39 protein-coding genes, 1 rRNA gene and 1 pseudogene are annotated in these 44,706 nt (G+C 72.5%); 33 read left to right on the top strand and 8 right to left on the bottom strand.

Annotated elements, in window-relative coordinates:
* The 3 genes and pseudogenes from rrf to ACZ4VW_RS29900 all read left to right on the top strand — a co-directional run.
* Nucleotides 1-91, top strand: a 5S ribosomal RNA gene (gene rrf / locus ACZ4VW_RS29910); the annotation flags it as partial.
* 580 nt (nucleotides 92-671) lie between these two features.
* Nucleotides 672-1,199 (top strand): annotated as a pseudogene (locus tag ACZ4VW_RS29905) (DEAD/DEAH box helicase); the annotation flags it as partial.
* Between the two features lie 300 nt (nucleotides 1,200-1,499).
* A complete protein-coding gene (locus tag ACZ4VW_RS29900) occupies nucleotides 1,500-2,258 on the top strand; it encodes a tetratricopeptide repeat protein (protein ID WP_467967807.1) in 759 nt (252 codons plus the stop codon).
* Between the two features lie 52 nt (nucleotides 2,259-2,310).
* Here ACZ4VW_RS29900 and ACZ4VW_RS29895 read toward each other — a convergent pair whose 3' ends face one another.
* Nucleotides 2,311-3,597, bottom strand: a complete 1,287-nt coding sequence (locus tag ACZ4VW_RS29895) for a DUF1015 domain-containing protein (RefSeq protein WP_467967792.1) — start codon at nucleotides 3,595-3,597, stop codon at nucleotides 2,311-2,313.
* 145 nt (nucleotides 3,598-3,742) lie between these two features.
* Between ACZ4VW_RS29895 and ACZ4VW_RS29890 the strand changes: the two genes are divergently transcribed.
* The 4 genes from ACZ4VW_RS29890 (at nucleotide 3,743) to ACZ4VW_RS29875 (ending at nucleotide 7,986) form a co-directional block, all read left to right on the top strand.
* The gene (locus ACZ4VW_RS29890) at nucleotides 3,743-4,795 is read left to right on the top strand and encodes an HAD-IIA family hydrolase (RefSeq protein ID WP_467967790.1); all 1,053 of its coding nucleotides are present in this window, start codon (nucleotides 3,743-3,745) and stop codon (nucleotides 4,793-4,795) included.
* 139 nt (nucleotides 4,796-4,934) lie between these two features.
* Nucleotides 4,935-5,990: a FecCD family ABC transporter permease gene (locus tag ACZ4VW_RS29885; RefSeq protein ID WP_467967788.1), complete on the top strand. Its 1,056-nt coding sequence runs from the start codon at nucleotides 4,935-4,937 to the stop codon at nucleotides 5,988-5,990.
* A gap of 26 nt (nucleotides 5,991-6,016) precedes the next feature.
* Nucleotides 6,017-7,081 (top strand): FecCD family ABC transporter permease, encoded by a 1,065-nt coding sequence (locus ACZ4VW_RS29880; protein WP_467967805.1) that lies wholly within the window; start codon nucleotides 6,017-6,019, stop codon nucleotides 7,079-7,081.
* A gap of 26 nt (nucleotides 7,082-7,107) precedes the next feature.
* The gene (locus ACZ4VW_RS29875; RefSeq protein WP_467967803.1) at nucleotides 7,108-7,986 is read left to right on the top strand and encodes an ABC transporter ATP-binding protein; all 879 of its coding nucleotides are present in this window, start codon (nucleotides 7,108-7,110) and stop codon (nucleotides 7,984-7,986) included.
* On the opposite strand, the gene ACZ4VW_RS29870 is transcribed toward ACZ4VW_RS29875, so the two are convergent.
* Entirely contained in the window at nucleotides 7,975-8,322 is a 348-nt protein-coding gene (locus ACZ4VW_RS29870) for an SCP2 sterol-binding domain-containing protein (protein WP_467967786.1), read from the bottom strand. The two genes, ACZ4VW_RS29875 and ACZ4VW_RS29870, sit on opposite strands and share 12 nt — an antisense overlap.
* Nucleotides 8,323-8,364: 42 nt before the next feature.
* Here ACZ4VW_RS29870 and ACZ4VW_RS29865 point away from each other — a divergent pair, with 42 nt between their 5' ends.
* The 6 genes from ACZ4VW_RS29865 (at nucleotide 8,365) to ACZ4VW_RS29840 (ending at nucleotide 14,450) form a co-directional block, all read left to right on the top strand.
* Nucleotides 8,365-8,772 carry a hypothetical protein gene (locus ACZ4VW_RS29865; protein WP_467967784.1) on the top strand — a complete coding sequence of 136 codons (408 nt, stop codon included), beginning with the start codon at nucleotides 8,365-8,367 and terminating at the stop codon, nucleotides 8,770-8,772.
* Nucleotides 8,773-8,779: 7 nt separating this feature from the next.
* Nucleotides 8,780-9,595, top strand: coding sequence for a TlyA family RNA methyltransferase (locus tag ACZ4VW_RS29860; protein WP_467967782.1), 816 nt, complete (start codon nucleotides 8,780-8,782; stop codon nucleotides 9,593-9,595).
* Nucleotides 9,592-10,503 (top strand): NAD kinase, encoded by a 912-nt coding sequence (locus ACZ4VW_RS29855; RefSeq protein ID WP_467967780.1) that lies wholly within the window; start codon nucleotides 9,592-9,594, stop codon nucleotides 10,501-10,503. Before ACZ4VW_RS29860 ends, ACZ4VW_RS29855 begins: the two co-directional genes overlap by 4 nt.
* Nucleotides 10,504-10,650: 147 nt before the next feature.
* Complete coding sequence (recN, locus tag ACZ4VW_RS29850) at nucleotides 10,651-12,369, top strand: DNA repair protein RecN (protein WP_467967801.1); 1,719 nt, start codon at nucleotides 10,651-10,653, stop codon at nucleotides 12,367-12,369.
* Nucleotides 12,370-12,495: 126 nt separating this feature from the next.
* A complete protein-coding gene (locus ACZ4VW_RS29845; RefSeq protein WP_467967778.1) occupies nucleotides 12,496-13,275 on the top strand; it encodes a hypothetical protein in 780 nt (259 codons plus the stop codon).
* Nucleotides 13,276-13,361: 86 nt separating this feature from the next.
* Nucleotides 13,362-14,450, top strand: coding sequence for a glycosyltransferase family 4 protein (locus ACZ4VW_RS29840; protein ID WP_467967776.1), 1,089 nt, complete (start codon nucleotides 13,362-13,364; stop codon nucleotides 14,448-14,450).
* A gap of 164 nt (nucleotides 14,451-14,614) precedes the next feature.
* On the opposite strand, the gene ACZ4VW_RS29835 is transcribed toward ACZ4VW_RS29840, so the two are convergent.
* The gene (locus ACZ4VW_RS29835; protein ID WP_467967775.1) at nucleotides 14,615-16,237 is read right to left on the bottom strand and encodes a PucR family transcriptional regulator; all 1,623 of its coding nucleotides are present in this window, start codon (nucleotides 16,235-16,237) and stop codon (nucleotides 14,615-14,617) included.
* Between the two features lie 161 nt (nucleotides 16,238-16,398).
* Here ACZ4VW_RS29835 and ACZ4VW_RS29830 point away from each other — a divergent pair, with 161 nt between their 5' ends.
* Both ACZ4VW_RS29830 and ACZ4VW_RS29825 read left to right on the top strand, forming a co-directional pair.
* Nucleotides 16,399-17,931: an APC family permease gene (locus ACZ4VW_RS29830; RefSeq protein WP_467967773.1), complete on the top strand. Its 1,533-nt coding sequence runs from the start codon at nucleotides 16,399-16,401 to the stop codon at nucleotides 17,929-17,931.
* A 26-nt stretch (nucleotides 17,932-17,957) separates the two neighbouring features.
* Nucleotides 17,958-19,583 carry a flavin monoamine oxidase family protein gene (locus tag ACZ4VW_RS29825; RefSeq protein ID WP_467967771.1) on the top strand — a complete coding sequence of 542 codons (1,626 nt, stop codon included), beginning with the start codon at nucleotides 17,958-17,960 and terminating at the stop codon, nucleotides 19,581-19,583.
* A 1-nt stretch (nucleotide 19,584) separates the two neighbouring features.
* Here ACZ4VW_RS29825 and ACZ4VW_RS29820 read toward each other — a convergent pair whose 3' ends face one another.
* Both ACZ4VW_RS29820 and ACZ4VW_RS29815 read right to left on the bottom strand, forming a co-directional pair.
* Nucleotides 19,585-20,982 (bottom strand): FAD-binding oxidoreductase, encoded by a 1,398-nt coding sequence (locus tag ACZ4VW_RS29820; RefSeq protein WP_467967769.1) that lies wholly within the window; start codon nucleotides 20,980-20,982, stop codon nucleotides 19,585-19,587.
* An 80-nt stretch (nucleotides 20,983-21,062) separates the two neighbouring features.
* Nucleotides 21,063-22,865: a glycoside hydrolase family 15 protein gene (locus ACZ4VW_RS29815; protein WP_467967768.1), complete on the bottom strand. Its 1,803-nt coding sequence runs from the start codon at nucleotides 22,863-22,865 to the stop codon at nucleotides 21,063-21,065.
* A 451-nt stretch (nucleotides 22,866-23,316) separates the two neighbouring features.
* On the opposite strand from ACZ4VW_RS29815, the gene ACZ4VW_RS29810 reads away from it, so the two are divergent.
* The 14 genes from ACZ4VW_RS29810 to ACZ4VW_RS29745 all read left to right on the top strand — a co-directional run bounded on the left by ACZ4VW_RS29810 (nucleotide 23,317) and on the right by ACZ4VW_RS29745 (nucleotide 38,661).
* Nucleotides 23,317-24,981 carry a CTP synthase gene (locus ACZ4VW_RS29810; RefSeq protein WP_467967766.1) on the top strand — a complete coding sequence of 555 codons (1,665 nt, stop codon included), beginning with the start codon at nucleotides 23,317-23,319 and terminating at the stop codon, nucleotides 24,979-24,981.
* 84 nt (nucleotides 24,982-25,065) lie between these two features.
* On the top strand, nucleotides 25,066-25,692 hold the full coding sequence (locus ACZ4VW_RS29805; RefSeq protein WP_467967764.1) for an NUDIX domain-containing protein: 627 nt from the start codon (nucleotides 25,066-25,068) through the stop codon (nucleotides 25,690-25,692).
* A 230-nt stretch (nucleotides 25,693-25,922) separates the two neighbouring features.
* Entirely contained in the window at nucleotides 25,923-27,908 is a 1,986-nt protein-coding gene (locus ACZ4VW_RS29800; protein ID WP_467967762.1) for a tetratricopeptide repeat protein, read from the top strand.
* A gap of 147 nt (nucleotides 27,909-28,055) precedes the next feature.
* Nucleotides 28,056-29,171, top strand: coding sequence for an alanine dehydrogenase (gene ald, locus ACZ4VW_RS29795; protein ID WP_467967760.1), 1,116 nt, complete (start codon nucleotides 28,056-28,058; stop codon nucleotides 29,169-29,171).
* Nucleotides 29,172-29,611: 440 nt separating this feature from the next.
* On the top strand, nucleotides 29,612-30,655 hold the full coding sequence (locus tag ACZ4VW_RS29790; protein ID WP_229818740.1) for a ParA family protein: 1,044 nt from the start codon (nucleotides 29,612-29,614) through the stop codon (nucleotides 30,653-30,655).
* Nucleotides 30,640-31,125, top strand: coding sequence for a hypothetical protein (locus tag ACZ4VW_RS29785; RefSeq protein WP_467967758.1), 486 nt, complete (start codon nucleotides 30,640-30,642; stop codon nucleotides 31,123-31,125). Before ACZ4VW_RS29790 ends, ACZ4VW_RS29785 begins: the two co-directional genes overlap by 16 nt.
* A 45-nt stretch (nucleotides 31,126-31,170) precedes the next feature.
* Nucleotides 31,171-32,436 (top strand): segregation and condensation protein A, encoded by a 1,266-nt coding sequence (locus tag ACZ4VW_RS29780; RefSeq protein ID WP_467967756.1) that lies wholly within the window; start codon nucleotides 31,171-31,173, stop codon nucleotides 32,434-32,436.
* A 32-nt stretch (nucleotides 32,437-32,468) separates the two neighbouring features.
* Nucleotides 32,469-33,047, top strand: coding sequence for an SMC-Scp complex subunit ScpB (gene scpB / locus ACZ4VW_RS29775; RefSeq protein WP_467967799.1), 579 nt, complete (start codon nucleotides 32,469-32,471; stop codon nucleotides 33,045-33,047).
* A complete protein-coding gene (locus ACZ4VW_RS29770) occupies nucleotides 33,047-34,276 on the top strand; it encodes a pseudouridine synthase (RefSeq protein WP_467967755.1) in 1,230 nt (409 codons plus the stop codon). The genes scpB and ACZ4VW_RS29770 overlap by 1 nt, the downstream gene beginning before the upstream one ends.
* 134 nt (nucleotides 34,277-34,410) lie before the next feature.
* Complete coding sequence (gene pnuC / locus ACZ4VW_RS29765) at nucleotides 34,411-35,064, top strand: nicotinamide riboside transporter PnuC (RefSeq protein ID WP_467967753.1); 654 nt, start codon at nucleotides 34,411-34,413, stop codon at nucleotides 35,062-35,064.
* On the top strand, nucleotides 35,061-36,140 hold the full coding sequence (locus ACZ4VW_RS29760; RefSeq protein WP_467967751.1) for an AAA family ATPase: 1,080 nt from the start codon (nucleotides 35,061-35,063) through the stop codon (nucleotides 36,138-36,140). The genes pnuC and ACZ4VW_RS29760 overlap by 4 nt, the downstream gene beginning before the upstream one ends.
* Nucleotides 36,137-36,883, top strand: a complete 747-nt coding sequence (locus ACZ4VW_RS29755; protein WP_467967749.1) for an NUDIX hydrolase — start codon at nucleotides 36,137-36,139, stop codon at nucleotides 36,881-36,883. The genes ACZ4VW_RS29760 and ACZ4VW_RS29755 overlap by 4 nt, the downstream gene beginning before the upstream one ends.
* Nucleotides 36,880-37,884 (top strand): ADP-ribosylglycohydrolase family protein, encoded by a 1,005-nt coding sequence (locus ACZ4VW_RS29750; protein ID WP_467967747.1) that lies wholly within the window; start codon nucleotides 36,880-36,882, stop codon nucleotides 37,882-37,884. Before ACZ4VW_RS29755 ends, ACZ4VW_RS29750 begins: the two co-directional genes overlap by 4 nt.
* A gap of 3 nt (nucleotides 37,885-37,887) precedes the next feature.
* The gene (locus ACZ4VW_RS29745; RefSeq protein ID WP_467967746.1) at nucleotides 37,888-38,661 is read left to right on the top strand and encodes a nucleotidyltransferase domain-containing protein; all 774 of its coding nucleotides are present in this window, start codon (nucleotides 37,888-37,890) and stop codon (nucleotides 38,659-38,661) included.
* On the opposite strand, the gene ACZ4VW_RS29740 is transcribed toward ACZ4VW_RS29745, so the two are convergent.
* From ACZ4VW_RS29740 to ACZ4VW_RS29730, 3 genes are all read right to left on the bottom strand, one after another.
* On the bottom strand, nucleotides 38,658-39,347 hold the full coding sequence (locus ACZ4VW_RS29740; protein ID WP_467967744.1) for a nucleotidyltransferase domain-containing protein: 690 nt from the start codon (nucleotides 39,345-39,347) through the stop codon (nucleotides 38,658-38,660). The two genes, ACZ4VW_RS29745 and ACZ4VW_RS29740, sit on opposite strands and share 4 nt — an antisense overlap.
* 10 nt (nucleotides 39,348-39,357) lie before the next feature.
* A complete protein-coding gene (locus ACZ4VW_RS29735) occupies nucleotides 39,358-39,861 on the bottom strand; it encodes a Rieske (2Fe-2S) protein (RefSeq protein ID WP_467967742.1) in 504 nt (167 codons plus the stop codon).
* 68 nt (nucleotides 39,862-39,929) lie between these two features.
* Nucleotides 39,930-40,265 (bottom strand): DUF952 domain-containing protein, encoded by a 336-nt coding sequence (locus ACZ4VW_RS29730; protein ID WP_467967740.1) that lies wholly within the window; start codon nucleotides 40,263-40,265, stop codon nucleotides 39,930-39,932.
* A 225-nt stretch (nucleotides 40,266-40,490) separates the two neighbouring features.
* Here ACZ4VW_RS29730 and ACZ4VW_RS29725 point away from each other — a divergent pair, with 225 nt between their 5' ends.
* From ACZ4VW_RS29725 to der, 4 genes are all read left to right on the top strand, one after another.
* The gene (locus tag ACZ4VW_RS29725) at nucleotides 40,491-41,579 is read left to right on the top strand and encodes a prephenate dehydrogenase (RefSeq protein WP_467967738.1); all 1,089 of its coding nucleotides are present in this window, start codon (nucleotides 40,491-40,493) and stop codon (nucleotides 41,577-41,579) included.
* A gap of 161 nt (nucleotides 41,580-41,740) precedes the next feature.
* A complete protein-coding gene (gene cmk / locus ACZ4VW_RS29720; protein ID WP_467967735.1) occupies nucleotides 41,741-42,427 on the top strand; it encodes a (d)CMP kinase in 687 nt (228 codons plus the stop codon).
* 53 nt (nucleotides 42,428-42,480) lie between these two features.
* Nucleotides 42,481-43,068 carry a lysophospholipid acyltransferase family protein gene (locus ACZ4VW_RS29715; RefSeq protein WP_467967797.1) on the top strand — a complete coding sequence of 196 codons (588 nt, stop codon included), beginning with the start codon at nucleotides 42,481-42,483 and terminating at the stop codon, nucleotides 43,066-43,068.
* Nucleotides 43,069-43,128: 60 nt separating this feature from the next.
* Nucleotides 43,129-44,577 carry a ribosome biogenesis GTPase Der gene (gene der / locus ACZ4VW_RS29710; protein ID WP_467967733.1) on the top strand — a complete coding sequence of 483 codons (1,449 nt, stop codon included), beginning with the start codon at nucleotides 43,129-43,131 and terminating at the stop codon, nucleotides 44,575-44,577.
* The last annotated feature ends 129 nt before the right edge of the window (nucleotides 44,578-44,706 follow it).

Raw genomic sequence — 44,706 nt, 5'->3', positions numbered from 1 at the left:
GCCCGGTTACATTCCGAACCCGGAAGCTAAGCCTTTCAGCGCCGATGGTACTGCAGGGGGGACCCTGTGGGAGAGTAGGACGCCGCCGAACAATCTTTCAGGACCCTTGGTCCCAGCGTTCATGCTGGGACCAAGGGTCCTTTTGTTTTCCTATGAACTTTTCGAAGCGCGTCGGAGTGCCGGCTGCGCGAGAATGACTGCAGTACCCGAAGACAGGAGTCACGTCGATGTCCACCAACTCTCCCGACGACCGTCCGGAGCGCGAGCCGCGTCGTAGGGACGGTGGCGACCAGGGCGGCTACCGGGGGCCCCGTCGTGACGACAACCGAGGCGGCGGCGACAACCGTGGCGGTGGTGGCGGCGGCTTCCGTCGTGACGACAACCGTGGCGGTGGCGGCTTCCGCCGCGACGACCGTGGTGGCGAGCGTCCTCCCTTCCGCCGTGATGACCGGCGCGACGACAATCGCGGCGGTGGTTTCCGTCGTGACGACAACCGTGGTGGGGATACCCGTGGTGGCGGCGGCTTCCGTCGCGATGACCGCGGTGGTGACAACCGTGGTGGTTTCCGCGGCGGTGACACGCGAGGTGGCGGTGGTTTCCGCCGTGACGACCGTGGGGGTGAGCGTCCCCCCTTCCGTCGCGACGACCGCCGTGACGACAATCGCGGCGGCGAGCGGCCGGCGTTCCGTCGGGATGACCGTCGTGACGACCGTGGGGGTGACAACCGTGGCGGTGGTGGCGGTTTCCGCCGCGACGACCGTGGTGGTGAGCGTCCCCCCTTCCGCCGCGATGACCGGCGTGACGACCGTGGGGGTGACAACCGTGGCGGTGGTGGCGGTTTCCGCCGCGACGACCGCGGTGGTGAGCGGCCTCCCTTCCGCCGCGATGACCGGCGTGATGACAACCGTGGCGGCGACAACCGCGGGGGCGGCGGCTTCCGTCGTGACGACCGGCGTGATGACAACCGTGGTGGCTTCCAGCGTGACGACCGTCCGTCGTTCCGTCGGGACGACCGTGGTGGCGAGCGGCCCCCCTTCCGTCGCGATGACCGGCGCGACGAGCGGCCCTCCTTCCGTCGGGACGACCGTCGTGACGACCGGGGTGGCGACAACCGTGGTGGCTTCCAGCGTGACGACCGTCCGTCGTTCCGTCGGGACGACCGTGGTGGCGAGCGGCCCCCCTTCCGTCGTGACGACCGGCGTGACGACAACCGCGGTGGCGAGCGTCCTCCCTTCCGTCGTGATGACAACCGTGGCGGCGACAGCCGTGGCGGTGGCGGCTTCCGCCGTGATGACCGTGGTGGCGAGCGGCCCCCCTTCCGTCGTGACGACCGGCGTGACGACAGCCGTGGTGGATACCGCGGTCGCGACGACCGGGGCGGTTACGGCCGTCGCGACGACCGCGACCGGGACCGTCCGGATCGCGCGCCCATCAAGCGGCTGCCGATCCCGGACGACGTCACGGGTGACGAGATCGACCAGGACGTGCGTCAGGAGCTCATGAGCCTGCCCAAGGGGCTCGCCGAGGATGTCGCGCGCAACCTGGTCATGGTCGCCAACCTGATCGACGAGGACCCCGAGCAGGCGTACGCGTACTCCCGTATCGCTCTGCGGCTCGCGTCCCGCGTCGCCGCCGTCCGCGAGGCGGCCGGATTCGCCGCTTACGCGACGCAGAAGTACTCCGAGGCGCTGGCCGAGTTCCGGGCCGCGCGGCGGATGACCGGTGGTGTCGAGCTGTGGCCCGTGATGGCGGACTGCGAGCGAGGCATGAGCCGCCCGGAGCGGGCGCTGGCGATGGCCGGTGAGCCCGAGGTGCAGAAGCTGGACAAGGCCGGGCAGGTCGAGATGCGTCTGGTCGCGGCCGGTGCCCGCCGGGACATGGGGCAGCTCGACGCCGCCATCGTGACCCTGCAGAGCCCCGAGCTGGCGTCCACCGCCGTACACCCGTGGACCGCGCGCCTGCGGTACGCCTACGCCGACGCGCTCCTCGCGGCCGGTCGTGAGGCCGAGGCCCGTGAGTGGTTCGCCAAGGCGCTCGAGTCGGACAAGGACGGCGCCACGGACGCCTCCGACCGGCTCGCGGAGCTCGACGGTGTCGAGTTCGTGGACGCGATCGACGACCTGGGCGACTCCGAGGACGTCGTCGGGACCGACGCCGTCGACGAGGCGGACGAGGATGACGACGCGGACGAGGACGGCGACGAGATCGAGGTCGTGGACCTCGGTGACGAGGACGACGACACGGACCTCAAGGACTGACGTCGTATGACGAAGGGCGGCACCCCTGGGGGTGCCGCCCTTTTTCGTGCGCTCAGTCCAGCGCGAGGCTCCGCAGGACCAGGCCCGTCGCCGGCTTCGGCCCGAAGGACGTCGACTTGCGCGGCATGGTGACGCCCTGGCGGGCCAGATCCCGTACGACGTCCTCCCGTACCGGATGCATGAGCACCGCCGTACCGCCCCGGCGTACGGCCTGCTCGACGGCGGCCTCCGTGTCGTGGATGTAGCTGATCTCCTCGGGGGTGTCCGGGACGTGCCAGACGTGGTCCAGGAGTGTGGAGTGCAGGACCGTCGCGTCCAGGGTGCGCCATGCCTCCGGGCGGTCCGTGCGGATCGTGCGCGCCAGCAGCACCGGGTCCGGCCGGTCGAGGAGATGGAAGGCACCGTCGCCGGCCAGGAGGAAGGCGTTGCCCGCGGTCGCGGCCGACTCCAGGGACTCCAGGGCCGTCGCCAGGGGGCCCTCCACCCGGCGGACGCGGAAGCCGTCGCCGAGGGCGGCGAGCGCGTCGGCGACGGGGAGGCGGTTCAGGAGCCGGTGGATGGCGCGGACCCGGAGCGGGTAGCGGGCTGTGTCGATGAGGAGGACGAGGCCGTAGTCCCACGGACTGGGTCGCGCGTGCTCCTCGCGCAGCCGCAGATACGTCGCCCAGCGGTGGTGGCCGTCGGCGATCAGCGCCTGGTGCTCCGCGAGGCCGGCGGAGACCGCCGCGAGTTCGGCGGGGTCGGTGATCGCCCACAGCCGGTGACGGAAGCCGTCCTCGGTGGTCGTGGCGAGCAGCGGCTCGGTCCGCGCGGTGCGCTCGATGACCTCGGCGGCTCCGTTCCCGTTGCCCCGGTACGTGAGGAGGAGCGGCTCCAGATTGGCGGCCGTGGTGCGCATCAGCGCGGCCCGGTCCTCGACCACATGCGGCATCACGTCCTCGTGGGGGAGCACGACGCCCTCGTCCGGGGCGGAGAGTTCCAGGGCGCCGATGACGCCGCGCTGCAGGATGCCGTCACCGCTCTGCTCGTACACGTACAGGGCGGGCTCGGGGTCAGGGGCGAGGACGCCGTCGGCGAGCCAGCGGTCGAGGGTGACGGCGGCCTTGCGATGACGGGTTCCGGCGGTGATCGCCTGCGGCAGGATCAGCCGGACGATGTTGTGGGGGTCGGCGGACTCGAGGTGGTGCAGTCCGTCGGGCCGTACGACCACGTCGTACGGGGGAGAGGTCACGGCGGCCAGGCTGCCGACCCGTTCGGGGACGTAGCGCAGTCCACGGAACGGGACCATGTGCAGACCGTCGGCGCGGACGTCGTCGGCCGCGGGACCTGAGGTGTTCATTACGCAATCGTAAGTGGGCGGTGGCAATGAGCGATGATCGGGGGAGACGGGGAATGGCGTGATCGTTTCGCGGCGATGGTTCGTTCGCGGCGATGGTTCGTTCGCGGTGACGGTTCGTTCGCGGTGATGTGAGGAGCACGAGGTCATGGGTGACGGCGGCCAGGGTCGGCAGGGCAGGCAGCGGCCGGGCGGGTGTGCGCGGGCGCTGAGCGAGGCGTACGACACGGCACTGCTCGATCTGGACGGGGTGGTGTACGCCGGCGGGGAGGCGATCCCCTACGCGGTCGAGGCGTTGGCGGCGGCGCGGGACGGAGGGATGCACCTCGCGTACGTCACCAACAACGCGCTGCGGACGCCGGACGCGGTGGCGGCGCACCTCACCGAGCTGGGGGTGCCGGCGGAGGCGGCTGACGTCATCACCTCGGCGCAGGCGGTGGCGCGGCTGATCGCCGACGAAGTGCCCGCCGGTTCACGGGTGTTGGTGATCGGCGGGGAAGGGCTGCGGGTGGCGCTGCGGGAGCGGGGCCTGGTGCCGGTGGAGTCGGCCGACGAGGACGGTCTGGCGGCGGTGGTGCAGGGGTACGGCGGGCCGGAGCTGCCATGGAGCCGGTTCGCCGAGGCGAGCTACGCCGTGGCGCGCGGGGTGCCGTGGTACGCCTCGAACACGGACCTGACGATTCCGGGGGCGCGGGGGATCGGGCCGGGGAACGGAGCGGCGGTCGAGGTCGTACGGATCGCCACGGGCGGAGTCGTGGAGCCGAAGGTGGCGGGCAAGCCGTTGCCGCCGATGCACCGGGAGACGGTGCTGCGCACGGGTGCGGAGCGGCCGTTGGTGGTGGGGGACCGGCTGGACACGGACATCGAGGGGGCGTTCAACGGGGGCGTGGACTCGCTGCTGGTGCTGACCGGTGTGACGGACGTGGCGCAGCTGCTGGCGGCGGTGCCGGAGCACCGGCCGACCTATGTGGACGCGGATCTGCGGGGGTTGCTGGTGGGGCAGCCCGAGGTGATCGAGTCCGCCGGGGGCTTCGTGTGCGGCGGATGGGCGGCGTCGGTGAGCGGGGGCGCGTTCCTCCTGGACGGCGAGGGGGCCGTGATGGACGCGGTACGGGCCCTGTGCGGGGCGGCCTGGTCGGAAGCCGGGGCGGGCGCGTGCGGGGCGGACGCGGGGAAGGCGCTGGAGCGGTTGGGGTGGTGAGGGGCCGTCGGGGTGGTGAGGGTACGGCTGGGTGACGAGGAGGCGGCGAGGACGCGCGAGGGGGCCCTTGGACGGGCTGGGCTGCTCAGAGGCGGTACGGAGATCTAACAGCCGTGGCAGGGTAGGCTAACCTAACCACGTGTTGGTCGAGAGTCCCTCCCGAGCGAGCGCGGAGCCGACCGCCTCTGCCCAGTCGCCGACGCGCCGGCATTCCGTGCGCGCCGTCGGCCTGGTGGCGGCCGTCGGAGTCCTGCTGCTGGTCTGTGTCCTGAGCATCATGATCGGCGCCAAACCGGTGCCGCTCGCCGATGTGTGGCACGGGCTGTTCCAGAACACCGGTGTCGGGAACGACGTCATCATCCATGACGTACGCGTCCCCCGTACCCTCCTCGGACTGCTCGTCGGCATGGCCCTCGGCCTCTCCGGGGCCGTGATGCAGGGCCTCACCCGCAACCCGCTCGCGGAGCCGGGCCTCCTCGGCGTCAACGCCGGGGCCGCCGCGGCGGTCGTCTCGGCGATCGCGTTCCTCGGGGTCACGGACGCCGGCGACTACGTGTGGTTCGCGTTCCTCGGCGCCGCCGTCGTCTCCGTCGTCGTGTACGTCCTCGGCGGCAGCCGCAGTTCGACCCCCGTGCGCCTCGCGCTCGCGGGAACGGCCGCCACCGTCGCGCTCTACGGCTACGTCAACGCCGTGCAGCTGCTCAACTCGGCCGCCCTGGACCGGCTCCGCTTCTGGACCGTCGGCTCGCTCGCCTCCGCCGACATGGAGACCGTGCGCCGGGTGGCGCCCTTCATCGTCATCGGCGTCGTGCTCGCCCTGCTCATCTCCCGGCCCCTCAACGCCATGGAGATGGGCGACGACACCGCCCGAGCCCTCGGCGCCCACCTCAACCGCACCCGCATCATGGCCATGGCGGCCGTCACGCTGATGTGCGGCGCCGCGACCGCCGCGTGCGGGCCGATCGTCTTCCTCGGGCTGATGGTCCCGTATCTCGTACGGGCCATCACGGGCCCGGACATGCGCTGGATCCTCCCGTACGCCGCCGTTCTCTCACCCGCCCTCCTCCTGGGCTCCGACGTGATCGGCCGGCTCGTCGCCCGCCCCGCGGAGCTCCAGGTCGGCATCGTCACGGCGCTGATCGGCGGGCCCGTCTTCATCCATCTCGTACGCCGCAAGAGGATGGCCCAGCTGTGACCTCCAAGGCTGTGACCTTCAAGGCTGTGACCACCGGAGCGCCGACCGCCAAGACCGGGACCACCAGGTCGATACGGACCGGTGGCGGACTCTCCGTACGGTACGAGCCCCGCGCCGCGCTCTCCGCGCTCGCGCTGCTCGTCCTCACCCTCGCCGGGGGCGTCGTCCTCATCGGCAGCGGTGACTTCCCCATCGCGCCCGGGGAGGTGCTCGCCACCCTGCTGGGCAACGGCACCGTCGCCCAGGAGTTCGTCGTCCAGGACCTGCGCCTGCCGCGCGTCCTCGTCGCCGTGTTCGTCGGGGCCGCGCTCGGCATCGGCGGAGCGGTCTTCCAGTCCATCTCCCGCAACCCGCTCGGCAGCCCCGACGTCATCGGCTTCGGGCAGGGCGCGACCGTCGGCGCGCTCACCGTCATCGTGCTCTTCCAGGGCAGCGCCACCGCCGCAGCGGGCGGAGCCGTCGTCGGCGCCCTGATCACCGGCGCCGCGATCTACCTGCTCGCCTGGAAGCGCGGAGTCCACGGCTACCGCCTCGTCCTCATCGGCATCGGCGCGGCCGCCATGCTCACCTCCGCCATCCACTACCTCATCACCAAGGCCAACCTCGTCGACGCGACACGCGCCACGGTGTGGATGACCGGCTCACTGGACGGGCGTGACTGGGAGCAGTTCTGGCCGCTGCTCGGCGTCTGCTGCGTACTGATCCCGCTCGTCCTCGGGCACGGACGGGCCCTGCGGATGCTGGAGATGGGCGACGACGCCGCGTACGCCCTCGGCGTGCGGGTCGAACGGACCCGTATCGTGCTGATGGGCTCCGCCGTGCTGCTCGTCGCCGTCGCCACCGCCGCCGCGGGACCCATCGTCTTCGTCTCGCTCAGCGCGCCCCAGCTGGCCCGCCGGCTGACCCGCTCACCCGGACCCAACCTCGCCACCTCCGCCCTCATGGGCTCCGCGCTGCTGCTCGTCGCGGACTGGACCGCGACCAACGCCTTCGGCGACCGGCAACTGCCCGTCGGTGTCATCACCGGCGTGCTGGGCGGCTGCTATCTGCTGTGGCTGCTCGTCTCGGAACGCAAGGCGGGACGGATATGAACGAGAAGAACCTCAGGAGCACCTCCATGGACGGTCAGACCCAGTCCCAGCCCCAGCCCCAGTCCCGGACGCAGCGGCTCAGGGCGGAGTCGGTCACCCTCGCCTACGACCAGCGGATCATCGCCCGCGACCTGTCCGTCGCGATCCCCGACAACTCCTTCACGGTCATCGTCGGACCCAACGCCTGCGGCAAGTCGACGCTCCTGCGCGCCCTGTCCCGGATGCTCAAGCCCTCCGAGGGCCGCGTGCTCCTCGACGGCCAGACCATCCACACCATGCCCGCGAAGAAGGTCGCCAAGACGCTCGGGCTGCTGCCCCAGTCCTCCATCGCCCCCGACGGCATCACGGTCGCCGACCTGGTGGCCCGCGGCCGCTACCCGCACCAGGGCCTGCTGCGCCAGTGGTCGCCGGAGGACGAGCGGATCGTGCAGGAGTCGATGGCCGCGACCGGCGTCGCCGAGCTGGCGGAGCGGTACGTCGACGAGTTGTCCGGCGGCCAGCGCCAGCGGGTGTGGATCGCGATGGCGCTCGCCCAGCAGACCCCGCTGCTGCTCCTCGACGAGCCCACGACCTTCCTCGACATCCAGCACCAGATCGACGTACTCGACCTGTGCGCGGAGCTGCACGAGACCCAGGGCAGGACCCTGGTCGCCGTCCTGCACGACCTCAACCACGCCGCCCGGTACGCCACCCACCTCATCGCCGTCCGCGGCGGAGAGGTGGTCGCGGAGGGCCCGCCGTCCGAGGTCGTGACGGCCGAGCTGGTGGAGCGGGTCTTCGGACTGCGCTGCCAGGTCATCGAGGACCCGGAGACCGGGACGCCGCTGGTCGTGCCCGCGGGGCGGAAGGCCCGGGCCACGCGGCAGGAGCCGGCGCGGAAGCAGGAGCCCGCGCTACAGAAGTGAGCGCAGCCGGAGCAGATCGCGGAAGCCGGCCTCCAGCCTGACCCGGCCGGAGGCCCACGCCTTCGCGAAGTTCAGCTGCCCGTCCACCATCGCCACCAGGTCGTCGCCGGTCATCGCCAGACGGATCTCCGCCTTGCCGGGCGGCGGTCCCGGCACCGTGTCCTGGACCTCGATCCGGCCGTCCGCGAGACGGCCGGTGAACGTCGTGTCCAGGTCCTTGATGTGGCAGCTCAGGGTGCGGTCGAGCGCGGCGGCGCCGCGCACGTCGCCGTCCGCGCGCAGAAGCGAGTCCGAAAGTCTGTCGAGTGCGCTGCGGCACTCCTCGATCGTGGCCATCGTGATCGACCGTACCCCAGGGCTTCGCGATAGCGTCGGGGGATGAGCGACGTGACGGATGTGACGCCGGACCCGGGCCCCGATCCGGGCCCCGACCCCGGCCCCGATCCGGGCCCTGACCTGGACCCGGACCTGGGCGCCGGCCAGGGCGCGGCGCCGGTCTCGGGCCCGGGCGGCGAGGACGGGACGGCCGAGAAGGGCGCGTACGAGCCCGTCGCGCCGACTCCCCTCGGCGTCGTGCGCACCCCCACCGGACGTCCCGCCGTGGACACCCTCCTGGAGCGGCTTTCGGACGCGGACCACCTTCCGGCCGACGGACACCTGGAGGTGTACGAGGATGTACACCGTGGGCTGCGGGACGAGCTGACCTCGCTCGACGCCGTCCGCCCCGGACCGACCCCCGGACCGGGACCGACACCGCCGACATCGTCGTACGACCACAGGAGCTGAACCCAAAGTGGCAGGAGTGGCACGCCGCCGTCTGGACGCCGAGCTGGTACGCCGCAAGCTCGCCCGCTCGCGCGAGCACGCCAGCCAGCTGATCGCGGCGGGGCGGGTGAGTGTCGGCAAGACCGTGGCGACCAAGCCCGCCACCCAGGTGGAGACCGCCGCGGCCATCGTCGTCGCCCAGGACGACGCCGACCCCGACTACGTCTCGCGCGGCGGCCACAAGCTCGCCGGGGCCTTCGCCGCCTTCGTACCGCAGGGACTGCGGGTCGAGGGGCGGCGGGCCCTCGACGCGGGCGCGTCGACCGGCGGCTTCACCGACGTCCTCCTGCGGTCCGGCGCCGCGCACGTCGTCGCCGTCGACGTCGGCTACGGACAGCTCGCCTGGTCGTTGCAGAGCGACGACCGGGTCACCGTGAAGGACCGTACGAACGTCCGCGAGCTGACCCTCGACGCGATCGACGGAACACCGGTCGACCTCGTCGTCGGCGACCTCTCCTTCATCCCGCTCGGCCTCGTCCTGCCCGCTCTGGTGCGCTGCACCGCCCCCGACGCGGACCTGGTGCTGATGGTCAAGCCGCAGTTCGAGGTGGGCAAGGAACGGCTCGGCACCGGCGGCGTCGTCCGCAGCACCGAGCTGCGGGCGGACGCCGTACGGAACGTGGCGCGCCAGGCCGGCGAGCTCGGGCTCGGGGTGCTGGGCGTCACCGCGAGCCCCCTGCCCGGGCCGTCCGGCAACGTCGAGTACTTTCTGTGGCTGCGGGCCGGGGCGCCCGCGCTCGATCCGGCGGAAGTCGACCGCGCCGTGGCGGAGGGACCTCGTTGAGCTCAACGACAGCAGCACAGCGCACCGTTTTCCTGCTCGCGCACACCGGCCGGCCGGCCGCCGTGCGCAGCGCCGAACTCGTCGTCCTCGGGCTGCTGCGCAGCGGGATCGGCGTCCGCGTCCTGGAGGCGGAGGCGGTGGACCTGCCGCTGCCGCCCTCCGTGGAGGTGGTGCCGGAGGCCTGCTCCGACGCCCTGGAGGGGTGTGAGCTGCTGGTGGTCCTCGGCGGCGACGGGACCCTCCTGCGCGGCTCCGAGTTCTCCCGGGCGTCCGGTGTGCCGATGCTCGGCGTCAACCTGGGACGTGTCGGCTTCCTCGCGGAGGCCGAGCGCGACGACCTCGACAAGGTCGTCGACCGCGTCGTCACGCGCGCGTACGAGGTCGAGGAGCGGATGACCCTCGACGTCGTCGTGTACGAGAACGGGGACGTCCTGCACCGCGACTGGGCCCTGAACGAGGCCGCCGTGCAGAAGGTCTCGCCCGAGCGGATGCTGGAGGTCGTGCTCGCCATCGACGGCCGGCCGGTCACAGGATTCGGCTGTGACGGAGTGATCTGCGCGACCCCGACGGGCTCGACCGCGTACGCCTTCTCGGCCGGCGGACCGGTGATCTGGCCGGAGGTCGAGGCCCTGCTGATGGTTCCGATCGGGGCGCACGCGCTGTTCGCCAAGCCGCTGGTGACCACCCCGGAATCGGTGCTGACCGTGGAGGTCGAGCCGCACACCCCGCACGGTGTGCTGTGGTGCGACGGACGGCGGACGGTGGAACTCCCGGCGGGCGCACGGGTGGAGGTGCGGCGCGGGGAGGTTCCCGTACGGCTGGCCCGACTGCACCACGCCTCGTTCACGGACCGCCTGGTGGCGAAGTTCGCCCTGCCGGTGTCGGGCTGGCGCGGCGCGCCGCACTAGGCGGCGGACCGGCTCGGCCGGCCGCCGCGCTCTCCCCACCCCCACGGGTGACAGCCGCCTTCCCGACCTGCGTGTTCGCACCGTTCCGGCAGGGGCCGTCGCACAGCCGGGCCTCGACCTCGTAAGGTCTTCCCCGTGCTGGAGGAGATGCGGATACGGTCGCTCGGGGTCATCGACGACGCTGTTGTCGAGCTGTCACCCGGTTTCACCGCGGTGACCGGTGAGACCGGTGCGGGCAAGACCATGGTGGTGACGAGCCTGGGGCTGCTGCTCGGCGGACGCGCCGACGCCGCCCTGGTGCGGATCGGCGCGGGCTCGGCCGTCGTCGAGGGGCGGATCACCCTGCCCGAGGGCGCGGCGGCCGCCGCGCGGGCGGAGGAGGCCGGAGCCGAGCTCGACGACGGCGCGCTGCTCATCAGCCGGACGATCTCGGCCGAGGGGCGCTCGCGCGCCCATCTCGGCGGGCGTTCCGTGCCCGTCGGCCTGCTCGCCGAGCTCGCCGACGAACTCGTCGCCGTGCACGGCCAGACCGACCAGCAGGGCCTGCTCAAGCCGGCCCGCCAGCGCGGGGCCCTCGACCGGTACGCGGGCGACGCCGTCGCCGTACCGCTGGCCGCCTACGGGGAGGCGTACCGGCGGCTGCGCGCCGTCGTGGCCGAGCTGGACGAGATCACCACGCGCGCGCGGGAACGGGCCCAGGAGGCCGATCTGCTGCGCTTCGGCCTCGGTGAGATCGAGGCCGTCGAGCCGCGGGCCGGAGAGGACGTCGAGCTGGCCGCGGAGGCGGAGCGGCTCGGGCACGCCGAGGCCCTCGCCTCCGCCGCAGCCCTGGCGCACGCGGCGCTCGCCGGACAGCCCGAGGACCCGGAGGCCGTCGACGCGACGACCCTGGTCGCGGGCGCCGGGCGGGCCCTGGAAGCCGTACGGTCGCACGATCCGGCGCTGGCCGCGCTCGCGGACCGGATGGGCGAGATCTCCATCCTGCTCGCCGACGTGGCCGGGGAACTGGCCGGGTACGCCGACAACCTGGACGCCGACCCGCGCCGGCTCGCGGCCGTCGAGGAGCGGCGGGCGGCGCTGACCCAGCTCACCCGGAAGTACGGCGCGGACGTCTCCGCCGTCCTGGCGTGGGCCCAGGAGAGCGCGGCCCGGCTCACCGAGCTGGAGGGCGACGACGACCGGGTCGGGGAGCTGACGGCCGAGCGGGACGCGCTGCGGACCGAACTGTCGGTCCTCGCCCAGGCGCTCACCGACGCCCGTACGGAGGCGGCGGCACGGTTCGCCGACGCCGTCACCGCCGAACTGGCCTCGCTCGCCATGCCGCACGCGCGCGTGTCCTTCGACATCCGGCAGACCGAGGACCCCGAGGGCGTCGAGGTCGGCGGGCGGACCGTGGCCTACGGACCGTCCGGGGCCGACGAGGTGGAGCTGCTGCTCGCCCCGCACCCGGGCGCTCCGCCGCGGCCGATCGCGAAGGGCGCGTCCGGGGGTGAGCTGTCCCGGGTGATGCTGGCGGTCGAGGTCGTCTTCGCGGGTACGGACCCGGTGCCGACGTACCTCTTCGACGAGGTCGACGCGGGCGTCGGCGGCAAGGCGGCCGTGGAGATCGGCCGCCGCCTGGCCAAGCTCGCCAAGTCCGCGCAGGTCGTGGTCGTCACGCACCTGCCGCAGGTGGCGGCCTTCGCCGACCGGCAGCTGCTGGTGGAGAAGACGAACGACGGGTCCGTGACCCGCTCCGGGGTCACCGTCCTGGAGGGCGAGGACCGGGTGCGCGAGCTGTCGCGGATGCTGGCCGGCCAGGAGGACTCGGAGACGGCCAGGGCCCACGCGGAGGAGCTGCTGGCGACGGCGCGGGCGGACGCCTGACGCCCCTCGCCTGTCGCTCTCGTGGAGCGAGTCCGGCGCCCGACGGCGGCCGGTGGGGGGCGAGGGAGGGCTGGGAGTTCCGTCCCGCTTCCCTCGTGCCGAGCGCCGCGGCCTAGGCTGGGCTCCATGATCGGAAAGCTGGGCAGGCTCGGGACGCTCGCCGTGGCCGCGGGCGTGAGCCGGGCCGTGTACGCCGGGCTGCGGCGTCACGACGACGAGCGGTGGCGGCGGAAGAACTACGCCGGACGCGACGTCGACCTGTACGCCGGGCCCGCGACCGCCGTCGGGACCGCGCTGGCCGCGGCGAGCGCGGCGCGAAGGGGGTCCTGCCGGCCGGAGGCCGGGGGAGGGCCGGTCGCCTTCGCGGTGCTCGCCGCCGGCGCCTGTGGGGCCTACGACGACCTGCGGGGCGACCACCGGAGGGGCTTCCGGGCACACCTCGGCGCCCTGCGGCACGGCGAGGTCACCAGCGGCGCCGTGAAGCTGCTCGGGATCGGTGCGGCCGGGCTCGTGGCCGGGGCGCTGCTGAAGGAGCGTCCGGCGGACAAGGTCCTGGCCGGCGTGGTGATCGCGGGGACCGCACACCTCGTCAACCTCGTGGACGTGGCCCCCGGGCGCGCCGCGTTGACGGTATGGGGGCTCGGCGCCGCGGGACTGCTGCGCGGCCCGCTCGCCGCCGCGCCGATGGGCGCCGCGGCCGCGATCCTCGCCGACGACCTCGGCGAGCGCACCATGCTCGGGGACACGGGCGCGCACGCGCTCGGCGCGGCCCTCGGCGGCGCGATCGCCGCCGGCAACAGGCGGTTCGGACTCGCCGTCCACGCGGCGGGCCTCATCGCCGCGGCGGCGTACGCCGAGCGGCGTGAAGGCCCGTCAGTACCTTCGTACGCTCACCCATGTGAGTGATCCCGCCCGGCGAGTTGAGGGCTCGGACACGGGAACGACGCGGCTTCGGTGCCGGAACGTGCGTACGGGCTGGCATCCTTGGGCGCGTGACACAGCTCCGTACGGTCCAAGTGCTGGGCGGCGGCAGCGCGGGCAGCAGCGCTCACGTCAGATCACTTGCCTCGGGGCTGGTGGCGAGGGGCGTGCGGGTGACCGTGTGCGCCCCGGCCGAACTCGACCGCGCCTACGACTTCATCGGTGCCGGCGCGCACTTCGTTCCCGTCCCGCGCCGCAACGACCCCGCGACCGTCGCGGCGCTCCGTAACGCCTGCATCGGCGCGGACGTCGTGCACGCCCACGGACTGCACGCCTCGGTGCGGGCGATGCTCGCGCTGGCGGGCGGGGCGCGGACGCCGTCGCTCGTGACGACCTGGCACACCCGTCACCATGCGGAGGGCGCGCGGGGCGGGCTGGTGCGGCTGCTCGAACGAAGGACCGTGCGGGCGGCGGCGGTCGTCCTTGGTACGTCCTCCGAACTCGTCGACCGGGCGCGGCGGCGCGGGGCTCGGGACGCCCGGCTCGCTCCGGTGACGGTGCCGGCGTCGCGTGCACCGGTCTGCCTGCACGACGGGAAGGCACGGGCGGACCTCGGGGCGGTGGACCGGCCGCTGCTCATGGCCGTCGGCGCGCTGGTGCCCGAGCGGGGGTACGGGACCCTGCTGGACGCGGCGCGGTTGTGGCGTGACCTGGATCCGCAGCCGCTGCTGGTGATCGCGGGGGAGGGGCGTGAACGGGGGGCGCTCCAGCGGAGGATCGAGGACGAGGGCCTGGCGGTCCGGCTGATCGGCAGCCGGGACGACGTGGCGGAGCTGCTGGCGGCGGCGGACGTGGCGGTGCTGCCGTCGCGGTGGGAGGCCCGCTCGCCCCTGGCGCAGGAGGCCCTGCGGCTCGGTGTCCCGCTGGTCGCGACGGCGGTGGGCGGCGTGCCGGAACTGGTGGGGGACGCGGCGGAGTTGGTGCCGTGGGGCGACGCGGCGGCGCTGGCAACGGCCGTGCGGGGCCTGCTGACGGACGTGGACCGACGGATGGACCTGGCGGCTGCGGGGCGGGTGCAGGCGCGCACCTGGCCGACGGAGGACGAGACGATCGCGCACGTCCTGAGCGTGTACGACGAACTGTCGGACCGCCGCCGCTGAGCGCGGGGGCGGGCGGATGCCCCCGGGATGCCCCCGGAGACCCCCGCCCCTCCCGGACGGCGCCCTGCCGCCGCTTCCCGGAGCAGGTCGACCCAGGCAGGCCCGCTCCCCGGGTCCCGCTTCCCGTGCCCCCGCTCCCCGGTGCCCCCGCTCCCCGTGCCCCGCTACGCGGTGTGGCGTCTCGCCCGGAGCGCCAGGGACAGTGCCAGGACCGTCTGCGGGTCGTCCAGGTCCGTGCCGAGGAGTTCGGAGATGCGGGCCAGGCGGTTGTAGAGCGTCTGGCGGTTCAGGTGGAGTTCGCGGGCCGTCTCCGCCTTGCGGCCCGCATGGGCCAGGTACGTCTCCAGGGTCGGCAGCAGCGGCGGGCGCGAGGTGCGGTCGTGGTCCCGCAGGGGGCCGATCGCGCGGTCCACGAACGCCGCCAGGTCCGGGTGCTCCCGCAGGCGCCACAGCAGCAGGTCGATGTCCAGGCGCCGCGCGTCGTACCAGGGGCGGTCCGACAGCCCCTGCGCCGCCGTCGCCGTCTCGCCCGCGTGCCGCAGGGACGCCGACGCCGCCGCCCAGCCGCCCGCGACGCCCACCACGACCACCGGCTGGTGCGCGCCCGAACGGTCGCGGCCGGCCCGCTCCACGCCCGCGCGCAGCGCCGCCGCGACCCGGTCCGCCACCGCCGTACGCTCCGACTCCGACCGCAGGCCCAGCAGCAGCGGCACCCGTCCCTCCACCGGGCGGACGCCCAGCAGGACGGGGACGCCCACGGACGACAGCTCCTCCAGGACCGCCCGGGCGAGCAACGCCCAGTTACCCGAGGGGGAGAGCTCCGAGGCGAGCCGCATCACCACGGGGAGCAGCGGTCCGTCGCCCGGGCGGAAGCCCAGCACCCGCGCCTGCGCCGGCGCGTCCTCCGCCGTGATCCGCCCCTCCGCCAGGTCCGTCAGGAAGTCGCCCCGCCCGCGGGCCGCCAGCTCCTCCTCCTGCCGGGCCTGCATCAGGACGACCGCCAGGATCCCCGCCGCCCGCTCCGCCGCCATCCGGTGCACCAAGGAGAGGGGACCCGAGACGGACAGCAGCACCAGGCGGGCGCGGACCGAACCCGCCCCCGGACCCCCGCCCGGCACGTCCACCAGCACCGACCCCGTCGGCGGGCCCGACTCCCGTGCCGCCCGCTGACCCCGCAGCCCGTCCCACACCTGGAGCGGGTCCGCCGGGGCCGTCTCCGTGCCCGCGGCGTAGAGCAGCTGCCCGTCCGCGGTCTCCAGGAAGACCGGGTTCGCGGCGAAGTCGGCCAGGATCCGCAGGACCTGCGGCACCCCGCCCCCGCCGAGCAGCGCCTCCGTGCACTGCCGGTGCACCTCCTCCGCCTGCCGCAGGAGCGCGTAATGACCGTTGACGATCTCGGTGTGGATCTCCTCCGTCACCGCGACGAACGGGACCTCCCGATGAAGCTGCACCAGCGGCAGGCCGGCCGAACGCGCCGTCTCCACGATCGTCGCCGGCAGTCGCGAGAAGCGCGGGCCCAGCTCCACCACGAGCGCGGCGATGCCCCGCTCCGCGAGCCGCCGCACGAACGCCCGCTGTTCCGCCGGGCGGGTGCCGAGCCCCAGACCCGTGGTGAGCAGCAGCTCGCCGCCCTTGAGCAGGGACGCGATGTTCGGAACCTCGCCCGCGTGCACCCAGCGCACCGTCCGGTGCAGCCGGTCCGCCCCGGCGACGACCTCCGGGAGGCCGCTGCGGAGCCCGGGCAGTTCCAGCGCCCGCTGCACGGTGATCCCGCCCTGATTGTCCATGGAGCCGGACGCTACCCGGGGACATGTTGCGGGGACATCACCCGACGGTCACGGGACCCGACACATCGTCCGTACTGTCGACAACTCGTCGCCTCGACAGGCCAATTGTGCGACCGCATGTCGATTGTGGCGTACATCACCCCGGAGGATCCTTTCCGGCCATGGCACAGAACCCCACCCCAACCTCCACCCCCGCGGTGCACCGGCTCAAGGCCAACTCGGTCGGGCTCGTCGGCGTCGTCTTCATGGCCGTCGCCACCGCCGCCCCGATCACGGCGATGACCGGGAACCTTCCCATCGCCGTCGGCTTCGGCAACGGCACCGGCGCCCCCGCCGGCTATCTCTTCGCGACGCTCGTCCTGACCGTCTTCTCGGTCGGCTACGTCGCCATGGCCAAGCGGATCACCGCCGCCGGCGCCTTCTACGGCTACATCTCGCACGGCCTCGGCCGGATCGCCGGCATGGCCTCCGGCATGCTCGCCGTCCTCGCCTACATCGTCTTCGAGGCGTCGATCGTCGGCGTGTTCGCCTACTTCACCAAGACGACGGTCGCCGATCAGCTCGGTCTGGACCTGCCCTGGATCGTCTACGCGGCGGCCATGCTCGCCGTCACCGCCGTCCTCGCGTACTTCGACATCAACCTCACCGCCAAGGCCCTCGGCGTCATGCTGATCGCGGAGATCGCCGTCCTCTTCGCGGTCGCCACCGCCGTACTCATCGCCGGCGGCGGGCCCGACGGCATCCCCGTCGAGCCGATCAACCCCGCGAACGCCTTCACCGGCGCGTCCGCCGGCCTCGGCCTCTTCTTCGCCTTCTGGTCCTGGGTCGGCTTCGAGTCGACCGCGATGTACGGCGAGGAGTCCCGCGACCCCAAGCGCGTCATCCCCCGGGCGACCCTCATCTCCGTCGTCGGCGTCGGCCTCTTCTACATCTACGTCTCCTGGATGGCGATCGCGGGCAACGGGCTCGCGGGTTCGGTGACGCTGTCGTCCTCGGCGAACCCCCTGGACCTGTTCTTCGCGCCCACCCGAACCTTCATCGGCGCCTGGGCCGTCGACGCCTTCCAGTGGCTGCTGCTCACCGGCTCCTTCGCCTGCGGCATGGCCTTCCACCAGTGCGCCTCCCGCTATCTCTACGCCATCGGCCGCGAAGGCTTCCTCCACCCCGCGCTCGGCCGGACGCACGCCAAGCACGGCTCCCCGTACATCGCCTCCTACGTCCAGAGCGCCATCGCGGTGCTCCTCGTCGGCGCGTTCTGGCTCACCGGGCAGGACCCGTACATCCACCTCTACACCCTGCTCGCCATCCTCGGCACGATGGCGATCCTCATCGTCCAGACGCTCTGCTCCTTCGCCGTCATCGGGTACTTCCGCAAGAACCACCCCGAGGACCGGCACTGGTTCAAGACCCTCACCGCGCCCCTCCTCGGCGGCATCGGGATGACCGCCGTGGTCGTCCTGCTGATCGTCAACATGGAGACCGCCGCAGGGCTCGCCGCCGACTCGCTCTTCTTCGAGGCGATCCCCTGGATCGTCGGCGCCGTCTTCTTCGGCGGCCTCGGCCTCGGCCTCTACCTCAAGGCCAAGCGGCCCGAGCGCTACGAGATCATCGGCCGGATCGTCCTGGAGGACGCCACCGAGCGCGACGACGACGAGCAGCCCGCCCCCGCCCCCACCGCCGTCACCCAGAGCTGAACCCTCACCCCCTCCAGGAGCGCCCCATGGCACGCACCAACCCGATGCACCTCCTGAAGCACCTCGCCGCCGAGCACGCCGACGCCCGACGGCTCGGCGTTCCCGTCGACGAGCTGAGGGAGATGCGGTCCGACACCCTCGGCCGGCGATCCCTCCTGAAGTACGCCGCCGCCGCCGGCATCGCCGTCTCCGCGGGCGCGGCCGTCTCCCGGCCCGCGGTGGCCCGGGCCGTGACCCCCGCCCGCGTCGCGGTCGTCGGCGCCGGCATCTCCGGCCTCACCGCCGCCCTCACCCTCCAGGACGCGGGCGTCACACCGACGCTCTACGAGGCCAACCCCTCGCGCGTCGGCGGCCGCATGTGGACCCAACGGAGCCACTGGGCGTACGGGCAGACCTCCGAGATCGGCGGCGAGCTGATCGACACCAGCCACAAGAAGATCCTGGAGCTCTGTCGCCGCTTCGACCTCCCCGTCGAGGACTTCCTCGGCGGCGGCCCCACCGGGGCCGAGGAGGTCCTCTGGTTCAACGGCACGTACTACCCGCGCCACCAGGCCGACGAGGACTTCAAGGCCGTCTACCAGTCCCTGCACCGCGACCTGTCCGAGGCGGGCGAGGTGAAGTGGAACCAGACCACGCCCACCGGCACCGCACTCGACAACATGTCGATATACGAATGGATCGAGACCAGGGTCCCCGGCGGACACTCCTCGCCCCTGGGGAAGTTCATCGACGTCGCCTACAACGTCGAGTACGGCGCCGACACCACCGAGCAGTCCTCCCTCGCCCTCGTCCTGCTGATGGGCTATCAGACCAATCCGGGCCACTTCAACGTCTGGGGCCTGTCCAACGAGCGGTACCACATCACCGGCGGCAACGACCGGCTCCCGAACGCCATCGCGGGCGCCCTCGCCCCCGGCACACTGCGCCGGGGCTGGTCGCTCACCGCCGTACGGGCCAACGCCGACGGCACCCAGACCCTGACCTTCACCGAGGCCGGTACCGTCCGGACCGTCACCGCCGACCACACGATCCTCTGCCTCCCCCTGCCGATCCTGAAACAGCTCGACCTCGGCCGGGCCGGCTTCGACCCGCTCATGCAGAACCTGCTGCGGGACGCGCGGATGGGGCACTGCACCAAACTCAACATGCAGTTCGCCACCCGCCCCTGGCGCGGTACCGGCGCCTGGCCCGGTGTCTCGGCCGGCGACTGCTTCACCGACAGCGAGGTCCAGCAGACCTGGGACACCACCAAGATCCAGGGCGGCACGGGAGGCATCCTCATCCAGTACGGCGGCGGCAGCCTCGCCCAGGCCCTCACCCCGGCGGGGCCGTTCTCCACCGAGTCCGACCCGTACGTACGGGACCTGGTCGGCCGGTACCTGCGCGGTATCGACGCCTTCTTCCCCGGGACCTCGAAGGCGTACATGGGCCGCGCCCAGCTCTCCGCCTGGCACCGCAATCCGTACACCCTCGGCGCCTACTCCTGCTGGCCGGTCGGCTATCTGCACCGGTACGCGGGGTACGAGGGCACCGCCCAGGGCAACATCCACATCGGCGGCGAGCACTGCAGCTACGACTTCCAGGGATTCATGGAAGGCGGCGCCACCGAGGGCGAGCGGGCCGCCCGGGAGGTGATCGCCGCCCTGACGTGAGTCAGCCGGCCGGTGTGATGTTGTGGTTGAGACGGAAGACGTTGTCGGGGTCGTACGCGGCCTTGACGGCGGCGAGCCGGCGGTACTTCTCGGCGCCGAACCCCGAGACGACCCGCTCCTCGCCCTCGGCGCCGATGAAGTTGAGATACACGGCGCCGGTCGACCACGGCCTCACATCGGCCCGCACATCGCGCACCCACCGCTTCGCCGGCTCGTCGAGGGCCGGGTCCTCCCAGGTGGCGAAGGGGTGGACGGCCCAGGGCGCCGTCCGCCACGGCAGCGGGTGGTCGGCCGGTCCCGCCGCCACCGCCCCGCCCATCATGAACAGCACGTGCTGACAGGAGGTGGGCATCGGGATCTGCGCGCCGCGCGAACAGAAGACGTCCACGGCCGCGTCGGGACACTCGCTCAGATACTCCGCCGACCAGTAGTTCCGCAGCCCCGGCGGGTCGTCGATCATGCACTGGAGATCCGCGTACGCGATGTCCGTGACGACCTCGATCACCGGGCCCAGCGCGAACAGCGGCGCCGACAGCTCGCGGACCTCGGCGACCGGCCCGGCATGGGTGAAGATCGTGCCGCAGACCAGTCGGCCGACGAGATGCTCGGGGACGAAGGGCGCCGGCGGCGCGGGGAAGTAGATGACGCCGCCGCCCACCTCGTCCGGGGCGGACTCCCCCAGATCCCGGAAGGTCCGCACCACGTCAGGGGCCTTCTCGGGCAGGAAGAACAGCATCGCCACGCTCATCCGCGGCAGCCGGTGCACCCGCAGGGTGAGCGAGGTCGCCACGCCGAAGTTCCCGCCGCCGCCGTGCAGCGCCCAGAACAGCTCCGGGTTCTCCTCCGCGTCCGTGTGCACGTGCTTGCCCTCGGCGGTGATCAGCTCGGCGGCGAGGAGGTTGTCGCAGGCGAGCCCGAACTTCCGCTCCAGCCAGCCCGATCCACCGCCCAGCGTGAAGCCGCCGACACCGGTGGTGGACGCCCGCCCGCCCGTCGTCGCCACCCGGAACGGCTGGCAGGCGTGGTCCATGTGGCTCATGGTCGCGCCGCCCTCGACCCGTACGGTCATGTCCTCCGGATCGACGACGACCTTGTGCATCCGGCGCAGGTCGATGACGAGACCGTCGTCGACGACCGAGTTCCCGGCGACGCTGTGCCCGCCGCCGCGCACCGCGATCGGCAGCTCGGTCTCCCGGCCGAAGAGGACCGCGTTGGAGACGTCCTCCTGGGTCGCGCACTGCGCGACGACCGCCGGACGCCGGTCGATCATGCCGTTGTGGACCGTCCGCGCTTCGTCGTAGCCCGGATCGCCGGGCACGTACACCTCTCCCGCCAGATCCTCACGGAGTCCGGTCAGAGCGGTGGGCGGGACACTGCGGACGCTGTTCTGGGGAGCCACGGGAAGCCCCCCTTTCCGAGGGGGGACAGGACCCCTTCAGCGTATTGCGCCGAGCCGCCTCCCGCGCGTCCCGCCCGCCGTCAGCCGCCGTACGCCCCGCTCGCCGTGAGCCGCAGCGCCGTGTCGATCAGCGGGACGTGGCTGAACGCCTGCGGGAAGTTGCCCACCTGCCGCTGCAGCCGCGGGTCCCACTCCTCCGCGAGGAGCCCCAGGTCGTTGCGGAGCGCGAGCAGCCGCTCGAAGAGCTTGCGCGCCTCGTCCACCCGCCCGATCATCGCCAGGTCGTCGGCGAGCCAGAACGAGCAGGCGAGGAAGGCGCCCTCGTCGCCCTCCAGGCCGTCCACACCGGCCTCCTCGCCCGCGGTCGGGTAACGCAGCACGAAGCCGTCCTCGGTGGACAGCTCCCGCTGGATCGCCTCGATCGTGCCGATGACCCGCTTGTCGTCCGGCGGCAGGAAGCCCATCTGCGGAATCAGCAGCAGCGAGGCGTCCAGCTCCTTGGAGCCGTACGACTGCGTGAAGGTGTTCCGCTCCGGGTCGTAGCCCTTCTCGCAGACGTCCCGGTGGATCTCGTCGCGCAGATCGCGCCAGCGCTCCAGCGGGCCGTCGGCGTCCCCGGACTCGATGAGCTTGATCGTGCGGTCGACCGCCACCCAGGCCATGACCTTGGAGTGCACGAAGTGCCGGCGCGGGCCGCGCACCTCCCAGATGCCCTCGTCGGGCTGGTCCCAGTGCGTCTCCAGGTACCGGATGAGCTTCAGCTGGAGGAGGGCGGCGTAGTCGTTGCGGGACAGGCCGGTCATGTGCGCCAGGTGCAGCGCCTCGGTGACCTCGCCGTACACGTCCAGCTGGAGCTGGTTGGCCGCCCCGTTGCCCACTCGGACCGGCCCGGAGTTCTCGTATCCCGGCAGCCAGTCCAGCTCGGCCTCGCCGAGCTCACGCTCGCCGGCGATCCCGTACATGATCTGCAGGTTCTCCGGGTCGCCCGCGACCGCGCGGAGCAGCCAGTCCCGCCAGGCGCGGGCCTCCTCGCGGTAGCCGGTGCGCAGCATCGACGACAGGGTGATCGCGGCGTCGCGCAGCCAGGTGTAGCGGTAGTCCCAGTTCCGGACGCCACCGATCTCCTCCGGCAGGGAGGTGGTCGGCGCGGCGACGATGCCGCCCGTGGGGGCGTAGGTCAGCGCCTTCAGCGTGATCAGCGAGCGGACCACGGCCTCGCGGTACGGCCCGTGGTACGTGCAGTGCTCGACCCACTCGCGCCAGAAGTCGACGGTCGCCTCCAGCGAACCCTCCGGGTCCGGCAGCGGCGGCGGCTCCTTGTGCGAGGGCTGCCAGCTCAGCGTGAAGGTGATGCGGTCACCGGGGGTGACGGTGAACTCGGAGTACGTCGTGAGGTTCTTGCCGTGCGTCTCGACGGCCGTGTCCAGCCACACCGAGTCGGGGCCGGCGACGGCGACGGTACGGTCGCCGACCTTGTGGACCCAGGGCACCACACGGCCGTAGCTGAAGCGCATCCGCAGCGCGGAGCTCATCTGCACCCGGCCGGAGACGCCCTCCACGATCCGGATCAGCTGCGGGGCGCCGTCACGCGGCGGCATGAAGTCGGTCACCCGGACCGTGCCGCGCGGGGTGTCCCACTCGGATTCCAGGATGAGCGAGTCGCCGACGTAGCGGCGGCGATCGGCCGGGGCGGGGGCGGAGCCGTTGGGTCCCGAGGGACTCACCCGCCAGAATCCGTGTTCCTCCGTGCCGAGAAGTCCGGCGAAGACGGCGTGGGAATCGAAGCGGGGCAGGCACAGCCAGTCGACGCTGCCGTCCCGGCAGACCAGTGCGGCGGTCTGCATGTCTCCGATGAGTGCGTAATCCTCGATGCGCCCGGCCACGTGCTATCTCCAGTCGAACGGCCAACGTCCGCCCCGCGGGGCGCTTCCTACAGATGGTGCCAGCAGTCAAGGCATCGTTGACGAGCTCTTGCTTCCGGTTGACTGGCGGGGGTGGTGCCGATGGCCGGTCCGGCTCGGCTAGGGAGTGTCCGAGCAGGATACGACGCCCCCTGGGCACGGGCGGCAACGTACTTGTAACGGCGCTGCGCCGAACGGGTGAGGCTCGTGTGACCCGTCTCGTGACCTGGGACGTCGCGGTGCGTGTGCACCCGACTGCCCCGTGTGGCCGGAAGCGGTGTCCCGTTGTCGCTGATACCCTGGTACCCCGTGGACCGGTGGGAAACGGCGACAGCCGAGCCCCCGCAACCGCAGCGACGGCACCCCCCGATTCTTGCCGAGGGGCAGCCGGAACGCACCTCCAGAACGCGACCACGGGAGCCCCCTCTTGGCGATGCCGCCCAAAACCACGACGACCAAGCACATCTTCGTCACCGGGGGTGTCGCCTCCTCCCTCGGCAAGGGCCTGACCGCCTCCAGCCTGGGTGCGCTCCTCAAGGCGCGGGGCCTGCGGGTCACGATGCAGAAGCTCGACCCGTACCTGAACGTCGACCCCGGCACGATGAACCCGTTCCAGCACGGTGAGGTGTTCGTCACCAACGACGGCGCCGAGACCGACCTGGACATCGGCCACTACGAGCGCTTCCTCGACGTCGACCTCGACGGCTCGGCCAACGTCACCACCGGCCAGGTCTACTCGCAGGTCATCGCCAAGGAGCGGCGCGGCGAGTATCTCGGCGACACCGTCCAGGTCATCCCGCACATCACCAACGAGATCAAGTCCCGGATCCGCCGCATGGCGACCGACGACGTCGACGTGGTCATCACCGAGGTCGGCGGCACGGTCGGCGACATCGAGTCGCTGCCGTTCCTGGAGACCGTCCGCCAGGTCCGTCACGAGGTCGGCCGCGACAACGTCTTCGTCGTGCACATCTCGCTGCTGCCCTACATCGGCCCCTCCGGCGAGCTGAAGACCAAGCCGACCCAGCACTCCGTCGCCGCGCTGCGCAACATCGGCATCCAGCCGGACGCGATCGTCCTGCGCGCTGACCGTGACGTCCCCACCGCCATCAAGCGCAAGATCTCGCTGATGTGCGACGTGGACGAGGCCGCCGTCGTCGCCGCCATCGACGCCAAGTCGATCTACGACATCCCCAAGGTGCTGCACACCGAGGGCCTGGACGCCTACGTCGTGCGCAAGCTCGACCTGCCGTTCCGCGACGTGGACTGGTCCACCTGGGACGACCTGCTGGACCGCGTCCACAACCCGCTGCACGAGGTCACGGTCGCGCTCGTCGGCAAGTACATCGACCTGCCCGACGCGTACCTCTCGATCACCGAGGCCATGCGGGCCGGCGGCTTCGCCAACAAGGCGCGGGTCAAGGTCAAGTGGGTCACCTCCGACGACTGCAAGACGCAGGCCGGCGCCGAGAAGCAGCTCGGTGACGTCGACGCGATCCTGATCCCCGGCGGCTTCGGCGACCGCGGTGTCAACGGCAAGATCGGCGCGATCCAGTACGCCCGCGAGAACAAGGTCCCGCTGCTGGGCATCTGCCTGGGCCTGCAGTGCATCGTGATCGAGGCCGCGCGGAACCTGGCCGACATCCCGGAGGCGAACTCCACCGAGTTCGACGCGGCGACCGCGCACCCCGTCGTCTCGACGATGGAGGAGCAGCTCGCGTTCGTCGAGGGTGCCGGCGACCTGGGCGGAACGATGCGCCTGGGCCTGTACCCGGCGAAGCTCGCCGAGGGCTCGATCGTGCGCGAGGTCTACGACGACCAGCCGTACGTCGAGGAGCGCCACCGCCACCGCTACGAGGTGAACAACGCCTACCGCGGCGAGCTGGAGAAGAAGGCCGGTCTGGTCTTCTCGGGCACCTCGCCCGACAACAAGCTCGTGGAGTACGTCGAGTACCCGCGCGACGTGCACCCCTACCTGGTCGCCACGCAGGCCCACCCGGAGCTGCGCTCGCGTCCGACGCGTCCGCACCCGCTCTTCGCCGGCCTGGTCAAGGCGGCCGTCGAACGGCAGCAGGATGCGCTCAAGACGGGCAAGTAGGACGAGGCGTTAACGTTGCCGGGGTACGGGTCTTGATCGACCCGTACCCCGGCTTTCGTGTGTGGTTCGTGTGGGAGGACGCAGATGGAGTTGCAGGACACCCCGGAGGAGTGGCAGGTCGTCGCGACGACGACCCCCTTCCAGGGAGCGAAGACGAGTGTCCGTACGGACGACGTGGTCATGCCCGACGGCACGGTCGCGCGCCGCGACTACCAGGTCCACCCCGGCTCGGTGGCGGTCCTCGCCCTCGACGACCAGGACCAGGTGCTGCTGCTCAAGCAGTACCGGCACCCCGTGCGGCAGAAGCTGTGGGAGATCCCGGCGGGGCTCCTCGACGTGCCGGGGGAGAACCCGCTGCGCGCGGCGCAGCGCGAGCTGTACGAGGAGGCGCACGTCAAGGCCGAGGACTGGCGGGTCCTCGCCGACGTCTACACGACGCCCGGTGGCTGCGACGAGGCGGTCCGGATCTTCCTCGCGCGGAACCTCTCGGACATGGAGGGCGAGCGCTTCGAGGTCGCGGACGAGGAGGCCGACATGGAGCTGGCCCGCGTGCCGGTGGCGGACCTCCTGAAGGGTGTGCTGGCGGGTGAGCTGCACAACAACTGCCTGGTGGTGGGCGTGCTCTCGCTGACGGCGGCCCGCGCGGCCGAGGGCCTCGACGCCCTGCGCCCGGCGAACGCCCCGTGGCCGGCCCGCCCGTTCGAGGCATAGCCCCACCCCCGTGGCGGGCGTCCGCCCTGCCGGGTGGTGCCCGCCCCTTTCGTCACGGGACGGCGGGGTCCCCTGAAAAGCCCTCCGGTCTGAAGATCTGCTGATCCGATCGGGGGACCCCTCCGCCCTGCTCCGCCAGGTCCGGCACATGCCCTGAACTACGCTCGGGATCGCCCGTGCGGAGCCCCCCGCGGGATCGGCTCGTGCGCAGGTGGACGGGAGCGTGGCCCGTGACGGATCAGGCGGTGGCAGCGGGCGCAGTACGGAACTTCTTCGGCCGGCAGCGGGAGTTGAAAGCCCTGCGCGCCGACATCGAACGGACCGGACTCGACACCCTCGCCGGCCGCAAGGCCCCCCGCGCCCGTGTCCTGCTCGTCGCGGGCCGGCCCGGCTCGGGGCGGACGGCGCTCGCCGAAGAACTCGTCGCCGGCCTCGCCGACGCCTACCCCGACGGCGTCTTCCGCGCCCGGCTGACCGAACCGGGCGGCGACCCGGTCCCCACCGGCCGCGTCGCACAGGGTCTGCTCCAGGACCTGGGGGTCGCCGAACCCCCCGGCGCCGGTGAGGACGAGCTGACCGAGCTGGTCCGCGAGGCCCTCGCCGTACGCCGTACCGTCCTCGTGCTCGACGACGCCGTCGACGCCGAGCAGGTCGACCCGCTGATCCCCGACAACCCCGACGCCCTCGTCGTCGCCGTGGCCCGGGGCCCCCTGACCGGGATCCCCGACGTCCGCCCGTGCACCCTCGGCGGCCTCGACCCCAAGTCCTCGATCGAGCTGCTCACCACCTACACCGGTTCGGTCCGGGTGACGGTCGACCCGCAGGCCGCCGAGACCCTCGCCGAGGAGTGCGGCGGCCAGCCAGCCGCCCTCGTCCTCGCCGGCGGCTGGCTCGCCGCCCGTCCCAAGGCTTCCGTCGCCGACCTGGCCAAGCGGCTGCGCGCCCTCACCGGCGACCCGCTCTCCCGGGCGTTCCAGCTGGTCCACGAGTCGCTGGCCGCACCGGCCGCCCAGACCCTGCGATTCCTCTCCCTCGCCCCTCTCGGCCGAGCCGACGCGCACACGGCCTCCGCCCTGGCCGGCTGCTCCGTCTCGGCCGCCGCGAACACCCTGGCCGGTTTCGTGACGCTCGGTCTCGTCACGGACCGGGGGGACGGGCAGTACGAGGTTCCGGGCCACCTGGTCCCCCTCCTGCGCGCGCAGATGGAGGAGCTCGACCGGCCCGCCGAGGTGCAGCTCGCCCGGGCCCGGATGCTGGAGCGGACCGTACGGCTCCTCCAGTCCTGCCGGGCGGTCACCGAACCCGAGGGGTCCTCCGCCCGCAAGAAGCTCGCCGGGCTGCCCCGGGCCCTGCGCTTCACGAGCGTGCCCGCCGCCGCCGAGTGGCTGACCGGCCGCCGGCCGGTCCTGCTGGCCTCGGCACGGCTCGCCGTCGCCGACGGCGACCTCGACACCCTGGCCCGCCGGCTGGTCGCCGCCCTGGTCAGGGCCGAAACGGCGCACCGGGGCGCGGAGGCGGCGGCGCCGGATCTCTACGGCCTGCACCGGCTGGTCCTGGACGTGGCCGAGCGGCGCGGACTGCACCGCGAACGGGCCGCCGCCCTGCTGAACCTCGCCGATCTCGACGCCCGCACCGGCCGCACCCAGGACGCCCTGGCCCGTTACCGGACCGCGCTCGACGCCGGACGGGCCGCGAACGACCCGTACGCGATCGGCCGGGCGATGGAATCCGTAGGGGGTTCCTACCAGGAGCTGGGGGACTGGCAGCGGGCCGGCGACTGGTACGGCCGCGCGCTCGCCCAGCGGCTCGCGCGCGACGAGCGGGCCGACCAGGCCCGGCTGTACGCACGGCTCGGCGCGGTGCAGACCTACGCGGGCCGCTACGGCGAGGCCCTGCGGAACTGGCGCGCCGCCGCCGCGGGCTACCGCCGGCTCGGCGATCTGCCGGGCTACGCAAGGGCGTTGAGCGAGGCGGCCCGGGTCCAGGAGTACGCCGGCCGGCCCGAGGAATCCCTGCGGACCTGCGAGGAGGCGGTCGAGTGGGCCCGGCGGGCCCAGGACGTACGGCTCCAGGCCGCGCTCCAGCTCCGGCTTGCCGACACCCTCGACCGGCTCGGCGACCCCGCCGCGGCCCGTTTGCATCGGTCCGCGGCCGAAAGACTCCTGGGAACCGCCTCCTCCGCCTACGAAATCCGCAGTGCTTCCGACGAAGATTAATGCTTTGCAAGGCTAGACAGGGAGAACTCCTTCATTAGACTGGGTGCGCCGCGTTCGACCGCGGTCTGCCCCGGTGCGCCGTAGCGCATCCGGGTATGTATCGCATTGCCCCCAGATATCCCCCTGATTCAAGGACCGTGATCGACGATGAAGGTCGGCATCCCCCGCGAGGTCAAGAACAACGAGTTCCGCGTGGCCATCACCCCCGCCGGTGTCCACGAGCTCGTCCGCAACGGCCACCAGGTCTTCGTCGAGCAGAACGCCGGTGTCGGCTCCTCGATCACGGACGAGGAGTACGTCTCCGCCGGCGCCGAGATCCTGGCCACCGCCGACGAGGTCTGGGCCACCGCTGACCTCCTGCTGAAGGTCAAGGAGCCGATCGCGGAGGAGTACCACCGCCTCCGCAAGGACCAGACGCTCTTCACCTACCTGCACCTCGCCGCCTCCCGCGAGTGCACGGACGCCCTGCTGGAGTCCGGCACCACCGCCATCGCGTACGAGACCGTCGAGACCGCGAACCGCGCGCTGCCGCTGCTCGCCCCGATGTCCGAGGTCGCGGGCCGGCTGGCCCCGCAGGTCGGCGCCTACCACCTGATGCGCTCGGTCGGCGGCCGCGGCGTGCTCCCCGGCGGCGTCCCCGGCACCCACGCCGGCGAGTGCGTCGTGATCGGTGGCGGCGTCTCCGGCTGGAACGCCACCCAGATCGCCGTCGGCATGGGCTTCCACGTGACCCTGCTCGACCGTGACATCAACAAGCTCCGCGAGGCCGACAAGATCTTCGGCACCAAGGTGAAGACGATCGTCTCCAACGCCTTCGAGCTGGAGAAGGCCGTCATCGAGGCCGACCTCGTCATCGGCGCCGTCCTCATCCCGGGCGCCAAGGCCCCGAAGCTGGTCACCAACGAGCTCGTCGCCAAGATGAAGCCCGGAAGTGTCCTTGTCGACATTGCGATCGACCAGGGCGGCTGCTTCGAGGACTCCCACCCGACCACCCACGCCGAGCCGACCTTCCAGGTCCACAACTCGGTCTTCTACTGCGTCGCCAACATGCCGGGCGCGGTGCCGAACACCTCCACGTATGCCCTCACCAACGCCACGCTGCCCTACATCGTGTCGCTGGCGAACAACGGCTGGGTCGAGGCGCTGCGCCGCGACTCCGCGCTCGCCCTGGGCCTCAACACCCATGACGGCAAGGTCGTTTACAAGGAAGTCGCCGAGGCGCACGACCTCCCGCACGTCGAGCTGAGCAGCCTCCTGGGCTGACGCTCTTGGACGGCGCGTCAACGCGCGCCGTCAACCTCACACATCCGGCCGGACCTTGTGCACCAAGGTCCGGCCGGATGTGCTTCCGGCCACGTGACGGGCCATGTTCAACTCGCCTCGAACGTAACCCTTTAACCGTTTCGCACACCCCTGAAACGTGCGGATGCATGCCTGCGCACCCTTGACAGAGGGGTGTTCGGTTGCCGACACATCGGGCCGGGTCCGGCGGATTGTGTTGCTGCGGACCGGTGACACGCCATAGAGTCGCCAACCGTCGGCATGGTGCCACGCTGACCTATCGATAAATGTTCCTGGTCACAACCAAGGAGGTAAGACGACTTGTGAATGAGTCGACATTTACTCCCGGGGGCGGACAGCCAGGAATCCCTGTCGGCTCCGTCGCTGTCCGCACCTTCGCGACCCACGCGACGCCTCAGCCCATGACGACAGCCCACACGATGAAGATGATGGACGGCCTACACGTGAACGCCACGGCCGGCAACGAGAGTGGCCGAGAGTCCACCCACTTCGCCGCCTACGACGAGGTGCCCGAGGGGCACTTCTACGACCCCGACGCCGAGTACGAGCCCGACCCGGAGTACGCGGCCACCCTCGCACCCGACGCTGCCCGGCAGCGCCGCGAGCGGATCGGCCCCACCGGACGGCCCCTGCCGTACTTCCCGATCCCGGGCCCGCTGACCGATCACGGACCCGCGAAGATCATCGCGATGTGCAACCAGAAGGGCGGCGTCGGCAAGACCACGTCGACCATCAACCTGGGTGCCGCGCTCGCGGAGTACGGGCGGCGGGTGCTGCTCGTCGACTTCGACCCGCAGGGAGCCCTGTCGGTCGGTCTCGGTGTGAACCCGATGGAGCTCGACCTCACCGTCTACAACCTGCTCATGGAGCGGGGCATGTCGGCGGACGAGGTGCTGCTCAAGACCGCCGTGCCCAACATGGACCTGCTGCCCAGCAATATCGATTTGTCTGCGGCCGAGGTGCAGTTGGTCAGCGAGGTCGCGCGCGAGTCCACGCTCCAGCGCGCCCTGAAGCCGCTGATGAACGACTACGACTACATCGTGATCGACTGTCAGCCCTCGCTCGGCCTGCTGACCGTGAACGCCCTGACGGCGGCTCACAAGGTCATCGTGCCGCTGGAGTGCGAGTTCTTCGCGCTGCGCGGTGTGGCCCTGCTGACGGAGACGATCGAGAAGGTCCAGGAGCGGCTCAACCCCGAGCTGGAGCTCGACGGCATCCTCGCCACGATGTACGACTCCCGGACGGTGCACAGCCGCGAGGTGCTCGCGCGCGTCGTGGAGGCGTTCGACGACCACGTGTACCACACGGTGATCGGCCGGACCGTCCGCTTCCCAGAGACCACGGTCGCCGGTGAGCCGATCACCACGTACGCGTCGAACTCGGTGGGTGCCGCCGCCTATCGCCAGCTCGCCAGGGAGGTGCTCGCCCGGTGTCACGCCGAGTGAGTCTGCCCGGCGCCGACGAACTGTTCCGTACGACCGGGGGGATGGCGCTGCAGTCCTCCTCGCCCCGCAGGGGCGAGGCGGCCGCGGCCCGCGTCCCGGCTCCGGCGGGCGAGAGCGACACGGAGGCGGCGGAGGGATCCGGCGCGGCCTCCGCGGAGCACTCGGCGGCGGGGCCCGCGGAGCAGGGGGAGCCCAGGGCCCGCACGGCGGAGCCCGCGCCGCAGCGCCGCCGCGGCAGGTCCCCGAACCGGCGCCCGAGCGGACGCGAGCGGCACGACGAGAAGATCACGGTCTACGTCTCCGCCGAGGAGCTGATGGACCTGGAGCACGCGCGCCTCGTGCTCCGTGGCGAGCACGGGCTCGCCGTGGACCGCGGGCGGATCGTCCGCGAGGCGGTCGCGGTGGTTCTCGCGGACCTGGAGTCCCGCGGCGACGCGAGCATCCTCGTGCGCCGCCTGCGCGGCCGCTGACGATAGCCTGCGGGCTGCCGCGTCCCCGCTCTTCCCTGGACCCCGATGCCCCCGCCCCCCGACGAAACGTCCCGCCCAGCCCGCCGCCGCGCCCTGGGCCGCGGCCCGGGGGCGACGCCCGCGGGGGCCGCGCCGCCCGAGCCCCCGGCCGCCGCGCCCGGCCCGCCCCGGCCCGCCGACGCCCCTGCGGGCCCCGTCGGTCCACCCCATACCCCGGCGGACGGGACGCCGGGGGCGGCGGAGGAGGAAGCCTCCGCCCCGCGGGCCATAGCGGCCCCGGCGACCGAGGGCTCCGACAGCCCCGGTCCCGGTGTGCCGGAGAACGCCCCCGAGGGCTCGCCCGCCGCTGAGCCCGGCCCGGGCACGGACGACACGGCCCCGAGCGCCCTCACGGCCCCGAGCGGCCCCGCGGCCCCGAGCGGCCCCGCGGGCGGCGCACCCGCGGCTGCGGGCGGCGGACTCGCCTTCGACGACCCTGCCCCCGTGCCCGTACGCGCCGAAGGCACCCCCGTGCCCGACGACGGGCGGTTCACCGTGCGGCTCGCGAACTTCGAGGGGCCCTTCGACCTGCTGCTGCAGCTCATCTCGAAGCACAAGCTCGACGTCACCGAGGTCGCCCTCTCCAAGGTCACCGACGAGTTCATGGCGCACATCCGCGCCATGGGCCCCGACTGGGACCTCGACCAGACCACCGAGTTCCTCGTCGTCGCCGCCACGCTGCTCGACCTCAAGGCCGCCCGCCTGCTGCCCACCGCCGAGGTGGAGGACGAGGCCGATCTCGCGCTCCTGGAGGCCCGCGACCTGCTCTTCGCGCGGCTCCTGCAGTACCGCGCGTACAAGCAGATCGCCGAGATCCTCGCCGAGCGCTGGGACACCGAGGGGCGGCGGTACCCCCGGACCGTCGGCCTCGAGGCCCACCACGCCGAGCTGCTCCCCGAGGTCGTCATCAGCATCGGCGCCGAAGGCTTCGCCAAGCTCGCCGTCAAGGCCATGCAGCCCAAGGCCAAGCCGCAGGTGTACGTCGATCACATCCACGCCCCGCTCGTCAGCGTCCGGGAACAGGCCCTGGTCGTCGTGGCCCTGCTCAAGGAGCGCGGAGCGGTCAGCTTCCGTGAGCTCGCCGAGGGCGCCCCCGACACCCTCACCGTCGTGGCTCGCTTCCTCGCCCTCCTGGAGCTGTACCGCGAGAAGGCCGTCGCCCTCGACCAGGAGGACGCCCTCGGCGAGCTCACCGTCACCTGGTCCGGCGCCGGCGTCGGTGACGTCCACGTCACCGACGAGTTCGATCGAGAAAGGGAGGCCCCGGAGTGAACGACCTCAAGCCCGCCCTCGAAGCCGTCCTCATGGTCGTCGACGAGCCGGCCACCGAGGCCCATCTCGCCAAGGTCCTGGAGCGGACCCCGCGCGAGGTCGGCGACGCCCTGCGCGAGCTCGCCGACGAGTACACCGCCCAGGGCCGTGGTTTCGAGCTGCGCCTCGTCGCCGGTGGCTGGCGTTTCTACAGCCGCGCGGAGCACGCCCCGGCCGTCGAGGCGTTCGTCCTCGACGGGCAGCAGGCCCGCCTCACCCAGGCGGCCCTGGAGACCCTCGCCGTGGTCGCGTACCGCCAGCCGGTCAGCCGGTCCAGGGTCTCCGCGGTGCGCGGAGTGAACTGCGACGGGGTCATGCGCACCCTCCTCCAGCGCGGTCTGGTGGAGGAGGCGGGCGCGGAACCCGAAACAGGTGCGATCCTGTACAGGACGACGAACTACTTCCTGGAGCGAATGGGCCTGCGTGGCCTGGACGAGCTCCCGGAGCTCGCGCCCTTCCTCCCCGAGGCGGACGCGATCGAGGCGGAGACGCTGGAAGGGGTCCCGTCGTTCGACCCGGACGCACCAGATGCACCGGGTTTCGAGGACGCAGACGACAAGACGGAACTTTGATGCGAAGCAGCAGCGGCAGGAACAGCAGCGGAAACAACGGCGGGAGCCGTGGTGGCAACAGCGGCGGCCGCGGAAGCGGCAGCAGCAGCGGCGGCCGCGGCGGCAGCGCGGGCGGTGGCGGCTACCGGGGCGCCGGTGGCGCCGGTGGCGGCGGTGGCCGTGACGACAGGCAGGGTGGCGGCTACCGGGGCGCCGGTGGCGGCGGTGGTCGTGACGACAGGCAGGGCGGCGGCGGTCGGCCGCGCAACCCGCGTCCCGAGGAGCGCCGCTACGACGTCGGCGGCACGCCCGAGGCCCCGAAGAAGGGCCGCGGCGCCGCGGCCCGCGGTGGCGCCAAGGGCGGCCCCAAGACGCCCCAGGGCAACCCGCCCCGTCGTGGCCCGCACGGGCAGCGGCAGGCCCCGGCCCGGTCGCGCGAGCTCGACGCCAAGATCGAGCAGCGCAACCGCGACCGGTACGCGGACCGCCCGGAGATCAAGACCCCCAAGACCTTCCCCGGCGCGGAGCAGGAGGGTGAGCGGCTGCAGAAGGTGCTCGCCCGGGCCGGCATGGGCTCGCGCCGCGCGTGCGAAGAGCTGATCGAGCAGGCCCGTGTCGAGGTCAACGGCGAGATCGTCCTGGAGCAGGGCAAGCGCGTCGACCCGGAGAAGGACGAGATCAAGGTCGACGGCCTGACGGTCGCGACCCAGTCGTACCTCTTCTTCGCGCTGAACAAGCCGGCCGGCGTCGTCTCCACGATGGAGGACCCCGACGGCCGCCAGTGCCTGGGTGACTACGTCACCAACCGTGAGACCCGGCTCTTCCACGTCGGCCGGCTCGACACCGAGACCGAGGGCATCATCCTCCTCACCAACCACGGTGAGCTGGCCCACCGCCTCACGCACCCGAAGTACGGCGTGAAGAAGACCTACCTGGCCGCCATCACCGGCCCGCTGCCCCGCGAGGTCGGGAAGGTGCTCAAGGAGGGCATCCAGCTGGAGGACGGCTACGCCCGCGCCGACCACTTCCGGGTCGTCGAGCAGATCGGCAAGAACTACCTGGTCGAGGTCACGCTGCACGAGGGCCGCAAGCACATCGTGCGCCGGATGCTGGCCGAGGCGGGCTTCCCGGTCGAGAAGCTGGTCCGCACCGCCTTCGGCCCGATCGCGCTCGGTGACCAGAAGTCGGGCTGGCTGCGCCGGCTGACCAACACCGAGGTCGGCATGCTGATGAAGGAAGTCGGCATGTAGCCCCCTCGGGTCCGTACGACGAGGAAGCCCGTGACCGCCGCCCGGCGGTCACGGGCTTCCTCGCGTCCGCGTTCGCACTTGTGGCCGAAGCTCGCCGCGCTTTATAGTCATGATGACTCTTAAAGGAGGCGGGCGTGAGCCTCGCGCACATCATCGAACCCCTGCAGCAGCCGCTCTTCACCGTGCTGGACACCCCGGTCAGCTGGACCGAGGTGCTCGGCTTCGGGAGCGGCGCGCTCTGCGTCTGGCTCGTCGCCCGCCAGCACCTCGCCAACTGGCCGATCGGCATCGCGAACAACCTCTTCTTCATCCTGCTGTTCACGCAGGCGGGGCTGTACGCCGACGCCGGCCTCCAGATCGTCTTCATCACCCTCGCCGTGTACGGCTGGTGGACCTGGACCCACGGGGGTGGACCAGGCTCCGACACCCTCCCGGTGCGCCGCACCTCGCGCACCGAGTGGACGTGGCTGCTCACGGCGGGGGTGGTGGGGACCCTCGCGCTGACCCTGCTGCTCGACCGCGCCACCGACTCGACCGTCCCCTTCTGGGACGCCCTGACGACCGCCCTCTCTCTGATGGCGACCTACGGCCAGTGCCGGAAGCGGCTGGAGTCCTGGTGGCTCTGGATCGCCGCCGACGTCGTGTACGTGCCCCTGTACGCGTACAAGGAGCTGTACCTGACCTCCCTGCTGTACGTCGGCTTCATGACGCTCTGCGTCCTCGGCCTGCGCGGCTGGAGCCGTGGCCTCACCGCACGGCGCGTCCTCCCGGCGGAGGCGACGGCATGAAGCGCTACGGACACGGCCTGGTCCTCGGCAAGTTCTATCCGCCGCACGCCGGACACCACCACCTCGTCCGCACCGCGCGCGACCGCTGCGAGCGCCTCACCGTCCTCGTCTGCGCCTCCGCCGTGGAGTCGCTGTCCCTGGAGGACCGCGTCGACTGGATGCGCGAGATCCACCCCGACGTCCTGGTCGTCGGCGCCGTCGACGACATCCCCGTCGACCTCCAGGACCCCGACGTGTGGGCCGCCCACATGGCCGTCTTCCGGGCCGCGGTGCCCGAACAGGTCGACGCCGTCTTCACCTCGGAGCCGTACGGCGAGGAACTCGGCCGCCGCTTCGGGGCCGAATCCGTGTGCGTCGACCCCGGCCGCACGCTCTTCCCCGTCTCCGGCACCGCCGTCCGCAAGGACCCCGCCGGCTACTGGGACCATCTGGAACCGCCGGTCCGGGCCGCGCTCACCCGGCGGGTGGTCGTCCTCGGCGCCGAGTCGACCGGCACCACCACCATGGCCCGCGCCCTGGCCGACCACTACCGGAGCCGGGGCGGCGTCTGGGCCCGCACCCGCTGCGTACCGGAGTACGGCCGGGAGTTCAGCGAACTCAAGCTCGCCGAACTCCGCGCCGATCGCCCCGGTGCCACCTGGGAGGACGTCACCTTCCGCTCCGAGGACTTCCCGCTCATCGCCCTGCGCCAGGCCGAGCTGGAGGAGGAGGCCGCCCGCGCCGGCTCGCCCGTGCTCTTCTGCGACACCGACGCCTTCGCCACCACCATCTGGCACGAGCGGTACATGGGCACCACCAGCCCCGCCACCGGAGAGGTCGCCGCCCGCGGCCGGCAGCACCTCTGGCTGCTGACCGACCACCGGGGCGTCGACTTCGAGGACGACGGGCTGCGCGACGGGGAACACCTGCGGCCCTGGATGACCGCCCGCTTCCTCACCCAGCTCGCCCACACCGGCCGCCGGACCGCCGTCCTCAGCGGACCGCACGAGGAGCGGCTCGCGGCCGCCGTCGCCGCCGTGGACGCGCTGCTCGCCGAGGGCTGGGACCTCGCCGACCCCCTCCCGGAGCGCCGATGAACCGATCCCGTGCGCCCGAGGGCTACGACCCCTCCGCCTTCGAGCCGTTCGCCGTCACCGTCGACCTCGCCGTCTTCACCCTCCGCGCGGAGCGGCTGCACGTCCTCCTCGTCGAGCGCGGCCACGAGCCGTACGCGGGGGCCTGGGCGCTGCCCGGGGGCTTCGTACTGCCCCGGGAGTCCGCCGAGCGGGCCGCCCGCCGCGAACTGGCCGAGGAGACCGGCCTGTCCGAGGACACCGCTTCCGGACTCCACCTCGAACAGCTGCGGACATATAGCGAACCGGACCGCGACCCGAGGATGCGGGTCGTCTCGGTCGCGTACACCGCCCTCGTCCCGGACCCTCCCGAACCGCGCGTCGGCGGCGACGCGGCGCGGGCGCAGTGGATGCCGTACGGGACGCAGGGGACGTACGGGCCCCTCGCCTTCGACCACGACCGGATCCTCGCCGACGCGCACGAACGGGTCGGCGCCAAACTCGAGTACACCTGTCTCGCCACCGCCTTCTGCCCGCCCGAGTTCACGCTCGGCGAGCTGCGGCAGGTGTACGAGACCGTCTGGGGCGTCGAGCTCGACCGCCCCAACTTCAGGCGCAAGGTCCTCGCCACCCCCGGCTTCGTCCGGGCCGTGGAAGGACCACCGCGTCTCACCGGCGGACGGGGGAAACCGGCCGCTCTCTACCGGGCGGGGGAGGCCACGGCCCTCCACCCGCCGTTGCTGCGACCGGAAGGACGATCCACATGACGAAGCAGGCTGCCACGGGGGCGATGGTCGGGCTCGCGCTCGGAGACGCGCTGGGTTACCCGACGGAGTTCATCGACGTGCCGAAGATCCTGAGCTGGTACGGACCGTGGCGCGAGATGGGGCTGCCCGACCCGGCGAAGATCACCGACGACACGCAGATGACCCTCGCTGTGGCGCGGGCGCTCCGGGACTGCCAGGAGCGGGGTGTCACGGGTCCCGAACGGTTCGCCGCGGCGACCCGCGAGGAGTTCGTCGACTGGTACCGCTCCCCGGAGAACAACCGGGCGCCGGGGCGTACGTGCCTGATGGCGTGCGGACTCTTGATGACCGACCTGGCCTGGCAGGACGCCAGCCAGATCGGCTCCAAGGGCTGCGGCGCCAACATGCGCGTCGCGCCCCTCGGGCTCGTCCCGGGCCTGGGCGAGGACCAGCGGTCCGGCGCGGCGCAGCTGCAGTCGGCCCTCACCCACGGGCACCCGACGGCGCTGGCCGCCTCCGACCTGACGGCCCGCGCGGTGTACCTGCTGGCCCAGGGCGTCGACCCGACGGGGCTCGTCGGACACCTGCGCTCGTACGCCTACGAGAGCCGCTCCGTCTACCGCGACGCCTGGCTCGGAGACCTGTGGACCCGCTCCCAGGACCCCTCGGCCCGGCACTTCATCGAGCGCGGCTGGGACGAGTGCCTGGCGGTGCTCGAAAGGCTCGACGCCGTCCAGCGCACCGCCGACCCCGAGCTGGACCCCTGCACGTACACCGGCGACGGCTGGATCGCCGAAGAGGCCCTGGCCACCGGACTCCTCAGCTTCCTGCTCTTCCCCGAGGACCCGCTCACGGCCCTCCGCCGCGCCGCCTGCACCCGCGGCGACTCGGACTCGATCGCCTGCCTGGCGGGCGCTTTCGCGGGCGCCCACCTGGGCGCCGGCGCATGGCCGAAGGAATGGGTCGAGCGGATCGAGCACCGGGACGAGCTGTTGGCGCTCGGGGCGCTCTGGGACGCTTGATCCATGACCGTAGCTCTCGTACCCGAAGTCGACCTCTCCGCCGTGGTGGCGGAACAGCCCGACCCCCTGGTCTTCGCCACCGTCTCGGGGGCGCATCTGTACGGATTTCCGTCCCGTGACTCGGACGTGGACCTGCGCGGTGCGCACCTCCTGCCGGTGGAGGGGCTGATCGGGCTGCGTGAACCCGAGGAGACCCGGTCCCGGATGTGGGACCGGGACGGCGTGGAGATGGACCTCGTCACGCACGACCTGCGGAAGTTCGTCCGGCTGATGCTGCGCCGCAACGGTTACGTACTGGAGCAGCTGCTGTCCCCGTTGGTGGCGCACACCTCCGAGGCCCATGCCGAGCTGGTCGCCTTGGCGCCGCATGTGCTCACCAGCCACCACGCGTCTCACTACCGTGGGTTCGCCGCGACGCAGTGGCGGCTGTTCGAGAAGTCCCAGGAGCTGAAGCCGCTGCTCTACACCCTCCGCGCGCTGCTCACCGGGATCCACCTCATGCGGGCGGGCGAGGTCCAGGCACATCTGCCCACGCTGGTCGGGGAGGTGGCCGAGGCGCCCGCGTACGTCCCGGAGCTGATCGCCGCGAAGGCGGCGGCCGAGCACGGGCCCGCGGAGGTCGACCTTGTGCGCGTCCGCCGTGACGTGGAGGCGCTCCACGGCGTGCTGGACGCGGCGCAGGCCGCCTCGGCGCTCGGGGACGCCCCCAGGGCGCACGACGCCCTGCACGACTTCGTCGTGCGGACCCGCCTCGAGAGAACGTCCGAGGTGTTCTAGAGCGCGCTCAGGGCCGAGGCGCGGCGGGCGCGGACCAGGAAGTCCTGGACGCGGCCGTGGTCAGGGTCGGAGGGGAGGGGCGAGCCGCCGGCCGCCGCGTCCGCCTCCTCGGTGAGGCGGTCCATCCAGGACTCCACCTCGTGCCAGGCGACCTCGCCGCGCTTCACGGCGAGGAGGCGTTCCCGCTCGTCGCCGACGTGGATCGTCAGCTCGCCGGTCCGCAGCAGGTCGCGGCAGCTCATGAGCAGGCGCAGCAGGTGCATGGCGTGCTTCCAGCGCGGCTCCCCGTACTGGCGGACGTCCGCGTCGAGCTTCCTGCGCTGGCCGCCGGCGTACCGCACGAAGGTCTGGTGGGCCCGGCGGGAGAGGAACGCCTCGCGCAGCGCGACGAGTTCACGGCCGGTGTCGTCGATGTGCTCGACCACGGGGGAGTGCAGGCACTCCAGGACGTTGGGGTTGGCGCGCAGCGCCAGTTCGCAGAAGCGTTCCAGCTCCCAGCTGAACTGCTCCTCGCCCGGCCCCTCGACATGCGCCGGCGGCTTGTCGAAGTGCCAGAAGAGGGGGGTCGGGGCGAGGAAGACGCCCCGCCGGTCGGTGTCACTGCCCTCGGTGTCCAGACCGAAAGCGCGCGACCCCATGACGCAGGAGTAGATCGTGTGGTCGCGCACCAGGTCCGTCGAAGTCATGCGCGACAGATTACGCGAGGGTGATGGTGTCTCCCGATACGGTGATCTGCTCGGCCGGGAGCGGCCGCGTCGCCGGGCCCGCGGCGACCGAGCCGTCCGCGATACGGAACCTGGAGCCGTGACAGGGGCAGTCGATCGTGCCGTTCTCGACCTTGCCGACGGTGCAGCCCTGGTGGGTGCAGATCGCGGAGAACGCCTTGAACTCACCGGCCGTCGGCTGGGTGACGACGACCTTCTCCTCCTTGAAGACCGTGCCACCGCCGACCGGGATCCCCGTGGTCTTGGCGAGGGCCTTCCCGCCGGGCGCGGAGGAGGCCGGCCCGGACGTCGCCCCGGACGTCGGTTCCGTCGGTGACTCCGTCGTCGCATCGGCCGTCGGAGAGGCCGGCGGTGAGGTCGTCGGCGAGGTCGTGCCGCCGTCGTCGCCGTCCGACCCGCAGCCGGTGGCGAGTGCGGCGACGGAACCCGCACCGGCCAGCAGCACGGTACGGCGGGGCGAGGCTTGTGGTGTCATGCCGTACAGCTTGCTGGGGCGCTCCCCCCGCTGGGGCCGCAACACGCCCTAGCGGGGTGTTGCGGCCCCTAGACCCAGGGGGTCAGCTCCCTCGCACGGCCGTCCGCGTCCCTGCGTACCTCCAGGACGGCCGTGACGGCCGCCCGCTCGATCGGTCCGTACACATGCGGGAACAGCGCGTCCTCCGACCCCTCCCAGCGGACCTCGGCGCTCAGCCGGGTCTCGTCCAGGACGAGCACCAGGAGCGGGCCGTGGACGCCGCGGTAGTGCGCGTCGGCGACGGTCAGCGCCGCCGACTCGTCCGGCGAGCAGTGCACGAAGCCCTCGGAGGCCAGCGACGGCGGCGCGTAGGGCAGCTCGGGGCCGGCGGACCATTCGTCCAGCGGTACGACATGGAGAAGCATGCCGACAGTTGTACCGCGAGCCCTCCCGGGCCGGCCGCGCCACGGCAGGCCCGTCTCGGAGGGCGGTCGCCCGGGCGGAGCGCCCGAGCCCCTGACTAGGCTGGTCGGAGCACAGATCGGGTCAGGCAGGGAGCACCACGTGGCGGTACGAGCGGTCCGGAACGCCGTCCGGCCGGAAAGGGACGAGGTCGGACACATGCACCAGCAGGTCAAGGAGCCCGTCCGATGAGAACCGCGCTCGTCATCGGCACCGGCCTCATCGGCACCTCCGCGGCGCTCGCCCTCGCCGGACGGGGCGTCACCGTCCACCTCCGCGACCACGACCCCGCCCGCGCCCGTACGGCGGCGGCGCTCGGCGCCGGTACGGACGAGGCGCCCGAGGGGCCCGTCGACCTCGCGATCGTCGCCGTGCCCCCGGCCCACGTGGCGACCACCCTCGCCACGGCGATGCGCGACGGGCTCGCCCGCGGCTACCTCGACGTGGCGAGCGTCAAGGGCGGCCCGAAGCGCGAGCTGGAGGAGCTGGGCCTCGACCTCACCGCGTACATCGGCACGCACCCCATGTCGGGCAAGGAGCGCTCCGGCCCGCTGGCCGCGACCGCCGACCTCTTCGAGGGGCGGCCGTGGGTGCTCACGCCCGGCCGCGACACCGACACCGAGGTGCTGAACCTGGCCCTGGAGCTGGTCGCGCTCTGCCGCGCCGTCCCGGTCGTCATGGACGCGGACGCGCACGACCGCGCCGTCGCGCTCGTCTCGCACACCCCGCAGCTGGTCTCGTCCATGGTCGCCGCGCGCCTGGAGGAGGCGGACGAGACGGCCGTACGGCTGTGCGGACAGGGCATCCGCGACGTCACCCGCATCGCGGCCTCCGACCCCCGCATGTGGGTCGAGATCCTCACGGCGAACCCCGGGCCGGTCGCCGACGTCCTCGCCGGCGTCGCCGCCGACCTCGACGAGACCGTCCGGGCCCTGCGCTCCCTGCAGTCCACGGACGAGGAGAAGCGGCGGGAGGGCACCAGCGGCGTCGAGGACGTCCTGCGCCGCGGCAACGCCGGCCGCGCCCGGGTTCCGGGCAAGCACGGCGCGGCGCCGGCGCAGTACGAGACCGTCGCCGTCCTCATCAGCGACCAGCCCGGCGAGCTCGCCCGCATCTTCGCGGACGCGGGCCGGGCGGGCGTCAACATCGAGGACGTCCGCATCGAGCACGCGACGGGCCAGCAGGCCGGTCTCGTGCAGCTGATGGTGGAGCCCTCGGCCGCGCCGGTGCTCGGCGCCGCGCTCGAGGAACGGGGCTGGGCGCTCAGGGCGGGGTGAGCTGACGGCTCCGCCGAGCCGCCTGAACGGGCGGACGCGCGCCACGGTGGCGGTGCCCGTTCCGGGCGCGGGGAGCCCGCTCGGCCAGATGGGTGGCCGGGACTCGGTAACCTTGTGTAGGCCGCGCACGTCCGCGAGGCCGCACCGCTCACCCCAGGAAGGTGTTCCCCACCGTGGAAACCGTGATCGTCGCCATCGACGGGCCCTCCGGCACGGGCAAGTCGAGCACCTCGAAGGCGGTCGCCGCCAAGCTGGGGCTGAGCTACCTGGACACCGGCGCGCAGTACCGGGCGATCACCTGGTGGATGATCAGCAACGGCGTGGACGTCGACGACGCGGAGGCCGTCGCCAACGCGGCCGCCAAGCCCGTCATCGTCTCCGGCACCGACCCGGCCCGCCCGACGATCACCGTCGACGGGGCCGACGCCGCCGGGCCCATCCGTACCGAGGAGGTCACCTCCAAGGTCAGCGCCGTCAGCGCCGTCCCCGAGGTGCGGACCCTGATCACCGAGCTCCAGCGGACCATCGCCAAGAGCGCCGAGGGCGGCATCGTCGTCGAGGGGCGCGACATCGGCACCACGGTCCTGCCGGACGCCGACCTGAAGATCTTCCTCACCGCGTCCCCCGAGGCCCGCGCCGCCCGCCGCTCCGGCGAACTCAAGGGCGCCGACGTGGCCGCCACCCGGCAGGCCCTGATCAAGCGGGACGCGGCCGACTCCAGCCGTAAGACCTCCCCGCTCGCCAAGGCCGACGACGCCGTCGAGGTCGACACCACCGACCTCACCCTGGACCAGGTCATCGAGTGCGTCGTGACCCTGGTGGAGGAGAAGAGGGCGGCCACCCAGTGACCCAGCCCTCCCGGAAGGGCGCCGCCGTCGGGCGCGGCATCGGCGTCGGACTGATGTACGGCCTGTGGAAGCCGCGCGTCCTCGGCGCCTGGCGCGTGCCGTCCGCCGGCCCCGTCATCCTCGCCGTCAACCACGCGCACATCATCGACGGCCCCATGCTCATGGGCACCGCCCCCCGCCCCGTGCACTTCCTGATCAAGAAGGAAGCCTTCGTCGGGCCCCTCGGGCCCTTCCTGGAGGGCATCGGGCAGGTCAAGGTGGACCGCGAGAGCACGGACCGGAACGCCATCGGCAACGCCCTGGCGGTCCTGGAGCACGGCGGCGTCCTCGGGATCTTCCCGGAGGGCACCCGCGGCGAGGGCGACTTCGCCTCCCTGCGCGCCGGCCTCGCCTACTTCGCCGTCCGCAGCGGCGCGCCGATCGTGCCCGTCGCCGTCCTGGGGGGCTCCGACAGCCCCGGACGGCTGGTCAAGGCGCTGCCCCCGCTGCGCAGCCGCGTCGACGTCGTCTTCGGCGACGCCTTCGAGGCCGGCGACGGCAGCGGCCGCCGCACCCGCAAGGCGCTGGACGACGCCACCGTACGGATTCAGGAGCGGCTCACCGCCCACCTGAAAAACGCCAGGCGCCTCACCGGGCGCTGAGTGAGACTCTGAGTAGTGGGTTCGCACCCACCGACCACGAATGATCAAGGAACGGACTTCATGAACGACCAGCACGACCACGGGGCACTTGGCGACGCCGAGTACGCGGAGTTCATGGAGCTCGCCGCGGAAGAGGGCTTCGACGTCGAGGAGGTCGAGGGCGCGATCGAGGAGGCCGGGCACGGCCCGCTCCCCGTCCTCGCCGTCGTCGGCCGCCCGAACGTCGGCAAGTCGACCCTGGTGAACCGGATCATCGGCCGTCGCGAGGCCGTCGTCGAGGACAAGCCCGGCGTCACCCGCGACCGCGTCACGTACGAGGCCGAGTGGGCCGGCCGCCGCTTCAAGGTCGTCGACACCGGCGGCTGGGAGCAGGACGTCCTCGGCATCGACGCCTCCGTCGCCGCCCAGGCCGAGTACGCCATCGAGGCGGCCGACGCCTGTGTCTTCGTCGTGGACGCCACCGTCGGCGCCACCGACACCGACGAGGCCGTCGTCAAGCTGCTGCGCCGCGCCGGCAAGCCCGTCGTGCTCTGCGCCAACAAGGTGGACGGCCCCTCCGGCGAGGCCGACGCCACCGCCCTGTGGTCGCTGGGCCTGGGCGAGCCGTACCCCGTGTCCTCGCTGCACGGCCGTGGTACGGGCGACATGCTCGACGCCGTCCTGGAGGCCCTGCCGGAGGCCCCGGCACAGACCTTCGGCAACGCCATCGGCGGCCCCCGCCGCATCGCCCTCATCGGGCGTCCGAACGTCGGCAAGTCCTCGCTCCTGAACAAGGTCGCCAACGAGGACCGCGTGGTCGTCAACGAGATGGCCGGCACGACCCGCGACCCGGTCGACGAGCTGATCGAGCTCGGCGGCAAGACCTGGAAGTTCGTGGACACCGCCGGTATCCGCAAGAAGGTCCACCTCCAGGAGGGCGCCGACTACTACGCCTCCCTGCGCACCGCCGCCGCGGTCGAGAAGGCCGAGGTCGCCGTCGTCCTGATCGACACCACCGACAACATCTCGGTCCAGGACCAGCGCATCATCACCATGGCGGTCGAGTCGGGCCGTGCCCTCGTCATCGCGTACAACAAGTGGGACGAGCTCGACGAGGAGCGGCGCTACTACCTGGAGCGCGAGATCGAGACCGAGATGCAGCAGGTCGCCTGGGCGCCCCGCGTCAACGTCTCCGCCAAGACCGGCCGCCACATGGACAAGCTCGTCCCGGCCATCGAGACCGCGCTCGCCGGCTGGGAGACCCGCGTCCCCACCGGCCGGCTGAACGCCTTCCTCGGCGAGCTGGTCGCCGCCCACCCGCACCCGATCCGCGGCGGCAAGCAGCCCCGCATCCTCTTCGGTACGCAGGCGGGCACCAAGCCGCCGCGCTTCGTCCTCTTCGCCTCCGGCTTCCTGGAGGCCGGCTACCGCCGCTTCGTCGAGCGCCGGCTGCGCGAGGAGTTCGGCTTCGAGGGCACCCCGATCCACATCTCGGTCCGCGTCCGCGAGAAGCGCGGCCGCAAGAAGTAGTCGCGCGACGAGAACGGTCGTACGAGAACGGCGGAGGGGGGGGGGGGGGGGGCCCCCCCCCCCCCCCCCCACCCCCCCCCCCCCCCCCCCCCCCCCCCCCCCACCCCCCCCCCCCCCCCCCCCCCCTCC

The organism is Streptomyces sp. NPDC029139 (genome assembly GCF_055564335.1).
This window is presented reverse-complemented; position numbering and strand designations above follow the sequence as displayed.

Coding starts and splice junctions, on each gene's coding strand:
- ACZ4VW_RS29875 (WP_467967803.1), top strand. CDS start 7,108: ATGGACGGTCAGACCCAGTCCCAGCCCCAGCCCCAGTCCCGGACGCAG.
- ACZ4VW_RS29770 (WP_467967755.1), top strand. CDS start 33,047: ATGCGAAGCAGCAGCGGCAGGAACAGCAGCGGAAACAACGGCGGGAGC.
- ACZ4VW_RS29895 (WP_467967792.1), bottom strand. CDS start 3,597: ATGAACACCTCAGGTCCCGCGGCCGACGACGTCCGCGCCGACGGTCTG.
- ald (WP_467967760.1), top strand. CDS start 28,056: ATGAAGGTCGGCATCCCCCGCGAGGTCAAGAACAACGAGTTCCGCGTG.
- scpB (WP_467967799.1), top strand. CDS start 32,469: ATGGTCGTCGACGAGCCGGCCACCGAGGCCCATCTCGCCAAGGTCCTG.
- der (WP_467967733.1), top strand. CDS start 43,129: ATGAACGACCAGCACGACCACGGGGCACTTGGCGACGCCGAGTACGCG.
- ACZ4VW_RS29865 (WP_467967784.1), top strand. CDS start 8,365: ATGAGCGACGTGACGGATGTGACGCCGGACCCGGGCCCCGATCCGGGC.
- ACZ4VW_RS29900 (WP_467967807.1), top strand. CDS start 1,500: ATGAGCCTGCCCAAGGGGCTCGCCGAGGATGTCGCGCGCAACCTGGTC.
- ACZ4VW_RS29805 (WP_467967764.1), top strand. CDS start 25,066: ATGGAGTTGCAGGACACCCCGGAGGAGTGGCAGGTCGTCGCGACGACG.
- ACZ4VW_RS29825 (WP_467967771.1), top strand. CDS start 17,958: ATGGCACGCACCAACCCGATGCACCTCCTGAAGCACCTCGCCGCCGAG.
- ACZ4VW_RS29830 (WP_467967773.1), top strand. CDS start 16,399: ATGGCACAGAACCCCACCCCAACCTCCACCCCCGCGGTGCACCGGCTC.
- ACZ4VW_RS29745 (WP_467967746.1), top strand. CDS start 37,888: ATGACCGTAGCTCTCGTACCCGAAGTCGACCTCTCCGCCGTGGTGGCG.
- ACZ4VW_RS29735 (WP_467967742.1), bottom strand. CDS start 39,861: ATGACACCACAAGCCTCGCCCCGCCGTACCGTGCTGCTGGCCGGTGCG.
- ACZ4VW_RS29750 (WP_467967747.1), top strand. CDS start 36,880: ATGACGAAGCAGGCTGCCACGGGGGCGATGGTCGGGCTCGCGCTCGGA.
- ACZ4VW_RS29780 (WP_467967756.1), top strand. CDS start 31,171: ATGCCCCCGCCCCCCGACGAAACGTCCCGCCCAGCCCGCCGCCGCGCC.
- ACZ4VW_RS29890 (WP_467967790.1), top strand. CDS start 3,743: ATGGGTGACGGCGGCCAGGGTCGGCAGGGCAGGCAGCGGCCGGGCGGG.
- ACZ4VW_RS29740 (WP_467967744.1), bottom strand. CDS start 39,347: ATGACTTCGACGGACCTGGTGCGCGACCACACGATCTACTCCTGCGTC.
- ACZ4VW_RS29870 (WP_467967786.1), bottom strand. CDS start 8,322: ATGGCCACGATCGAGGAGTGCCGCAGCGCACTCGACAGACTTTCGGAC.
- recN (WP_467967801.1), top strand. CDS start 10,651: ATGCGGATACGGTCGCTCGGGGTCATCGACGACGCTGTTGTCGAGCTG.
- ACZ4VW_RS29715 (WP_467967797.1), top strand. CDS start 42,481: ATGTACGGCCTGTGGAAGCCGCGCGTCCTCGGCGCCTGGCGCGTGCCG.
- ACZ4VW_RS29845 (WP_467967778.1), top strand. CDS start 12,496: ATGATCGGAAAGCTGGGCAGGCTCGGGACGCTCGCCGTGGCCGCGGGC.
- ACZ4VW_RS29760 (WP_467967751.1), top strand. CDS start 35,061: ATGAAGCGCTACGGACACGGCCTGGTCCTCGGCAAGTTCTATCCGCCG.
- ACZ4VW_RS29835 (WP_467967775.1), bottom strand. CDS start 16,237: ATGGACAATCAGGGCGGGATCACCGTGCAGCGGGCGCTGGAACTGCCC.
- ACZ4VW_RS29790 (WP_229818740.1), top strand. CDS start 29,612: ATGACGACAGCCCACACGATGAAGATGATGGACGGCCTACACGTGAAC.
- ACZ4VW_RS29725 (WP_467967738.1), top strand. CDS start 40,491: ATGAGAACCGCGCTCGTCATCGGCACCGGCCTCATCGGCACCTCCGCG.
- ACZ4VW_RS29810 (WP_467967766.1), top strand. CDS start 23,317: ATGCCGCCCAAAACCACGACGACCAAGCACATCTTCGTCACCGGGGGT.
- ACZ4VW_RS29730 (WP_467967740.1), bottom strand. CDS start 40,265: ATGCTTCTCCATGTCGTACCGCTGGACGAATGGTCCGCCGGCCCCGAG.
- ACZ4VW_RS29755 (WP_467967749.1), top strand. CDS start 36,137: ATGAACCGATCCCGTGCGCCCGAGGGCTACGACCCCTCCGCCTTCGAG.